This window comes from Alistipes communis (assembly GCF_006542665.1).
Lineage (GTDB): Bacteria > Bacteroidota > Bacteroidia > Bacteroidales > Rikenellaceae > Alistipes > Alistipes communis.
On sequence record NZ_AP019735.1, the window covers coordinates 57,672 to 114,651 of the forward strand.

Annotated in this window: 60 protein-coding genes and 1 pseudogene (1 of these 61 running past the window's edge); 15 read left to right on the forward strand and 46 right to left on the reverse strand. The window is 54.4% G+C overall.

Features of this window, described 5'->3' with window-relative positions:
- Positions 1-472 precede the first annotated feature (472 nt).
- From FMF02_RS00255 to FMF02_RS00310, 13 genes are all read left to right on the forward strand, one after another.
- Positions 473-724: a hypothetical protein gene (locus tag FMF02_RS00255; protein ID WP_141411794.1), complete on the forward strand. Its 252-nt coding sequence runs from the start codon at positions 473-475 to the stop codon at positions 722-724.
- 13 nt (positions 725-737) lie between these two features.
- On the forward strand, positions 738-1,736 hold the full coding sequence (locus tag FMF02_RS00260; protein WP_141413519.1) for a hypothetical protein: 999 nt from the start codon (positions 738-740) through the stop codon (positions 1,734-1,736).
- 68 nt (positions 1,737-1,804) lie between these two features.
- Positions 1,805-2,434, forward strand: a complete 630-nt coding sequence (locus tag FMF02_RS00265; protein WP_141411795.1) for a hypothetical protein — start codon at positions 1,805-1,807, stop codon at positions 2,432-2,434.
- A gap of 64 nt (positions 2,435-2,498) precedes the next feature.
- On the forward strand, positions 2,499-2,963 hold the full coding sequence (locus FMF02_RS00270; protein ID WP_141411796.1) for a hypothetical protein: 465 nt from the start codon (positions 2,499-2,501) through the stop codon (positions 2,961-2,963).
- Positions 2,964-3,011: 48 nt separating this feature from the next.
- Positions 3,012-3,431 carry a PcfK-like family protein gene (locus FMF02_RS00275; RefSeq protein ID WP_141411797.1) on the forward strand — a complete coding sequence of 140 codons (420 nt, stop codon included), beginning with the start codon at positions 3,012-3,014 and terminating at the stop codon, positions 3,429-3,431.
- 11 nt (positions 3,432-3,442) lie between these two features.
- The gene (locus FMF02_RS00280; RefSeq protein ID WP_141411798.1) at positions 3,443-4,717 is read left to right on the forward strand and encodes a PcfJ domain-containing protein; all 1,275 of its coding nucleotides are present in this window, start codon (positions 3,443-3,445) and stop codon (positions 4,715-4,717) included.
- 25 nt (positions 4,718-4,742) lie between these two features.
- Positions 4,743-6,011 carry a PcfJ domain-containing protein gene (locus FMF02_RS00285; RefSeq protein ID WP_141411799.1) on the forward strand — a complete coding sequence of 423 codons (1,269 nt, stop codon included), beginning with the start codon at positions 4,743-4,745 and terminating at the stop codon, positions 6,009-6,011.
- 59 nt (positions 6,012-6,070) lie between these two features.
- A complete protein-coding gene (locus tag FMF02_RS00290; RefSeq protein ID WP_141411800.1) occupies positions 6,071-6,325 on the forward strand; it encodes a DUF7688 family protein in 255 nt (84 codons plus the stop codon).
- Between the two features lie 58 nt (positions 6,326-6,383).
- Positions 6,384-6,770, forward strand: coding sequence for a hypothetical protein (locus tag FMF02_RS00295; protein WP_141411801.1), 387 nt, complete (start codon positions 6,384-6,386; stop codon positions 6,768-6,770).
- Complete coding sequence (locus tag FMF02_RS13585; protein WP_162502244.1) at positions 6,767-6,994, forward strand: hypothetical protein; 228 nt, start codon at positions 6,767-6,769, stop codon at positions 6,992-6,994. The genes FMF02_RS00295 and FMF02_RS13585 overlap by 4 nt, the downstream gene beginning before the upstream one ends.
- 40 nt (positions 6,995-7,034) lie before the next feature.
- Positions 7,035-7,343 (forward strand): hypothetical protein, encoded by a 309-nt coding sequence (locus FMF02_RS00300; RefSeq protein ID WP_244611593.1) that lies wholly within the window; start codon positions 7,035-7,037, stop codon positions 7,341-7,343.
- 12 nt (positions 7,344-7,355) lie between these two features.
- Positions 7,356-7,844 (forward strand): DUF7258 domain-containing protein, encoded by a 489-nt coding sequence (locus FMF02_RS00305; RefSeq protein WP_141411803.1) that lies wholly within the window; start codon positions 7,356-7,358, stop codon positions 7,842-7,844.
- 2 nt (positions 7,845-7,846) lie between these two features.
- Positions 7,847-8,527 carry a hypothetical protein gene (locus FMF02_RS00310; RefSeq protein WP_179952753.1) on the forward strand — a complete coding sequence of 227 codons (681 nt, stop codon included), beginning with the start codon at positions 7,847-7,849 and terminating at the stop codon, positions 8,525-8,527.
- A 95-nt stretch (positions 8,528-8,622) separates the two neighbouring features.
- Here FMF02_RS00310 and FMF02_RS00315 read toward each other — a convergent pair.
- The 31 genes and pseudogenes from FMF02_RS00315 to FMF02_RS00465 all read right to left on the reverse strand — a co-directional run.
- Positions 8,623-9,189, reverse strand: a pseudogene (locus FMF02_RS00315) (ATP-binding protein); the annotation flags it as partial.
- A 73-nt stretch (positions 9,190-9,262) separates the two neighbouring features.
- Positions 9,263-10,459 carry a Fic family protein gene (locus tag FMF02_RS00320; protein ID WP_141411804.1) on the reverse strand — a complete coding sequence of 399 codons (1,197 nt, stop codon included), beginning with the start codon at positions 10,457-10,459 and terminating at the stop codon, positions 9,263-9,265.
- A gap of 98 nt (positions 10,460-10,557) precedes the next feature.
- Positions 10,558-11,055 (reverse strand): HigA family addiction module antitoxin, encoded by a 498-nt coding sequence (locus FMF02_RS00325; protein ID WP_141411805.1) that lies wholly within the window; start codon positions 11,053-11,055, stop codon positions 10,558-10,560.
- 119 nt (positions 11,056-11,174) lie between these two features.
- Entirely contained in the window at positions 11,175-12,380 is a 1,206-nt protein-coding gene (locus FMF02_RS00330; RefSeq protein WP_141411806.1) for a DUF6047 family protein, read from the reverse strand.
- Between the two features lie 13 nt (positions 12,381-12,393).
- Entirely contained in the window at positions 12,394-14,007 is a 1,614-nt protein-coding gene (locus FMF02_RS00335) for a DUF4116 domain-containing protein (protein WP_244611594.1), read from the reverse strand.
- A gap of 449 nt (positions 14,008-14,456) precedes the next feature.
- The gene (locus tag FMF02_RS00340; protein ID WP_244611595.1) at positions 14,457-14,882 is read right to left on the reverse strand and encodes a DUF3872 domain-containing protein; all 426 of its coding nucleotides are present in this window, start codon (positions 14,880-14,882) and stop codon (positions 14,457-14,459) included.
- An 11-nt stretch (positions 14,883-14,893) separates the two neighbouring features.
- A complete protein-coding gene (locus FMF02_RS00345) occupies positions 14,894-15,778 on the reverse strand; it encodes a radical SAM protein (protein ID WP_141411809.1) in 885 nt (294 codons plus the stop codon).
- Positions 15,779-15,785: 7 nt separating this feature from the next.
- Entirely contained in the window at positions 15,786-16,760 is a 975-nt protein-coding gene (locus FMF02_RS00350) for a DNA-methyltransferase (protein ID WP_141411810.1), read from the reverse strand.
- A 12-nt stretch (positions 16,761-16,772) separates the two neighbouring features.
- Positions 16,773-16,955, reverse strand: coding sequence for a hypothetical protein (locus tag FMF02_RS00355; RefSeq protein ID WP_091535683.1), 183 nt, complete (start codon positions 16,953-16,955; stop codon positions 16,773-16,775).
- 2 nt (positions 16,956-16,957) lie between these two features.
- The gene (locus FMF02_RS00360; protein WP_317129829.1) at positions 16,958-18,610 is read right to left on the reverse strand and encodes a tetratricopeptide repeat protein; all 1,653 of its coding nucleotides are present in this window, start codon (positions 18,608-18,610) and stop codon (positions 16,958-16,960) included.
- 44 nt (positions 18,611-18,654) lie between these two features.
- The gene (locus tag FMF02_RS00365; protein WP_141411811.1) at positions 18,655-20,490 is read right to left on the reverse strand and encodes a DUF4906 domain-containing protein; all 1,836 of its coding nucleotides are present in this window, start codon (positions 20,488-20,490) and stop codon (positions 18,655-18,657) included.
- Between the two features lie 11 nt (positions 20,491-20,501).
- Positions 20,502-21,038 carry a DUF3575 domain-containing protein gene (locus tag FMF02_RS00370; RefSeq protein WP_141411812.1) on the reverse strand — a complete coding sequence of 179 codons (537 nt, stop codon included), beginning with the start codon at positions 21,036-21,038 and terminating at the stop codon, positions 20,502-20,504.
- A 72-nt stretch (positions 21,039-21,110) separates the two neighbouring features.
- On the reverse strand, positions 21,111-22,877 hold the full coding sequence (locus FMF02_RS00375; protein WP_162502245.1) for a DUF4906 domain-containing protein: 1,767 nt from the start codon (positions 22,875-22,877) through the stop codon (positions 21,111-21,113).
- An 86-nt stretch (positions 22,878-22,963) separates the two neighbouring features.
- The gene (locus FMF02_RS00380) at positions 22,964-24,031 is read right to left on the reverse strand and encodes a FimB/Mfa2 family fimbrial subunit (RefSeq protein ID WP_141411814.1); all 1,068 of its coding nucleotides are present in this window, start codon (positions 24,029-24,031) and stop codon (positions 22,964-22,966) included.
- A 59-nt stretch (positions 24,032-24,090) separates the two neighbouring features.
- On the reverse strand, positions 24,091-24,675 hold the full coding sequence (locus FMF02_RS00385; RefSeq protein WP_141411815.1) for a conjugal transfer protein TraO: 585 nt from the start codon (positions 24,673-24,675) through the stop codon (positions 24,091-24,093).
- Between the two features lies 1 nt (position 24,676).
- Entirely contained in the window at positions 24,677-25,627 is a 951-nt protein-coding gene (gene traN / locus FMF02_RS00390; RefSeq protein WP_032135248.1) for a conjugative transposon protein TraN, read from the reverse strand.
- Positions 25,628-25,758: 131 nt separating this feature from the next.
- The gene (gene traM / locus FMF02_RS00395; protein WP_141411817.1) at positions 25,759-27,114 is read right to left on the reverse strand and encodes a conjugative transposon protein TraM; all 1,356 of its coding nucleotides are present in this window, start codon (positions 27,112-27,114) and stop codon (positions 25,759-25,761) included.
- Positions 27,086-27,463, reverse strand: a complete 378-nt coding sequence (locus FMF02_RS00400; protein ID WP_141411818.1) for a TraL conjugative transposon family protein — start codon at positions 27,461-27,463, stop codon at positions 27,086-27,088. The genes traM and FMF02_RS00400 overlap by 29 nt, the downstream gene beginning before the upstream one ends.
- A gap of 3 nt (positions 27,464-27,466) precedes the next feature.
- Positions 27,467-28,090 (reverse strand): conjugative transposon protein TraK, encoded by a 624-nt coding sequence (traK, locus tag FMF02_RS00405; RefSeq protein WP_141411819.1) that lies wholly within the window; start codon positions 28,088-28,090, stop codon positions 27,467-27,469.
- A 102-nt stretch (positions 28,091-28,192) separates the two neighbouring features.
- Complete coding sequence (gene traJ, locus FMF02_RS00410; RefSeq protein ID WP_141411820.1) at positions 28,193-29,272, reverse strand: conjugative transposon protein TraJ; 1,080 nt, start codon at positions 29,270-29,272, stop codon at positions 28,193-28,195.
- Between the two features lie 2 nt (positions 29,273-29,274).
- Entirely contained in the window at positions 29,275-29,895 is a 621-nt protein-coding gene (locus FMF02_RS00415) for a DUF4141 domain-containing protein (RefSeq protein ID WP_141411821.1), read from the reverse strand.
- A gap of 39 nt (positions 29,896-29,934) precedes the next feature.
- The gene (locus FMF02_RS00420) at positions 29,935-30,246 is read right to left on the reverse strand and encodes a DUF3876 domain-containing protein (RefSeq protein ID WP_032135173.1); all 312 of its coding nucleotides are present in this window, start codon (positions 30,244-30,246) and stop codon (positions 29,935-29,937) included.
- A 10-nt stretch (positions 30,247-30,256) separates the two neighbouring features.
- Complete coding sequence (locus tag FMF02_RS00425; protein ID WP_141411822.1) at positions 30,257-30,796, reverse strand: hypothetical protein; 540 nt, start codon at positions 30,794-30,796, stop codon at positions 30,257-30,259.
- Between the two features lie 246 nt (positions 30,797-31,042).
- Positions 31,043-32,866: a reverse transcriptase domain-containing protein gene (locus tag FMF02_RS00430; RefSeq protein ID WP_141411823.1), complete on the reverse strand. Its 1,824-nt coding sequence runs from the start codon at positions 32,864-32,866 to the stop codon at positions 31,043-31,045.
- A 549-nt stretch (positions 32,867-33,415) separates the two neighbouring features.
- Positions 33,416-35,881, reverse strand: a complete 2,466-nt coding sequence (locus tag FMF02_RS00435; RefSeq protein WP_141411824.1) for a TraG family conjugative transposon ATPase — start codon at positions 35,879-35,881, stop codon at positions 33,416-33,418.
- Positions 35,874-36,203, reverse strand: coding sequence for a DUF4133 domain-containing protein (locus tag FMF02_RS00440; protein ID WP_032135170.1), 330 nt, complete (start codon positions 36,201-36,203; stop codon positions 35,874-35,876). Before FMF02_RS00440 ends, FMF02_RS00435 begins: the two co-directional genes overlap by 8 nt.
- Positions 36,204-36,214: 11 nt before the next feature.
- Positions 36,215-36,517: a DUF4134 domain-containing protein gene (locus FMF02_RS00445; protein WP_032135169.1), complete on the reverse strand. Its 303-nt coding sequence runs from the start codon at positions 36,515-36,517 to the stop codon at positions 36,215-36,217.
- A 142-nt stretch (positions 36,518-36,659) separates the two neighbouring features.
- Entirely contained in the window at positions 36,660-37,424 is a 765-nt protein-coding gene (locus FMF02_RS00450) for a hypothetical protein (RefSeq protein WP_141411825.1), read from the reverse strand.
- Positions 37,412-37,810, reverse strand: coding sequence for a DUF3408 domain-containing protein (locus FMF02_RS00455; RefSeq protein WP_141411826.1), 399 nt, complete (start codon positions 37,808-37,810; stop codon positions 37,412-37,414). Before FMF02_RS00455 ends, FMF02_RS00450 begins: the two co-directional genes overlap by 13 nt.
- Positions 37,811-37,823: 13 nt before the next feature.
- The gene (locus tag FMF02_RS00460; protein ID WP_141411827.1) at positions 37,824-38,279 is read right to left on the reverse strand and encodes a DUF3408 domain-containing protein; all 456 of its coding nucleotides are present in this window, start codon (positions 38,277-38,279) and stop codon (positions 37,824-37,826) included.
- A complete protein-coding gene (locus tag FMF02_RS00465; RefSeq protein ID WP_141411828.1) occupies positions 38,272-39,039 on the reverse strand; it encodes a ParA family protein in 768 nt (255 codons plus the stop codon). The genes FMF02_RS00460 and FMF02_RS00465 overlap by 8 nt, the downstream gene beginning before the upstream one ends.
- Positions 39,040-39,805: 766 nt before the next feature.
- Here FMF02_RS00465 and mobA point away from each other — a divergent pair.
- Positions 39,806-40,228, forward strand: coding sequence for a conjugal transfer protein MobA (gene mobA / locus FMF02_RS00470; protein WP_141411829.1), 423 nt, complete (start codon positions 39,806-39,808; stop codon positions 40,226-40,228).
- On the forward strand, positions 40,222-41,346 hold the full coding sequence (mobB, locus tag FMF02_RS00475) for a conjugal transfer protein MobB (protein WP_141411830.1): 1,125 nt from the start codon (positions 40,222-40,224) through the stop codon (positions 41,344-41,346). Before mobA ends, mobB begins: the two co-directional genes overlap by 7 nt.
- Positions 41,347-41,444: 98 nt before the next feature.
- Here mobB and FMF02_RS00480 read toward each other — a convergent pair whose 3' ends face one another.
- The 15 genes from FMF02_RS00480 to FMF02_RS00545 form a co-directional block, all read right to left on the reverse strand.
- Positions 41,445-41,762 (reverse strand): helix-turn-helix domain-containing protein, encoded by a 318-nt coding sequence (locus FMF02_RS00480; RefSeq protein WP_032135162.1) that lies wholly within the window; start codon positions 41,760-41,762, stop codon positions 41,445-41,447.
- 744 nt (positions 41,763-42,506) lie between these two features.
- The gene (locus FMF02_RS00485) at positions 42,507-43,001 is read right to left on the reverse strand and encodes a hypothetical protein (RefSeq protein WP_179952773.1); all 495 of its coding nucleotides are present in this window, start codon (positions 42,999-43,001) and stop codon (positions 42,507-42,509) included.
- Positions 43,002-43,029: 28 nt separating this feature from the next.
- Positions 43,030-43,167, reverse strand: a complete 138-nt coding sequence (locus FMF02_RS13590; RefSeq protein WP_162502246.1) for a hypothetical protein — start codon at positions 43,165-43,167, stop codon at positions 43,030-43,032.
- Positions 43,168-43,413: 246 nt separating this feature from the next.
- Positions 43,414-44,586 carry an ATP-binding protein gene (locus FMF02_RS00490; RefSeq protein WP_141411831.1) on the reverse strand — a complete coding sequence of 391 codons (1,173 nt, stop codon included), beginning with the start codon at positions 44,584-44,586 and terminating at the stop codon, positions 43,414-43,416.
- 81 nt (positions 44,587-44,667) lie between these two features.
- A complete protein-coding gene (locus tag FMF02_RS00495) occupies positions 44,668-44,859 on the reverse strand; it encodes a hypothetical protein (protein ID WP_141411832.1) in 192 nt (63 codons plus the stop codon).
- Positions 44,860-44,998: 139 nt separating this feature from the next.
- Positions 44,999-45,223, reverse strand: coding sequence for a hypothetical protein (locus FMF02_RS00500; protein WP_141411833.1), 225 nt, complete (start codon positions 45,221-45,223; stop codon positions 44,999-45,001).
- 109 nt (positions 45,224-45,332) lie between these two features.
- On the reverse strand, positions 45,333-46,601 hold the full coding sequence (locus tag FMF02_RS00505) for an aspartyl protease family protein (protein ID WP_141411834.1): 1,269 nt from the start codon (positions 46,599-46,601) through the stop codon (positions 45,333-45,335).
- A 7-nt stretch (positions 46,602-46,608) separates the two neighbouring features.
- Entirely contained in the window at positions 46,609-48,486 is a 1,878-nt protein-coding gene (locus FMF02_RS00510) for a B12-binding domain-containing radical SAM protein (RefSeq protein WP_141411835.1), read from the reverse strand.
- The gene (locus tag FMF02_RS00515; RefSeq protein ID WP_162502247.1) at positions 48,476-49,840 is read right to left on the reverse strand and encodes a TolC family protein; all 1,365 of its coding nucleotides are present in this window, start codon (positions 49,838-49,840) and stop codon (positions 48,476-48,478) included. Before FMF02_RS00515 ends, FMF02_RS00510 begins: the two co-directional genes overlap by 11 nt.
- 5 nt (positions 49,841-49,845) lie before the next feature.
- A complete protein-coding gene (locus tag FMF02_RS00520) occupies positions 49,846-51,159 on the reverse strand; it encodes an HlyD family secretion protein (protein ID WP_141411837.1) in 1,314 nt (437 codons plus the stop codon).
- Between the two features lie 15 nt (positions 51,160-51,174).
- Positions 51,175-53,415: a peptidase domain-containing ABC transporter gene (locus FMF02_RS00525; protein WP_141411838.1), complete on the reverse strand. Its 2,241-nt coding sequence runs from the start codon at positions 53,413-53,415 to the stop codon at positions 51,175-51,177.
- A 6-nt stretch (positions 53,416-53,421) separates the two neighbouring features.
- The gene (locus FMF02_RS00530) at positions 53,422-54,747 is read right to left on the reverse strand and encodes a radical SAM/SPASM domain-containing protein (protein WP_141411839.1); all 1,326 of its coding nucleotides are present in this window, start codon (positions 54,745-54,747) and stop codon (positions 53,422-53,424) included.
- 6 nt (positions 54,748-54,753) lie between these two features.
- The gene (locus FMF02_RS00535; protein ID WP_141411840.1) at positions 54,754-56,193 is read right to left on the reverse strand and encodes a S41 family peptidase; all 1,440 of its coding nucleotides are present in this window, start codon (positions 56,191-56,193) and stop codon (positions 54,754-54,756) included.
- A gap of 69 nt (positions 56,194-56,262) precedes the next feature.
- The gene (locus FMF02_RS00540; RefSeq protein ID WP_141411841.1) at positions 56,263-56,466 is read right to left on the reverse strand and encodes a hypothetical protein; all 204 of its coding nucleotides are present in this window, start codon (positions 56,464-56,466) and stop codon (positions 56,263-56,265) included.
- A gap of 143 nt (positions 56,467-56,609) precedes the next feature.
- On the reverse strand, positions 56,610-56,980 hold the 3' portion of the coding sequence (locus FMF02_RS00545) for a S41 family peptidase (protein WP_141411842.1). 1,054 nt of this gene lie beyond the right edge of the window; 371 of the gene's 1,425 nt are visible here — the last part of the coding sequence; its start codon lies beyond the right edge, outside the window; its stop codon occupies positions 56,610-56,612.

Genomic DNA, 56,980 nt, shown 5'->3' on the forward strand with positions numbered 1-56,980 from the left:
TGACAAGAATCATAAATTTGAAACAAAGATTTGGCAGACCTTATGTGGAAATCTTCCAGTCCTAACCGCCTTGAATTTAATAATATATCACCACATTGAAGGTTAAAATTCAAATAACTTTTTCATATCGAGACTTTTTTGTGTCTGGTGTGCGGGCGAAGGGCTGATCCGTTACGCCCTTCGCCACAGTTATTTTCCGCACTTTTCATAACCTTTCTCCTCATTTATAAGCCGCCTTCACGAACCCGGTGCGGATGGTATCTGGTTTCAGAAGCAAAGGTATTTACGGGCTGCACGCCCCTGCAAGATCAAGCCGCCGGGCGGTTTTGCGAAAAATCTTCCTCTTTCCCTTCGGGCGAGCGTATTTCCCGCAAAAATCTTGACATGGGCTAAGCCCTTCTTTTTCATGCTCCTGAAACCAGATACCATCCACACCGGCTCCGCTACGGCATAAAAAAAAAGTCGAAAGGTTATGAAAAGCACAGAAAATAAGAACAGGAAACCGAAAACCTCCAACCTTCCACTCAGCATGGGTGCAGGTTTGCGGGCAGGGCTGAAAATCGGGGCTGTCGCGCTGGGTTTTTATCTCTTCGGGAGCGGCTTTGTTTGGGTCGTTTTGGCCTATCTGTTCTGCTATGACCTCCTGCGGGGTATCCTTTCCTGTCTTTTATCTCTCGTCGTTCTAATCGGCTTTTTCTCCTTTCTCTTTTCCCAAATCTTCTAAATCATTGAAAGTCATGGTAAAATATTATTCATTATTCGGCGGTACGACCACCGACACCGAAATCCAAGTCGCAAAGGAAAACCAAATCGTCATTTCTGAAGGCCCCGGCGCAATGCGCGACCGACTTGTAATTTACAAGGTCGAACACGATGCCAACGGATATATGTATCATTTGGTAAACCTCGAAACGAAAGCGATCCGGCGCACCGACATCCTCCGACCATACTCGCGGAAATTCGGTATCGGCATGTACTACACCGACGCGCCCGCGGAATTTATGGACGCTTTCGAGGCTGCCGCCCTTGTTGCCGAAGCCGAGCAAAAAGCAAAGGACGAAGCCGACGCGAAAGCCCGTGCAAAGGCCGAACACGACCGGATCGCGGCAATCGGTGCGGAACGACTGCGCCGGATTATGCCCGATAACGTGCAGGGGGTCATCCTCGCCGAACTTAATATAACGGAATACACAGACCCCTCCTACGAGTGCCGGGAAACCCGGAGAGTCCGCACCGTAATACTCGGCTTCTCGACCACCTCCCGCAAAGGCTTCGGGGAACTGCGGAAAGCCGCCGCTAACCTGCCCGAAACGGCGTATTTGGCCGAATATAACAAAGATTATGAACTCCGTTACTCCGGTTTCACGCTCGGCAAGAGCCCCTCTTATGGTTGGAGCATCCACAAAATGACCCACTACACCCGCGAGGGATTTATCGACGCTCTGGCCTATATCGCCGGAGATGAGAATAATATCCGGCTCAGTAGCCCCAAGCCGGAGCGCACACCGGAACAAGAACAAGGGCAAACCACTGTTCAAGGCGATTTTATCCTCGTGAACTACTCCGAGAAAGCGATAGCCCTATTCGGAGATACGAAGCCCATAAAGGACGCATTATCCGACCTCGGCGGACGGTTCAACGGGCGACTGACATACCGCGGAGAGAAATGCGCCGGGTGGATCTTTCCCAAAGCGAAAGAAATGCAGGTGCGCGAGTTAATCGGCATGGCTGGATAATCTGAAAGTCTAATTCGTGGGGCAGCCTCGCCCCCACATAAACCAACGAATCATAAAAATCCGAAAATATGAAAACCATTTATCTGCAAAGACAAGGCTCGACCGACACGTTTAACACCCTCAATGCAATCAACACGGATTTAGGGTATTACATCGAGGTCAAAGCGTGGAGCGACAACCGCTACAACATTATCATCGTATCGACCCGTAAGCAGGACGACGATACCAAAAACAAACGGATAGAAATAACCGCCGTTTATCCCTCATTGTCCGACGCCTTCAGACGGGTGGAAAAAGAACTGCGGGAGGAACTCTCCGAGGATGCGACCATTTCCGACACGATAGAAAAATACTGCCATAACAGCCCCTCCTACAAAGGATTGGCAGACAAATATTTGGCGGTTTGTTTCTATGAAAAAGCCACTGAAACGATACGCCTGTACCCCGAAAATTACTGCCTCGTCTCTTTCCGGCACAAGGGGACGAAAGACTACCTCCGAATGGACGGCGCAACGGCGGAATATCTGCCCATATTGGAAGAACAGGCCAAGCAATACGAAAAGGAGCAGAGTTGGACGTGCCACAAGGATAAATCCGAGGAGTTCAGACGCGAACGGTTCGCGTGGCTCATCGGGGAAGCACTCAAGAAAAAGGATTGCCACCGCAAATTCTATCTAACCGACACGCTTATCAAGTAATCCGCAAAGACAGTAATCCAATCCGGGGGGCGGTGGCCCCGCTCCCCTGCAAAAAACAACAGATATGACACTCAACGAATATATCACCCAAACAGACCCGCAACCCGATGTAAAGGTCGTCCTTACAGGGGGTGAATACATACAGCGCGATGCAATCAAAGTAACCCCCTTTTCGGTACAGACGGCCGTAGATATTCCGGCGGTTATACAGCGGTATGGTATAAAAGATAATTATATCCGAATCGGAACCGCCCGGCAGTTGTTTACACGACATCCCCAAACAGGCGAACTGCGCGGAAGCATCTTTTTTCTGCCCGACGATGCCCCGGAGCCGCCCGAACTCACCCGGTTTCTCCGGTTCTTAAAGGCAAACGAAGTTTTTCTCAAACAATGGTGCGAAGCGCATACCATCCGGGGCGATTTACAGGAATGTAATGCCCGGTTTAGAACAGCATACGCCGAATATCTCAACAGCATAAGGAACACTTATGCCCTCACGGACGAAGACATTGATTTTTGGCTCTTTTGAACATTCACCCGGGGACGGTAACCCCGTCCCCCATAAAAACAAACCATCATGGCACAAGAGAATAAAGCGACCGATTATTTCAAACAGACGATCCAAAGCTATTTACAGCGCCGGGCGCAGGAGGACGAATTGTTCGCACCCCGGTACGCCGACCCGAAGAAGAACATCGACGACTGTATAACATTTATCCTCAATTACGTGAAGCAAAGCGGGTGCAACGGCTTCGCGGACGATGAAATCTACTCGCTCGCCCTGCACTACTACGACGAGGACGACATCGACATCGGCAAGCCCCTCACTAATTGTAAAGTTGTGGTGAACCATACTATCGAACTCTCCGAAGCGGAGAAAGCCGAAGCACGGCGCCAAGCCATGCAAAAAGCAACGGACGAAGCCTACCGGAAAATTACGCAGGGTAAAAACAAGACCAAGAAGACCGAAACAACCACCCAGTCATCACTATTTTAATTCGATACACCATGAAACCGAGAAATAAATTCCAACAGAAAGCAGTCGAAGCAAGCAAGAAACTGCCACCGCTGACCCCGGCACAGGAACGCTGGGCCTACACAAAAGTTATCGAATCGGTAGGCCAGCGCACGAGAAAAGGTGTCGTTACCTGCCTCGACTGTGGCAAGGTGTTCCACAACGATACCAAACAGCAATATTGCACCTGTCCCGCCTGCGGAACACGCCTGCGGATAGAAAATACTCGCAGGCAGAAATTCCAGCAACGGGAATACGTTACCTATATAACCGCTTGCGACGGGATGCAGGTCGTGCGGGTGTTTATGGTGAATTATTATGCCAAAGTCGGACGACCGCTGAACCGCTTTTGCCACGAAGTCATGCAACGTTGGATAGCCCCCGACGGCAAATACTGCACACTCGCCCGGAGCCGGGTATGGGGAACGATATATTACGATCTGTGGATTTATTCGTCCGATTTGGAACTGCACGGCGAATCGTGGGTATATGACAAGATTTACACGGACGATATATACCCTCGTATGAAACTCATCCCCGAACTGAAACGAACGGGATATAAGGGTGGATTGTACGGTCAGAACCCTACGACCTTATTCCGTGTCCTGCTTTCGGATAACCGGGCGGAATCCCTGCTCAAAATGGGGCAAGACTGCCTATTACAACTGTATTTGAATGATAGCGGTCGGAGATTCGACAAATATTGGCCGAGTATCCGTATCGCCGTCCGCAACGGCTATAAAATCACGGATGCAACGACATGGTGCGACTATATAGACGCTTTGCGAACATTGGGCAAAGACCTGCACAGCCCCAAATATGTGTGCCCCGCAGACCTTGAACGGGAACATGACCGCTGTATAGCCAAAATCGCCCGCAGGGAAGCCGAACGGGAAATAGCCGAAAACCTCTCCGCACATTTTCAGAAAGAGTGCGCCTACCATAGAGCCAAAGCCAAATTCTTCGGCCTTGCGTTTTCGGACGGACAGATCGTCGTTCGGGTGTTGGAGAGTGTGAAAGAAATCATCATGGAGGGAAAGGCCATGCACCATTGCGTCGGCACGAACGAATACTATAAAAAAGCCGATTCGCTTATTTTTTCGGCAACCATTGACGGTAAACGCATCGAAACCGTAGAAGTATCCCTCTCCCAACTCAAAGTTATTCAAAGCCGGGGTGTATGCAACAAACAAACGGAGTACCACGACAAAATCGTGCAGCTTGTAAATGACAATATGCTCCTTATCCAAAAGCGCATTGCCGCCTAATTCATCAATCCGAACTATCAAGATTATGCAACCGAGAAATAGTTTTGAACAGCAAATAGAAGAGGCGGGGCGCACGCTCCGCCCCATCTCCGCCCGGCAGATACGGTGGGCGTTCGACCGATGCGTCGTCCGCTACGGACGCAGGACGACAAAAGGCGTGATAACTTGCACCGAGTGCGGACACGCATGGACGGACAAGACGGCGCGGAAGCATTGTATCTGCCCCGCGTGCCATACCCGGCTGACCATAGACGACAACCACCTGCGCCGGATTTACGACACGGCGGACTACGCCCTGTTTATGACCGTCCATGACGGGATACAGGTATTACGCTTCGTATATCTGGCCTACTATGTCCGTATCGGAGAAAGGGCGAAATACATTCATTTCGAAGTCGTGCAGCGGTGGATCGCCCCGGACGGGCGATGCGCCACCCGTGCAAGACTCATAACGAACCGGCCTTTCTACAAGACGTGGGATTATGCAACCTCGTTGGAACTGCGCCCCCATAAGCCGCTGTATAATATCCATCCCCGTTGTGTTCATCCCCGGCCGCAACTCCTTCCCGAACTGCGAAGAAGCGGTTACAACGGACAGTTTTACCACATATCCCCGCCGGAAATGTTCTGCGCCCTGCTGCGCGACAGCCATGCCGAAACCCTGCTCAAGATGGGACAGATAGAACTGTTGAAGCACTTTACCGAGAACCCCCGCACATTGGACGACTACTGGCCGAGTATCCGTATCGTTACCCGCAGCGGGTACGCAATTACCGATGTGGGAATGTGGTGCGACTATATAGACCTATTGCGCTTTTTCAATAAGGATTTACGCAATGCCAAATATGTGTGCCCCGCCGACCTCAAAGCGGAGCACGACCAATATGTAAGGCGGAAAATGGAATACTTACGCAAGCAGAAAGAGCAGGAACGCATACGGGAAGCGATGCGCCACGAGCAGGAATACCGGAACGCAAAAGGACATTTTTTCGGCCTCGACCTCACGGACGGCAAAATCCACGTCCGGGTATTGGAGAGCATCGAGCAGTTCCGGCAAGAAGGCGAAGCCATGCACCATTGCGTCTTTACCAACGAATATTACCGCCGGGACGATTCGCTGATCCTCTCGGCCTCGATAGACGGCCAACGGCTCGAAACGGTCGAGGTTTCGCTATCCCGATTGGAGGTGGCGCAGAGCCGGGGCGTATGCAACAAGGACAGTCCGTACCACAAGCAGATTATAAAACTCGTTCAGCACAATATGCACCTTATAGAAAATCGACTGACAGCGTAATCCTAAATCTATCAATAATTAGAATCGGGGCGGCGAAAGCCGCCCATAACACCCAAACCATGAAAACAGACACGAATAACCAGAACCCGACCTACGAAATCCGGCAGAACGGAAAAGCCGTACTCCAGTCGGATTGCGAGTTTTCGCTTCCGATGATTTTCAACAACCTTACGGGGCGAAATTTTGCAAAGAAATCGGAATATCACGATTATATCCGATTTATCGCTATCAAAGAAATGGGCTTTACCTACGGGGAAATAGAACTTGTCAAAAACGGAGAGGTCGTAGCCAAAGGACATATCACGAAGAAATAAAATCGGGGCGGCAAAAGCCGCCGTTCAAACCTTTTATCAACCGAAAACAGACAAAACTATGGGAACATGGGGATCAGGAATCTACGAAAACGATTCTACGCGGGATTATATAGACGGGATCATCGACAACATATCGAACGCCGTCCGGGACATTGTAAAGCGGGATTATATGCTGTTGCACGCAGGGATGCCCCAAAGCGACCTGTTCATGTGCTACATCGACCTGTTGAACGCCATTTGCAGTCGACACGACCTGTACACATCATTACCGGATGCAGAGGTGGTTCGGAAATGGAAAGCCAAATACATGGAGGTTTGGGAGTTTACCGTCGGCGAGTGCGATCCGGCAGAGGATTACCGGAGAGAAAGGGCTGTCGTATTGAACGAGAGTTTCGATAACCTGATCGCCCTTGCAAGTAAGAAAAATGAATCGACAAAACTATGAAAAATCAAAAACACGACGACAAAACGACAAGGGCGTATGCCGTCCTTGCCCAACTCAAAACTCAATACCGGGTAAGAATTTGCGAGCACGACCACACGGCGATAGTCGTATCGGGCATTACCGAAAAACAACTCTCCGCCCTATGCCGGAGGTTGCATTGCTCCGGTATGTATAACGACACGGGACGGTTCGGGATCATCACCAATTTCGGAGAATATAAATAACAATCGGGGCGGCGACAGCCGCCCCATAACACCGACCGCTATGAAAATCATCTACAAAGAGGGAACCCGCAAGACCCTCGCAGAATCTACCGGAGAAGTCCGTAGCGCAGTCGCCACAGCATTGGAACTCGTCGAGGGCAAGCACGGATTCAGAACGCCTTTCGAGATATGGCGCAACTGTGAATTAGTCATAACCATCGGACATAATATCTACACAACATCCGTCGAGATACGTCCCCCGGCTATGGCTTATATCAAACGCCGGAGTAATTGGCACAACCGATACGCTTACTATGCGGCCGGAGCATTTCGGGGAAATAACGACAACGCGGAAGTAGAACTTATTTAATGGAGAACAACAATGAAAACGACAGAGGTAAACAAGGAATTGATAGGCAGAAGGTGCGAGTGCATCAGCTTCGGCACAATGGTTACGGGAGTAATCGAGGACATAACCGTTACGAAATATACGGCGGAGGTAAAAGTGCGTTACGACGAGCCCCAGCGCTGGGGTAACGGAATTTTGCACAGCGGTTGGGCGCATGGGGACAAGGACGACGAATCCGGCTCTTTGAAATACCTGCGCCTGCTCCCCGAACCTGTCCGACCGGACTATGAAACACTTGTCGTAACTTTTGCCGAGCCTATCCGCACGCTGGAGCGCCGTATCTTCGACGATTCGCAGGCGTGGGGCGTATCGACCCTGAAGGAGTGGATCGACGGCTACGAAAGCACCCGCTTTACGCAAATCGGCGACCGCACGGCGGTCGTAACCTCCGAATACAACATGGTGAGCGTGCGCGAATGGCTCGCCCGGCATACCGAAATCGAAACCTGCAAAACGGCGTAACGATGGTACGGGAGAGAATCGACGACTGGATGCAGATGGCCAAAGACCTCGCCCATGCCGAACGGGAACTGCAAATAGAACATTGGGTATATATCACGTTCGAGTACCGCGAGGACGACCGTTCGCGGGTCGTCCTGCACAAAATAGACATGCCCCGCAGGATGTTCGACCGCTGGCAGTGGCTCGTCGAGTGGCGCAGGGCAAAATACGTCTGCCAATACCCCCGTAAGGGCGTGCAGGTCTATTATTGTTACTACGACAAGCGGACGGGACTGCAAACCGGGTTCGGCTCCCTGCTCTCGTGCGTGGCAGCGGCGAAAGCGCAGATTACGAAAATCGGGCGTAAAATGGAGGAATACGTTAGTTACATGAGCGGTAACGATCTGTTTTTCGACCCGACGACAGACGAAAAATTGCGCTGCGCCAAAAAGAAATTGGCGCAGAAAAGGGCAAAGTATGCCGAACTGTGCGCCCTGCTCCAAAGCGAGGTCGCCAAACACCGGGCCAATCCCGGTATCTACAAACTGTTCATCGGTTTTCGCAAGCTGGGTGAATTTACGGACATCCCGCAAGCCCGCAAATTCGCCGAAGAAAGCGGCGAAACAGGGACTTTCAACCTTATTGGCGATCGTTTTCGGGATAGTTGGTATCAGCCGAAACATATCGGAGAAGCCGGAAATTAAATCTTGAAATTCGGCGCAAACGAAAAATCGACGGTTTCAAACCGTCGATTTTTCGTTTGCGGAACGCCGCCCCGGCAGGAGTATCGGCATATTGGTCAGTAATTCTTATTGAGCCATATCCCGAAAAACTTGTCGTAAATGCGGTAAACGCCCTGCTCGTGCGTAACGAAATCCTTTTCGAGCAATCCTTTGAGCGCCGCCTGCACCGAACTCGGAGAAGGCAGACTGTATTTCTGAACGAACTCCCCGGAGGTAACGGCACGGGCAGCGCCTTCCTTGCTGATGGCGATAAGCAGCTCTTTCTGTCTTTCGGGCAGGCGGAACAATATCTCCTGATAGGTGTATTTGTAAGAGTCGAGAATATTGCCCAACGCTTCGGGGAGCATTTCTGCCCTGCATTCTCCTCTTTCCGGTGTGATACCGTACAGCATGTTGAGCATCTTCTGCACATACCATGTCACCCCGTCGAAACGGTCGTAAATGTCGGCGACGACACCTTGCCCGATTTTTCGGCCGCTATTTTCAAAATGCCTGCGGGCGAAGTTTTCGTACTCCGACAACCCGATACACTCCAGATACATCATCGACACGCTTTGGTAAAAGGGGCGCGAGGCGTTGGCGAACATATTGCCCATGACGTGCCGCTGGCTGCCCGCAAAGATAATTATTATAAAATAATAATCAAATGCAAATCCACCTCCGCCGTGTCGTACACCCGCCGTACAGCATGATAATCTACGGTTTCAGCCCGGTTTTCTTTTTAGAGTGTGTGGCCGGCTTTTTCGCTGCGTCGGGAACATGGCGCGGCGATAATACCGGTGAAACAACATCCAGACGGGAATTTTGTGATGTAAGTTCATCTGTTTTAATCACCCAGAATCCATCCCTTTTACCGTTCTTGCGTTCGAGAATACCGTCCCGCACAAGACGGACGGTTATGGTTTTGACCGTTCTTTCGGACTTGCCGATATGTGCAGCGATCTCTTTTTGCGTCGCACTCGGCCGCTCCCGCAGATAGTTCAGTACGGCTATCTCTTCCAAAGTGCAATTCAAAGTGTAAATATTGCACTTTGAAATGTTGTCATGAGGGACGGTTGCACTTTGAATATCGTGTGCCGGACGTTCCTGTACGAGCATCGTCCGGTTTTTCAGTTCATTTTGTTCGGATAAGATCAGGTTTCTGAAAAAGGCTTCTATATATTCCGTAGTGGCGTAAATACCTTTACTCAGGTTATTGTAGTTGGCCCGAACCAATGCGTTGCGAAAATACCACGAATGGTCGGCAAAACTGTCATTGCTGATGTCGAATCCGAATGTCCGCAGGAATTTGATCGTAAACACAGCGGTAGTCCGGGTATTGCCCTCGCCGAAAGCATGGATTTGCCAAATTCCGGAAATAAATTTGGCGATATGCGTTATCGCATCGTTGATGTTCAGGTCTTTGTAGCTGAATTTTTTCTCCTGCTCGAAATCATAATCGAGCGTTTCACGGATACTGCCGGCACTGGCATAGAGGACGGTTTCACCGTTCAACACCCACTCCTTTTTCGTGATATTGTAATCCCGAATTTTTCCGGCAAACTTATAGATGCCCTCGAAAAGCCTGCGGTGAATGGCCATATATTCGACCGGGGAGAAAGAGAATGTTTTTTCCGAGAGTATCTCGGCGATGCGTGCCGACACCTTATCGGCTTCTTCCGTCCTATCCGCTATATCGGCTCTGACCGTTTTGGCTTGATAGTAGCTGTCGATAAGCTGCTTGGCTTCTTCGATGGTAATGTCGCCTTCGATATGTTGACGTGCCGTTCGTATCAGGTACTCCGACGGCTTCAGATCATCGACGGCTTGCAGACCTATCGCCGTCTGCCAGGCATAGCCTTTCTCCCGCTTATGCGGCTCGCCTTGTCTTATATATTCTTCAAAATCTTGCATTGGCTAAGTTTTTTTTAATTCTCCCCTTTGTCGTGTACCGAGTATCCCTCTCAATAGCGGCATTACGGCTTCGGAGCGCAGTCGTGTCGTATCTGTCATTATTTATTGCGGTATTTGTAGGGTATGCGCCAGCTCTGATCCGGCATGTAACGGTCGAGCGCAACCCGATCCATCCCGTAGAAGCGGGCGATCTCCTGCTTTTCGACTTCGTCGCCCCGCTCCATAACCCTTTCGATAACGTACTCCTTGTTCCGGCCCCAATCCATCTTGTCGAAATCGGTGTCCCAGAACAGCATCCGTCGGATGGCCGGAGCGCCACTAACGGATTCGTTCGCTTTCCGGTTCTTGTATTCGGCTATCTCGTAGTATGCCTGAAGCGTCAGCAGAAAGCCCTCATCATAACCGAGTGCCTTTTCGATCTTGAGGGCCATTTCGACCGTCAGCTTGCGGCGCCCCGTAATAACCGCATTAAGCGTCTGTTTGTGTTCGTCGATAGCAGCAGCAAAGGCTCGCTGGCTGAGGTTGCGTTCCTGCAGCTCCAAGCCGACGATCTTTCCCGGACGGATGCCCTTATACATATCAATTTCGCTTCTCATGGCTCTTTTTGCAAATATACACAATGTAAACGAAATTGTTTACATAAATATTGCCCTTTTTTATCGGCTCCCCGGATTACGCATATCCGCGATGCAAATAATCCTGCTGCCACGACATTTTATCGGGTAACTCCTTTGCCCTTTTTAAGTCGGTTGGCCAGCTTTTTCGCCACGTCGGGCAGCTGCCTCACCGGTTTTTCGGTAGTTGCCCCTACGCCCCCAAATTGCTCTTTCCGCTCCGGTGTCGCCGCCTGCGGCCTGCGGATATTCGGGTATTGCTCCCGGAGCAACTCTCCGGCCAGCTCCCGTACCGAGGCCATGATCTGTGTTTTTTCGTTCTCGGTCGTGGCTTGGGTCAATCTATCCGCCAGAGGATCGAATCGGTCGTGATAGGAGAAAAAATTGGGAAACTCGTCCTGTATCTCCGGAGCTTTGCACTCCGGCGAGGCAAGGTATAGCAGGCAACTGATGTCGTAAGTACGATCCGGGATATTCTCCGGTATTTCCCCTTTGCCGAATCCCGAAAGCGCAGCGAAATTGGCCAGCGTCGGGGACATATCGAATTGTCCGACGGTATCGCATATTCCAATCTCTTTTATGTCGGCATAACAGCCGGACGACAGACAGCCGAACGGCTCCGGTGCGGTGCGGAATAACGTATTGAGGTCAATATCGGGATTGACTTTCGCTCTTTGTGCCTCGTCCGGAATTAGTTCCATCGTCCTGAAGAATGTAATGTCGAGCCGGGGATCGAAGAAATTGGCGGCAAAGAAATCTTTGTACCGTTTTTGCAGTTTCTCACCTCGCTCCGTATTATCGAACAACAATACGCCACGGTCGGTTTCGATGCCCGTATAGGTCTGTTCCCTGCTCCTTTCCAGACCGGAATAACGCCAGACGGCTGATTGATATGCCATCGACTTGTTTAATGCCTCATGGGAATTTTCCGGCAGCAGCGGATCGAGGCCGTTCTGACAGCAGTATATGGCCGGATAAAGCCGGCAGGTGTTCAGCGGTTTCAATCCCTGCTCCTTGATGGCATCCGACAGTTTGCGCGGAAACATCGGGATATTCTCGTAAGGTTTCCATACTAGGTCGGGGTCGGCAAAACGGTAATGCACGAAAAAGCTGTTCGGGTAAGGCGTCAGCCAATCTTTGAGTATTATTTCCGTGCAATGATTGATAAAATGACCGAAGTTTTTATAATATCTCCCGTTTGCCGATACAGCCTGTGTTTTTCCTTCCGGTGAAAGCATCATATAAACGTCGCCCGGCTCCCGACGGTCGCCGGAGTTCATCGTTCTGTTTTCTTCTGTCGTTTTCATTTAGTGGCTTGTTTTAGAATTTCGGTTTCATGAAGGATTTGCGCTGCGGTTTTATGGGGCGTGTCCGCTCCTGCCGGGGCGTAAGATTCCGCAGGGTCAGCGATTCATTCTTACGGTCGTAGCGAACCTCGCAATTCTCGAAGATTTTGGTATCCGTTTCCACGTTCCGTAAACAAATCGTTTCGCCTCCATAGAGCCGTTTGCTGTCGTCGTAGGAAATCGGTTGGCGGAGCAGCTCGTCCATCTTTCGGGCGAATACATAAACATTGTCTTCGCACCTGATCCGATCCGGAGTGTAAATATCCAGCTCGGAATGGTTCTTAAAGGCATACAGGCACATATCCGCCGTGCGTATGTCGTGAGGAACCCATTGAATCGCCTGCGAATGATTCCTGACGGCGGCCTCGCCCACCTGCTGCGTAATGACGTTTTCCGGTATAAGGTGCAGGACATGTCCGTTTTTCCGGACGGCTTCCAACGCTACTTCTTCCGAAATGGCTTTGGGACGCATTACGGTTATCAAAAAGTCGATTGTTTTAGGATTATCCTGCTCCCGAACCATTTGCAGAGCCATCGACGGCTCTGTCAGCGCACCGGCGACGCTGTAATCGGTTTTATCTTTTCCGTAGGTATTGTCAAAAGCCTCTTTGCACATCTCGTAAGTCCGGTCGTCTTCGGGTATTCCGTATAAATTCTGCGGATTCTCTTTTACCAGATTCATATAAAGGTCAGGACTTTTCATTGCCTCCGGGATAAACGGTATGGCATACGGACTGCGGCGTATGGCTTCCATGCACAACTCCGGCGTCTTGAGTTTTTCGGGAACCATCCGTAAATATGAGCCGTCGTACCGTACCGCCGTTTCGCACAGCTCCTTATCCTTGAATTTTTCGGGAATGTTGAAAAACAACTCCGGCTCTTTGGCAAAGATCATCTCCGCCAGCTTCGGGGTCATATAGTCCGGATTCATACTGTCCAGAAAATGTTTGGTTCGTGAGTATCCCTCGCAACGCTCCAACAACTGCTCGTGGATCTCTTTGTAGGGAATGTACCGAAGTACCCGCAGGTCATAGCTCGAATACAATGCCTCATGGCACATCTCCCGTGTCAGCAGTTCCGGCTTGAAATATTGAATGGCGGCAGGGTCGTTCACCATCGCTTTCCGGTACAGGTCGGTGGTATGCAATGCCTCCGGTACATAAGGAAGTGCATGGATGCTGGACGATACGGCCGCCTCGCACATACGTTTCGTGCGTAAATGTTCCGGTACGTCGTGCAGCATAATCCCGTCGCTCTGTACCGCCGCCGTGCATACCGTCCTTGTTTTCCACCGTTTCGGCAGGGCCGTCAGGCACGACGGGTCGGTACGAACTCCGTACAGGGCGATGCGCTCGTCCATCACCTCCGGTTCGATGTCTGCCAATAAACCTACCATATCGGCGCCTTCCTGCCGGTATTTTTTTATGCCTTCCAGACACACGTCGGCATAGGGAATAAACTGAAGGACGCTTCGGTTCTCCCGAAATTTGGCCAATGGGGCGTTCAGGGCCAGCCGGCACATCTGCGGGGTTTTCATCGCTTGGGGCACGAACTCCAACACCCAGCCGTCCTTCGTCACCGCATCCATGCACATCTGTTCCGTTTTGAGCCGGTCGGGAACGGCAGTCAAGGCCCATACGTCGTTTTTCACCGCGGCTTCGCACAGGGCCTCTGTTCGGCGCTCCTGCGGCACGAACAGCAGCGCCGGGCCGTAACGTTCGACAGCAGCCATGCACATCGAGGGCGTTTTCAGCTCTTCCGGCACATAGTCGAGGGCATAATCCCAATTCCGCACGGCCGTATAACACAGCTTTTCGGTACGCATATCGCGGGGGACATATCGGATATTCTCTCCGTCGATCTCGACGGCGCGGCGGCATACCGCCTCGGTACGTCGTTCCAAAGGCAGGGTCATGAACATATTATGTTTTCGTCCGCCCCGTTCGAGCAAGGCGATATCTGCTTTTTCCTGTTCTGTCATAAGGTTCTCGAATTAAAAATGCCCGGTTTCGGCCGGGCACTGATGTTCGTTTGTGACTATTGCTCTTCGCCGCCCGTATCGCTGTCGTTCTGGAACGTGAAGCTCTGTTGCACCACCTGTCCCATGTTGTCCTCGATATAGACGTCGATGGTCTGCTGGTCGTCGCTACGGGAGGTGTAATAAAGACGGAACGAGAAGCGCTCCAGCGGATAGCGGTCGTTGGGAAGGAACACCGTTCCGTCGTCCATCCGCAACTCTCCCTTGCCGTCGGGTTGGAAATAGCGGATCGTGTAGCGGGCGTCGGCATACGCCCCCTCACGTACCAACGTACAGCGTATCTCGGCGGTTTCGCCTACGCCGATACGCTTGGGTACGGGCATCGTTTCCAGCGAGAAGCTGTACGCCTGCTGAATGTCCAGCTCCTTGTCGCAGGATGCGAGCAGTCCGAGTGCGGCCATCGCCGCAAAAAATAACTTTTTCATCACTTTTCGGTTTATTTGCATTTGTAATCCGCGAAGTCCATCGCGTTGAACAATCGTTTGTTGTTGCACCAGTAGGCCAGCCGCCACGCCTCCCGCGAGGGTTTGGCGTCGCCCGAAAAATCCCGATACGGCTGTGCGAAGGGCACGCAGCCCAACGCCTTCAGTTCCCGAATACGTTCCAGCGCATCGCCGATGTCGTCGCGCACCAGCACGTAGAAGAACAGTTTACGGGGCGACAAGCCACATTTGACGAGCAGTTTTACGACGTTATGTACATCCTCCTGCACGGCACAGCTGTCATAGGCCATTCGCAGGAAGCGCAGCCACCTGACCCGTGCGAGCAGCTCTGCGAGTTCCGGGTTGCGGGCGATACGCCGCACGTCGAGCCCCTGATTGAAGTCCACCCGCACGCCCAAGCGGACGATCTTTTCGATCTGCGCGAGGCCCCATGCGGAGGCCAGCACGTTGTTGTCGAGCAGTACGGCCCGCCTGCGCCCGGCAAGGAACTCTTCGATGTCGGCATGGGGCCGGATAGCGCCCTCTTTGTGCGGCACCACGCACCACGGGCAGCGGTTCGGGCATCCGCGCGTGAGAAAGCCGTAGGCTTCGCCCACGCCGTAGAGCGAGTAATCCGGACATGTATGTTCGACCGCCTCCGGCAGCGTCGTCGTATAATCGCGGTAGCCCGTTCCGCCGCGTATCACCTCGCAGCGGTATTCATCCCGGCAATCGGGTGTATGGGTAAAGACCTTCGACAAATACACTTTGTCGTAACGCCCCGCCATGGGATCGGCAAATTCCACCGTATCGCCCCGGAGCTTATGCCACGCCGAAAGTTTCATCAGCGCGAGGTTCGGGAAGTTGCGCCCGTCCACATCCACTAATCCGATTCGCATGGCTTCCTTACTGTTTTAAGGGTTCGGGATCCCGTTCCAGCCGTGCACGGGCTATGGCGACGTATTCCGGATTCGGCTCGATGCCGATGTAGTGGCGTCCCAGCCTGCGGGCGACAAGGGCCGTCGTCCCGCTTCCCAGAAAAGGGTCGAGAACTACGCCGCCCGGCGAACACCCCGCCTCGATGGGTGTCTCGATCAATTTCTGCGGATAGGGGGCGTAGTGCTTCTCGTGGCTGATTTCGGTCGTAATCCGCCAAACCGTCCGTTTGTTCCTGCCTTGAAGGTCGTTTCTGGATTTCGAACCTGTCGGATGTTCCGGCTGTCTGGATATTCTGTTCGTCTCATTCCCGGCATAAGGTTCTAACTGTTGCCGGAAGTCGTATTTCGGGGATTTGGCGAAGAAAAACACCTTCTCGAAATCCACCGTAAAACGGTCTTTGACGGGAGTAGGCACAGCCGAGGGCTTATGCCATATAATCTCGTTGCGCAGTATCCACCCTCGCAGGATCATCATCTCGGCGAACAGCCCCGGAATATTGCACAGCGATTTGTGCGGAACTCGGTGTATCGACAGATCGACGCGCAGTGTTTTCAGACAATGGGCGTTTTTACCCGGCGGCCAATCGTCTGGGCGGTTGTATTTATTGAGTTTGCTGTACGAATCGCCGAGGTTCACCCATAGCGTCCCCGTACTTTTCAATACGCGGCGGCACTCGTCGAAGATGCCCACGAGATGCTCCAAGAACATCTCGCGGGAGGGTTCCTGCCCCAACTGCCCCAGCCATCCGCCGCAACTGCGGCAAGTAGCGTAATCGTCAAAATCGTGTTCACAATCCTGCCGCCCGCCGAACAGTATCGGAGAGAGTCCGTAATCCCTGAGCTGCCAGTACGGGGGCGAGGTTACGATACAGTCGATGGAGTTGTCGGGCAGCCGACCGAGGCCGGAGGCCGCATCCGTATTAAAAATTACATCCGTTCGCATTGCATTCGCTCTTTAATGCCCAGTTCCCGTATTGCTGTCCGGCACTTCGTCCCAGGGATTGTCCTCCGGAATCTCGATGTCCGTCTGCGGGCGTTTCAGGGTTTCCGTTGTTTCTTCCTCATACAGTTTGGCGCACGAGGTAAAGGCCATAGCCGCTGTCAGCAGCATCGTGGCCGCGATCGCTCTTTTTCTCATCGTCAGTCATCGGTTAAAAGGTTGGATATTTCCGGGTCAAGCCTGCCCCGGTATTCGAATGTCTCTTTCAGCTCGCACGCCCTGTCGAACCATTTGCGCCCTTCCTTCCTGCGGCCCAGCCGCGAGCAGGCGATGGCTTTCAGATAGCACGCCTCGGCCGATTCGGGCAGCGCGGAGAGCACTTCGTAAGCGCGGTCGTCATGGCCGAGCGAGAGCAGCGCGATAGCCGTATTTCGGTCATGGTAAGGAGCCAATATCGTGAGGGCTTCGTCGTAGCGCCTTTCGTCGAGCAGCTTCACGCCCCGCGCGTAGAGCGTATCGGGTACGGTCGTATGGATCGTATCCTTCACCATGCCCACGCGCCGCAGGTCGTATTTGAAATCGACCGAGCGCAGCAGCGGATAGAGCCGCTCCCGGATATATTTATACTCCCGCGGATACCTGCCTCGCAGGGCCGCTTCGCGCCGGTCGGGATTCTTCTCCGCACCGAGCAGCGCAAGGATCGCCTCGCGGTGTGGCAGGCTGTCCGAGGCGGCGATCAAGCGCCCCAGCTCCGTCCAGTTCTCGCCTACGGAGCGCACGGCGATCAGCGTATCGACCTGCCGCCCGAAACGCTCGCCCAGACACCGTTTGAGCGACAGGGCACGCTCGCGCGCCAGACGCTCGTTGAGCGCGAGCGCTCCTTCCGGTGATGCCGAAGCGGTCAGCACGATACTGTCCACGTAAAATTCCCGCTGGTTTATCAGTCCGTCCATCAGGGCTTCGATGCGGGCGAGCTGAACGGCGTTGGTTTCCAGCGTGTCGATAATGTCCGATTTGCCGACTTCGAAGGCAAGGTAGTTGCGGTCTTTGACCACGGCATACTTCTCGATCACTCTGGTCAGGTAGCGCCTCGTGGTGTCCGCGAAGGTCAGCATCGAGGATATGTTGTATTCCAGCGTATCGAGCGGCGGCATATCGTAACGGCTGCCGTCCAGCCCTACGACCGCTCCCTCAAGTGTGACGTGCATCGTCTTGCCTTCGCCTTTGGTCGGTACTTCCTGCGTATAGTAATAGCTGATCTTCTCACGGCCTTCGACGATGGAATCCAGCCGCACGCCCTCCGGATAGGGGTGCTTGACGAAACGCTCGAAAGCACGCTGTTCGGCAGCCGCATCGGGCTTGAAGACCCGCACGTATCGGTCGAACTGCCAATAGTTGCGATCCTGCACGCGGCTGAACAGCCCGCCCCGGATACTGATCTGCTGAAGCGGCACGAGGCTGTCCGTCTTGTGGAGCATGGGTGTTACGGCCACGCTCTGACAATTGCCCTGCAACTGGCGCGGCAGTTCGATCACAAAGTCGATGCAGACCTTGCCCATACGTTCGGCGACGGTGCGCGATTTGGCCACCACGACCACCTCGTCGAGTTCGAGCGACATGACGCGCTCGCCGTTTTCGAGCGTAGTCGTAGGCAGGAAATAGACGGGCTTCAGGCTGTCGCGGTGCTTGTATTCGACATATTGCGGTGCGGACTCCTTTTTCGGCTCCTGCTTTTGTTCTTTGGGCGCATAGTTCGCCCGTGCGCCCAAGCCTCGGCGCTGAAGCCTGCCCGTAACGGTACAACCGCCCAGCAGCAGACACACGACGAGGCTGTGCAATAACATCTTCTTCATCGTTTTATAACTTTTTCTTATCATAAGCCGAGAAGACGGGCCGACTACCTCCATGTAATCGACGCCCGTGCTTGTTGACTTCGCCCGTAGATGTCCGTAATCGTAAAGACGAATTCCGTCCGCTCGGCATAGGAAGAGTTGGCGGTAAAAATATGTTGTCCGGTTTCGAGGGTTACAGGACTGTCGGGGTGTAACATGGAACCGCCATACGAAACCCTGCAATTCGTCGAGGTCGTCGTATAACTTACGGTATAGTCGCCCGCGTATTCGGTCGAACGGATGATCAGCGTCATCGGACTGTCCGAATAGAGAGTCGCCGAGGACATGGTTCGTATCATTGCAGAGAATTTCGGATAACGGGACGTTACCGTGCATTGCCGCTGTACGCTATGGCCGCTGCCGTCGCTTACCTGCACCGTAACCGTCAGCTCGCCGGTAACACGGGTGTCGAGCAAGAAACTGTGGGTTCCATTGCCTAACATGGCTTCATTGCCGCCGAGCCCTGTCCCTGCGGGAAATACGAAAACGGCCTGCGGATCGGAACAAGTGAAGGTAGAGATTGCGGCGTCATCGCTTCCTCTGATTTCCAACGTAAAAGTGGCGGGATTGCCGACGACGATTGCCGAAGGCGGTGTCAGCGTAACATCGAGAGAGGGTTTTTCGACCGCCTCGGTCGTCAGCGTACGGCGAATTTCATAATCATAGGCATCCCGCAGGACGAATGTCAGCATGGCTTCGCCTGCAACTGTCGGGCAGTATCCGATCCGTGCTGTTTTAATTCCGGCTCCGCCGGGCAATGCGACGGGAATTCCGGTCGTCATGGCCATACCGTCGAATGTTATCGTACCTTCGCCCTTCTCCTGTTCGACGGTCAGCGTGTAGCGACCGTCGGGATCGGTGCTCTCGACCCTCATCTCGGTAAAAATATCGTCGCCCACGCTGCACGTCCGAGGTAGTTCCGTGAAGGTCGCGCCGAGCGTCGAAAGACGCATATCCGTCGCATTGGCCCCCGAAATCATCACATCGAGATTATAATGACGGTTACGCAGGATGTCGAAAGAGGTCGTGACGTTGCTGCCGGGATAGATGTAATAATCGACCTTACGGCCCGACGCTTCGCCTTCGAGATGGATACAGGTGGCGTATTGCGGGGCGTTTTCGCGGCTGCGCTGCCGCGGGTCGGTGATACCCGGCACTTCGCCCTGAGTGTTTTCGGGAAGGTAAAGAACAACGGAGTAGCTGCGTCCGGAAAGGACGCTCTTCGGAAAGGATGTCACTTCGCTGTCTGCTGTGGGTTTGCTTTCAGCGAAGAACGGCACGCAGGACGATACGCCCGTTACCTGACAGGATCGGAGTTCGAAATCCGTAAAGGCGCCGGCCGTCGTGACGTTCAGAGTCAGTTTTGCCACACACCGTCGGAGGAGTATCGCGACATCGGTAGCCCCCGATACGGTGAAAGACTGCCGGCCGCTCATCGCAAACCTTTCATCGGTATCTCCCGATACATCGGGAACGTACATCGCTTCCTGCAATCGCAGGAGTGTCATCGGCCCCATGTCTTCCTTCGTATTGGCGATGGCATACGCTTCATAGCGGCCGTGGGCTATCGTCATCGTCCGCGAAGCGTTCCCCGCAGTCAGATAGTGATGTTCCAGTGAACCCGTCTGTACGTTATGCAGGTAAAGGTTCACGTCTGCAATGGCATTTTCATCCTCCGAATTTCGTGTCGGAAATCCGTTATCCGCAGCCGCAAAAGATATTTCCACCTGCGAAGCGGCAGCTTCGGGGAACTGCGGCCCATCGGGCGGATAGCTGCCGCTATCCTTCGTACAGGATGCGACCAGAAGCGGCAAAAGTCCTAAAAACAAGAGCTTTTTCATGTCTCGATATTCTAAAACATATAAGAGAAAGAGGCTTCCAGCTTCGCCGGAGCCAGTACGATACGGCGGTAATGCCGCAGAAAGACATCTTCGCCGGGCGGCGGTGCGGGATTCCAGCGCGTATCGTTCATGTAATACAGGCCGAGGCCGCCTTCGAGCGAGAAGTTCCACCGCCTATGCAGCATCCACGAATAGCCCGCGCTGGCACCTACGCCGACAGTCCAGCCGTTGTAGCGTTTGTTCCGGTTCCCGACGCGATACTGTGCGACGGCCGAGTGCACGCCCCAAAAGAAGCCGACATGCGGCTCGAAGCGCCAGCGGCGCACACCCACGACGGCTCCCAGCACTTTGGTTCGCAGACTTTCGGTCGAGATCGGGTTCCAGTATGCCGACGCTTCGACAGACCATTTTTCCGCTACGGCCACATCTACGCCGGCATTGACGGTTCCCGTTGCCAGTCCCAGCGCATTGACGCGCACGGCCGTATATTGAGCCGAAGCCGCGTTCGCCACGAGGACGAACAGCAGCAATACAAATAATCTTTTCATCGTGTTTCTATGTTTGTTGGAATGAGTAACCGCCGCATCCGGCAAAAGGTATCGGCGGAGCGTTGAGAGAGGTTAATCGGTCTGAAATTCGGGAACGATATTGCAGTTTTCCCATGCGGTAAAGGAATACTCCGGCTCCCGCGACAGTTCCTTGCGGGGATAGTGGCCGATGAAGTTGCTCCACCAGACGGCGACTGTTTTCCCTCCGATCCCCTTGAACGTGCAGCGGCTTCCTATCGGAACTACGAACGCCTGTTTTTCCTGATCGATTCGGTACGCGCCGTCGCAACTTATCTCGACCAGATCGACATGGGTATAGATATAGACGGCTTCCTGCACGAAGTCCACGTAGAGCGTATCCCGAAAACTTTTCATGGGATGGCGGTACGGGTTTTCCGCTGAAACGAACCGTGTGAGGCCGCGATCCGCATACCAACCTCCGACTTTCGATCCGTCCACCGGTTTGAGAGGCACGAGCGGCCCGTCGTCCAACGACAATATCATCATGCGATTGTCTTCGGGCGTATAGGAAGAACTCCATTTTACGACCGTCATATTCTCTTTGTCGACACTTCCCCGGCCGCGGTGGGTAGTCCCGCGCTTCCAGTAGGTATATATCGTTAGGAGATTGTAAAAGTCGTGCGTAAACGTTTTCGTATAGCTGTACCCGTCCGTGTTGCTTACAACCACTTCATAGACGAGCCGGTAATTGTCGGCGGTAAACACCTCTCCGGGGATGTAGTCCACCGAGAAACTGTACACGCCCGAAGGGTCGTTCAGCGGGAGGGTGACGGACGAGGTGAGCGGCTGCCCGTTGAAGAGGAAGGCTCCGTGCTGGCCTTGTAGAAGGCGAACCGTCGCCGAGAGGTCGCCGGCCTTTTGCGGGTCGTCCACGGTGATCGTAAGCTGCCGGCCGGGATCGTACAGGCAGTACCCCTCGAACTGGTAGCCCTCGAAAGGGAAGTTGTCCGAAATCCCGACCTCGAACGCATCGACGCGGGTATCGACCACGTTTTCTCCCTTGATGACGATATTGAGCGTATATACCGTATTGCGGCGCACGTCGAAGTTGGTCGTATTGTTCTCTCCCAGATATACGTCATACGTCAGCAGTTTGCCTTCGCGCTGTGCCTTGATCCGCAGGAAGGTCGCTCCTTCGGGTGCGTTGCCGGCGCATTTCTGCTCCTGCGAGGTTATCCCCGGCACTTCGCCCCGACAGTTTTCCGCCAAGAAGAACGTGCGCGATGCCTTGCGGTTCTCATACGATGCGATCGCCGAAGGTTCGGAAGAGGTGAGTTCACGGGCCTGCTGATCCTCCGCGAACAGCGTGGTGACACCTGCCATATCCATCACCTGCACGGATTGGAGCTTCAGGTCGTAGTCCACCCCGTAGAAGGAGGTGTTGCAGACGATTTTGGCTACGTTGCGCCGAACGGTGACCGTAGCCTCCGGCATCCCTTTCCCGACCGTACATTCCGCATATCCGGACATGGGCAGCGACGTGTAACTCCGGGGTACGCGGAACTCATAGGCCGACAGCGTCTTCCGGCTCATCGGGCCCATATCTTCATGTAAATTGGCTACAGCATACACATCGTACCGGCCGGCGGGAATGGAACGCTCCAATACGCCGCCCTGCACGTAAAAGTGTTGCGACGGGCGTATGCCCTGCGGATCGAAGAGGAAAACGTTCATGTCCTTGACGGCCCGTTCGTCCGCGGCCCGGGTAACCGCCTGCGTTTCTTCCGGACACACCCGCAGCGTAAAGCGGGTCGCAGACTCCGCAGCCGGAACAATGTCTTCTTTGGAACAACCGATCGCCAAAGCGAGCAGCGGCATAATTAAAATCAGTAGGTTTCTCATAATGAAAAATGGAAAAAGGGGAAAGACAGGGACGATTGCACCCTGTCCCTTCCCTTCCGATGCTACATACCGATATTAACATCCTGATTGAACGGCCCTTCCCAGTCTGCGGGGGTGATCGTCACGGCCACGTCGGCACCCGTCAGGCCGCTGATGTTCACCGTTACGCGGCGGTAGGTATTGCGGTTGATAGCCTTACCCGAATCCCCGGCAAGTTCGATCTCGTAACTTACGGGCATCTGGTCGTCCGTCGTTCCGAAATCCCCGTCATGATCGTAAATGCCTTCGAGGGTCAGCAGTACGCTCTCGGCAGCCATGTTGTCCTCATTGCCGTAGATATAGAACAAATTGGCATATTTCCCGCTCTGCTCTTTCGCTGCCTGCGTATGGCTGAAAGTCTGTGCTGCGGACAGAGGCATGGTCTCCCCTGAATACTCGCGGTTTTGGGTTCCTCCGGAATGCGACGTGCCGACGTCGAAATAGAAGACCGAGGATGCCGCACGGGAAACAGTCGCCGAAGCGATCCGCACGCGACCGGGGTATGCAGAGGCGAACTTGCTGTCGGTCGTAGCCTGTACGGCTACCTTCGACACGAGCCTTTCGAGCGCGATCTGCACGGTGGTCGTCTGCCCGGCCTGTGCGATAACCTGCGTCGCCGAGCCGGTCATGGTAAACCCTGCGGAGCGTTTGGCCTTCGTCGTCACCTCGTCGAACGTACCGTTATAGTCCGCGATCTCGCTCTCGGTCTGGCTTCGCAGGTCGTCCAGTGTGCCGATCCCGGAAAGGGCGCTGCCGTTGGCGATGGCATAGAAGCTGTACGTTTGCCCCGGCGCGGCGTCCGGTACGGGAATGGTCGCCGTCTGTCCCGAAATCTCCGCAGCGGTGAAGTTGCGTTGCAGTACGGCGTCCCCGCTGCCGTCGAACACGAACAGCGTGAGCGTGCCGATCTTCTTCTCCCAGCTCTCGGCCGCGGCCGTCTGGTCGAAGAAGGCGCGGGTTTCGGGCGTCTTGTCCGTCAGGGTGATTTTCACTACGCTGCCCGTCGCCGAGTCTGCGATCTCGTCGGTGTGCTTGTTGCAGGAGGCCAGCATGGCCAGGGTAGCCGTGGCTGCCAAAATCATCTTTTTCATAGATTTAATTGATTTTATGCCGCTTCGTGCGGCGGTTAATAAAAAGTGGTGGATGAATGTCAGTCGATGATGAATTTCAGTCCTATTCCGAACTGCGTGTGGAAATGCCCTGTCGTCGTGCCCCAGAGCACACGCTCGCGGCCCGATATGCAGAGCACGATGCGGTCGGTGATATAGGCTTCCGCCTCCAGCGTCACCGCGCCTCCGTAGAGAAATCCCTCACAGCTTCGGATCGTGGAGCCATCGTACAGCATTTTATCTCCCCAGTTCACCGTCTCGTACCCCAACATGGCCGAGCCGCCGATGTAGAAAAAGAAGGTCTTGGAGCCGTCTGCGAGAAACTTATAGTAGTAGCCCCCTTCGCCCGTGAACTGCGCCACGGGGATACTCCCGGCTTTGTAGGGGTAATTGCGGCAGAGGTACTCCGCCCCGAAGACCCACTTGTTCGCACGACCCGCATAACGGCTCATGGCCGCTCCGAAGTAGTACCCCGTGGTGCTGCGCCCGGAGGCGGAGTACCAGCCGTCCGCCATGCCCGCGCGTACCTCCAGCCCCCGCATTCCGGGCAGAGTACGCTGGGCATGGGCTTCCGGAGCCAAAGCCAGACCGAGGGCCAGCGACAGCAGCAATGCCAACCGTTTCATGCTATTTGACCTTTAATTCGTTGATGACCTCGGCACGCACCAGATCGGCATTTTCGACCGTAAAGGTTTGGTGGCGTCCGCCTTCTTTCTCGTAGAGCTCCACCACGAGGTGCTTGTCGTCGGGAATGGTGAACTTCGGAAGCGTGAAGACCATGCGCTCGCTGCTCTTGCCCCGGATCACCTGCACGTTGTTGTGGGCACGCAGGGGCCGGATGACCTGCTCCTGAATGGCCGTGCGCTTGGCGACCTTCTTATCCGCGATCTTGAAGGTGAGGTGATCGACCTCGAAAGGCACGTTCGAGGAGTTCTTCAGTTGCAAGTGGAAATAGAGCAGCCCGTTGTGCGAGTAGATGCCTTTCAGTAGGTACTGGATGCCGAAACGCTTGCAGCCGATATGCTTTACCTCGCGGCGGTCGTTCTTGTAGATCGACTTCATAATGAGCTTCACCAGCAGCGGCGATTCGCTGCCCAGCTCCTCCATATAGATCTCCAGCGCGTTGTTGGGGCGATTCACCGCCTCGCCGTCGTGCAGGAAGTCGGTCATTTCGACCGACAGCTTCACCGGCTCGTCGGCATACTTGACGTTGAAGGTGTAATAGGCCCCGTCCTCGGTGATGACCGAGAGGTTGCTCTCGCGCGAGAAGTCGCGCAGGGCGGCCTTGACCCTCAATACGTTCTCCGTGCCGTCGGCTTTGGCGGCCAAAAGGTCGGCCGAGCCCAGATCGACGTAGCGGATGGCCGAAGGGAAAATAACGTGCGTGGTCTTGTTGAAGGTCACCTCCAGTGCATAAGGCGGGATCATGCGGTCGAAGGTCAGCGGACGGGTCAGCCCGCCGAAGTAGTCGCCCGTCGAGGGTGTCGCGGCAGCCGGTATGTCCGGCGCTGCGGTTTCGGCTATCTCCTGCGCCGAAGCGCCCGTTACGCATCCTAAAAGTGCGAACGACAAAAGGATTTTTTTAACTGCGCACGGCTTGTTTTTCCTCGTTACCGGCGAGCAAAGGTTTTGCGTGCGGACTGTGCTCTCGATTTTCTTTCGGTTCATGACTTGTCTTTCTTTAATGTGTTCGGTTTATGGATGTTCAGTTATTCCAGCGGGGGCAGCAGCAGGACACGGTACCCGGCTTTGAGCGTCACCCGAACCTGCCGCATTTTCTGCCCGACGTACTGCGCCGTGCCTTGTATGACGCTGCGCCCCAGATCGGAAAGCAGTTGCGTCCCCGCATCGTCCGTAATGGTGATGCTGCTTCCCAATCCTGAACCTGCATTGGCGGCGATCTCCTTCACGGCGCTGATCTCGTCGGATGCGGGGACGCTGATGCCCTCGCCTCCGTCCATGTCATAAACCAGCAACTCGACCGGTATCACGCTGCCCCGGTATTGCACGGCGCTGACCGTGATCATCATGCGCTCCCCGTCGATACGGGCTGTGCCCGTAAGTACGGTGTTCGCGGGGATCAGCACACCGCCGGCCCTCATCGGCTCGGTAAGGCGCAGGGGCACCTCCTTGCCGTCCGTCACGCTCGTCGTGCGATAAATGCAGGCTCCGATGCTGTTTTTCTGTACGGGGTTCTCGTTCCCCGCCGCAGTATTGAAGCCCCAGTTGCGGGGCTTCGTGAACTCCGCGACGAATACCGAATCGGGCATCGGGGCTGCGAGGCGCGAGATGACCTCTCGGCGCACTTGGGCGACGGGTTGCACGGCGCTCCTGCCGCTGCGGGATGTGCCGCCCTCAGGGGACGTCCGTACGGCTTCCGCCGCACCGCCCGCATTTTGCCCTCCGTTCATGTATTTCGAGGCCAGTTGGTAGGACTTCTCGATCAGGGCCAGTTGTTGCTCCTCGGCGCTCTGCCGGGCCTGTTCGTCCTCCAACTGCGCTTCGAGCCGGTCGATGCGTTCCTGCAACTCCTTCTCTCTGTCGCTTTCGGCCTCGTTCTGCGTCTCTTCATAGAAGCTGCCTATCTGACGGTTCAGGTCGTGGTACGCCCCCACCGATGAGTGCAGGGTTCCGCTCTCGAAGCGCGAGGGTGCCTCGTAGTATTCTACGGGTTTGGGGGCCATGCGCAGCTCCCTTTCCTCGCGTGCGGCCCGTTCCTCCTCGCTCTCGGGTTCCTCGCCCAGCGAGAAGGCGAAATCTTCCAGCGAGCGCATCTTGGCCTCCTGTTTGGCTTTCATCTCCTGCTGCACGTAGGCGTCGCGTTTGTCGGCGACAATGCCGCTCTGCTCCGGCGTGGGCAGACTGGTATTGAGCCCCGCCTGTTCGGTGGTCTCCTCACCGCCCGAAGGGGCGAAAATAAGCCACATGATCGCGGCGAAGGCCAGCAGCATCAGCGGGAAGACGATCATCTTGCGCCGCTGCTGTATTTGCTGCTCGGTAAGCTCCTTCGCGGGCTTCTCCGGCGCAGGCTGTTCGTTACTGCCGTGTTTCTCGTTCTCTTTCATAATCGGTCGTGTTTAATCGTTCGGGGCTGTCCGCCCCGGACTGTGTTCGTTCTGTTTCAGCGGGAAAGGTTGCTTCCTGCTGCGGCATTGCATCTAAGTTCCCGAAAGATTCCTGCTTGTGCCCCGGCTGCGGTGCAAGCCGTCGCAGGTGTTCGATCCGTATCCGCTCCCCGTCGCTGCACCCCAGAGAGTAGATCGCCGAAACGGTGCTATACAACGACAGTGCGGCGAAGAGCACGAAGAGCGTGACGATCGCATAGACTCGCATGTCGGGGCTGATAGCTCCGCACACGCGCCGCAGGCGATCCTCGATCCGCTCTCCGGCGCGTTTTATCCATTTCCGTATCATAATTTATCGTGCTATGACCCGCAGGTCGCGGTTTTCGACGATCTCGAAGCGCTCCATCGTAAAACCCTGCGGGTTGTTGTCCGAGCGCACCGAGTTGATGAGGTTGCAGCGCGTGACGAGCGAGCGTTCGGTGACGTTGCTCTCGCGTATGATCATCTGCCGGGCGTAGGTCGTCACGCGGTACGGATAGGTATCGAAGTTGCAGACCACCGAATCGACCTGTACCTGCTGATTGATGTTGCCTGCCACCACGCGGTTGTAGTAGCCCTTCTCCTGAAGATCCTGCGAGTAGTGGTAGGCGCTCTTGTCGCACAGGAACAGGGCGCGATTGATGTTGCTCTCGATGGCCGCCCGGTCGGGCGCCAGCGTGAAGAACAACTCGTGGAAGCGGCGGACGTGTTCCCGCGCCTCGACGGGCCGGTTCTGGCTGAGGTCTTGCGAGAGGGCCAGCATCAGCGACTTGCCCTGATCGAGCACGTAGATCTTCTCGCGCTGGCGCTGGGCGAACTGGTAGCTCTTCACGACACTGAACACGGCCACCACGGCGCACAGGCCGAGGAAGACGAGCGTGAAGAGCCGTATCTGCCGAAAGCTCGTTTCGATGTTTTTCAACGATTTGAATTCCATTTTTTGTCGTTTTATCGGGTTTATCTCTTCTATTGAGCCGCACAGGAAAAAGTGCGGCTGACATGTGACTCAATCGCCATAAAAGCGATTGGCTGCATTCCGTCAATAGCCGCCGGACGATCCTCCGCCCTCCTTTGTGGCGAGGTTATCGCCTCGGAGGCCGCTGTCGTCGCTCTCGCCGTATTTCGACTTGTCGCCGCGCCCAAAGGCTTTGCCGATCAAAGCTCCGGTCGCGCCGCCCGCGACACCGGCAGCGAACGACGAAGCGCGATTGACGCCTCCCAGCCCCGAACCGCCGCCCGCCTGCACGATCCACTCGGCTACGGTCGGTACGGTGAAATAGCCGATGATCCCGATAATCAGGAAGATGATATAGACGCCGTTCGAGCCGTCCGGGATGTAGCTGGGGTCTTGCAGCGCCGCAATGTCGGCCTGAAGCATCAATACCTGTATCTTGGCCAGCACGGCCGAGAAGAGGTCGGCTACGGGCAGCCACAGATAGACGCAGATGTATTTGGAGAGCCAGTGCGTGAGCGTTCCCTGAAAACCGTCGTAAACGGAGAGTGCGAACGACAGCGGGCCGAGAATGGAGAGCACGACCAGAAAGAACGTCCGCAGCGTGTCCACCGTGAGTCCTGCGGCGTTGAACAGCAGCTCGAAGAAGTCGCGCACCAGCTCTCGGAACCACATCTTGATTCCGTGCCACGTCCGCTCCCACCACATACTGATTATTTCGCCCAGATCCATAATGCCCAGTTCGGCGAGCTGTTGGTCGTACACCTCGTCGTCCACCAGCCACGCCTTGCCTTCGCGCACGCGGGCCTCGTATTCGAGATCGTCCCGCTGCTTCTGGTAGGCGGCGATGTCCGTCGTCTGCCCTTCGAGGATGGCGTGCGTGCCTTGCACCACGGGCGAAAGCACGGCGTTCACCGTCCCCAGCACGACGGTCGGAAACATAATGATACACAGCCCGATGGCGAAGGGGCGCAGCAGCGGAAACACGTCGATAGGCTCGGCCGAGGCCAGCGCCTTCCATACCCGATAGGCCACGTAAAAAAGCGCTCCCAGACCGGCCACGCCTTTGGCGATGCCGACCATATCCCCGCACAGGGGCAGCATCTCCTGATAGAGATTGCGCAGCACTTGGTGCAGGTTGTCGAAATTTGTTGCGAGCGGTGTCATGGCTACCAATATCTTTCGGAGGGTTTGCCGTAGAGCGCCTGCACGCGGGCGGCATCGCCTTTGGACTGGCTGCGCAGGAACGAGACGGAGATCGCCTTATCGGTATAATAGCGCGTGAGGTTACGGTAGCGCAACATCCGGGTATAGATCTGATCCACTACGTCCATGCGCTCCTTGTCCGAGAGCGAGAGGCCGTTGCCGGAGGTCACGATGTTCTTCAGCTCCGTGACCAGCGCCCCGCCTTCCTCCAGCAGCCGGGCGTAACCGGCCGAGATGGCCGCCAGCTCGCCGGAGGTGAAGTTGCGGTCTGTGACCATACGGTTGAATCCCGACATGTAAATATCCGTGATCTCGCTGACCATCTCGATCGTGAGCTTCACCTTGCGGGCGTCCTTGATGATGTTGTGCACCGATTTCAGGGCGTCGTAATACGCCTTGCTTTGGTTATAAATCTTTACGCTCTCTTGCAGAGACTTAATCATGTTGGATGCCGTCGTGGAACTCTGCACGGCACTCTTGATGTTCTGTACGAGGTTGGACGGGTCGATGACCGTCCACTGCGCCGCGGCCCGCTGGGTGAAGCAGGCCAGAACGAGGCACATGAGCCATATCCATCGTTTCATGTTCTTTCGTTGTTTTATGGGTTTTACATTCGCGGGATTTTATTCCTCCGCGCGGTAGTAGTCGCCGTAGCCCGCGAGGGTCAGTACGTCGCGTTCGTGGTCGTAGGAAAGACCGATGCGGCCCCACAGGTCGAAGTAACAGAGGCCCCACATCTGCCGCAGCGGACGCCGCAGCACGGTCTTCGCATCGTAAGCGAAGGCCACGTGGTAGCCGCCGGCCCGGCGTGCTTCGTTGTGGTATATCCGTACCTCCGGCGACCCTTCGCGGCTGCACCAGCGGCCCGCGATCTCCGACATCCTGAAGTAGAGGTGCGAGGCCGGTATGGGGTATTCGTTATTTCTCCTGCACATGGCCGCCTCCCTATCTTTCGTTTTCCCGCTGGCGGGTGTAATCCTCTCCCGGCGATACCATCAGCGTATCGGTCTGCGTGTCGAGCGCCAGAATCGTAATCCGGTCGTCGGAGCCGTAATAGAGAATATCCCCGCCGAGCCAGACCAGCACATAACGCTCGCCGGTCGGACGGCCGTTACGTTTAAGGTATCTGAGGACGAAGTGCTCCCCCGCGCGGACGATCTCGATGCCGCAGCGGTTCGGCGCGGACATCCACCTGCCGCACAGGCGGCCCATCTCCCGTTCCCTGCGCCGGAGTTCCTCTTCGCGCCAGCCGGACGTTACGACGGGTTCCCCGAAAGGAGCCGGTGCGGGGGCGGATGCCTCGTGTCCGCAGGCGGAAAGTCCGCAGGCCGGAGGGTCGCAGAATTCGCGTATCTCGCCGAAGATCGTCTCCGGCATCGGTTCCCGATGATCGGGGGACAGGAGCGCTTCGGTCAGTATCTCGCCGATACCCGCGTGGTGACGGGCCAGACGGCGGAGTTGTTCGCAACTTATGATTTTCGACATGATGTTTTCGGTGTTTGCGGAGCGTCGGCCCCGGTTGATGACTATTTTTCGGCGAGCTGTTTGATCGCCAGCTCTATGTCGCCGCCCAGAGATTCGGCCCGGCGCTGCACCTCGATCTTCTCGCTCTCCTCGGTCGTGTAGGCGTAGGCTAAGTACCCAGCGCCTTGTCATATTTCTATGATAGGTTTCCGGGCACTCGCCCCCGAACCGGACTTACAAGTCTCCCTGTATCCGGCTCTCCACTAACTAATTCAGTCTGATCCGTCGGTCAGGGTCTATCTTTGCATGACACTTTGAGCAGACCGCCAGCGTCTTCCGGCGCCGGGCGATCATTCTCTTCTCCCAATCGGACTTACCTGTCAGGTCTTTAAGTTTGCGGACGTGGTGCATTTCGAGTTTATCCGTAGCACCGCATAATTCGCAGACTTGGAGTTTCAGCCTTTCCATCAGGCTATTACGACCACCAGTTATTGTAACTGTCCGCGGGATAGTGTCGCATGAGGTAGCCCCTGCATTTTTTTTGCGTTTGAAGCCTTCGTGATAGAATGATTGGTAGAGCATTTTACCCTTCTTGTTCTCATATGCCACTTTGAACATCCCTCCCTTTTTATACTTGGTCAGGATTTTCTTAACAGACGACTTGTACTTTCTTGCGAAAGTCTTGTACATGCTGTATGACATGATGTGATAGAAAGAGTTGATGGCCGGGCTGTTATTGGCTATCGAGTAGTAGTTGTAGAATCCCCGGATTTCGGCGTTGAACTGACTGACTATTTCCAGGTCGTCCAAATCGATCATGTACGTTCTGACGATGGATTTCCATACCTCTTTGCCGTTCACGACCGCTATTCTTGCGGCCTTGTAGTCAAAGAGTTTCTTTCGCATCGTTTCAAAGTTCAGATACAAGACCGGGACGTGTCCGAACGCCCTGACCGTTCTGCCGTTTTTATCCTTGCGTAAATCATTGCTCCTACGGATAAAAATGTCGAATCCGAGGAACTTGGCGGGTTTCTGTGCGTTGGTTATCAGAGTCTTCTCATCTGACAGTTCCAGTTTAAGAGCCTCTTTCAAATAGTTCTTAATGTCCTCTTTTACTGTTTTGCAGTCTTCCAGACTACCAATAACCCCAATCAGAAAATCATCAGCATACCGCACATATTTCAATCGTTTGATACTGCTGTCCATTTCATTACGCGCGGGGAACTTGTTCCTTTCTTCCCGAAGCCGCTTGATTTCAGCGGCCATCTGTTCTCTTACCTTTTCATCTTTCTCATTTTTCAGTTTCTTAGCCAGCCGGTATCTCCGCTGCTCGTAGAGCTTGTACTGAGCGTTGCCTTTCCGTATTTCCCCCTTGTTGAACCGATTGATGTATTCCCGGATGTACTTGTCGAACTTGTCGAGGTAGATATTCGCCAATATAGGACTGACGATACCGCCCTGCGGTGTCCCGCTGTACGTTCTGTGAAACACCCAATCTTCGATGTATCCGGCGTTAAGGAATTTGCGGATAAGCCGTAGAAATCTCTCGTCGGCGATGCGTTCCCGCAGGATGCCTATCAACACATCATGATCGATGTTGTCGTAGAACCCTTTGATGTCGCCCTCGATGAACCATTTCACGGCTGTGAATGACTTCTGTATGCTGATAAGTGCGGTATGGCAACTACGCCCGGGCCGAAACCCGTGTGAGGTATGCTCAAAACTGCCCTCGTAGATAGCTTCCAGTATCATTCTCACCACTTCCTGCACCAACTTGTCGTTGAATGAGGGGATGCCAAGCGGACGTTTCTTGCCGTTTTTCTTCGGTATGTACGCCCTTTTGGACGGAGCTGGTTGATAAGTCTCGTTTTTCAGACTTTCAATCAGTTGCTCAATGCGTTCAATGCTCATTCCACTGACGGTTTTACCGTCAGTTCCTGCTGTCATGTTGCCCGGTTTTGCGTAAATGCGCTCGTAGGCCACATAAAACATTTCCGCATTAAACAGCACTCTATACAGCCGCTCAAACTTGTAGTTTGAATTACCGCTGTGTTTAGACAGACTGTTTAACACATTCTTTGGATTTCTCATGTCTCACACATTTTCCGTTAAATTGTTAAACTTAATTAGCTGCTTCCCTTCGCCATGTACAGGGCGTTACCCTGCTCAGACTACTATGGAAGCTCCGTTGCCATGCCGGATATTCATAGGTCTACACCTAATAGCCTTGCGGCGTTCCGGTTTAGGCAATCCCCGTTTAGGAACTTGACAACTGTTTGGCGCGATAGATTGTCGGATACGACTTTCGTCCTTTACTGCTTATGGCAGTTGCCCTGCGGTCAGTTTATGCTACATCCGCTATCTGTCATCGGTGTAGTACCGCAGTGTGACGTATATAACTATCTTCCGTCACCGCCCAAGGATACGACTGCTCGGACTATCGTTCAACCAATGCAGGCTTTATCCTTATATCTATCTTTTTAACTTGCCATTCAGTCGCAGCCTGATAGTTGGCTGACTTATGGCTTTACCAACGTGCTGTGTTCCCTTATGGGGTTTCCCCCTCCGGTAAGCGGTTGTTAATGGGCATTTTAAACACTTGCCCAGTCGCTTGCCAAAGCGACATTCGTCAAATTCCCTTTACGGGCGCACGAGATATTCCTGCTTACTGACCTCGGTGGCATATACGGCGCTCTGCACGCCGCCCAGCCCTATCCAGACCTCCTTGTATTTGCGGCCCGGATGATTCGACATATTGATCGAAAGGATCTGCGCCTTCTCCTTGTCCGTAAGGCCCAACAGGGTTTGGATGGCGTCGAAGCGGTTCATGAACTTGCGCTGATCCAATAAAATCTTGCAATCGCTGTTGTTGATGATCGCCTCCTTCACGATGGGCGAAGAGATGATGTCCTGCACCTCCTGCGTGACCGTCACCACCTCGCCGAAGTGCTTGCGGACGGTCTTGTACAAATATTGGACGTATGAGGCCATATTGTTGGATGCCAGTGCCTTCCACGCCTCCTCGATAATCAGCATCTTGCGGATGCCTTTGAGTCGTCGCATCTTGTTGATGAAGACCTCCATCAGCACGATCGTCACGATCGGGAACAGCTCCTTGTTGTCTTTGATGGCGTCGATCTCGAAGACGATGAAACGTTTGGACAAAAGGTCGATCTCGCTGGGCGAATTCAGCAGAAAGTCGTAGCGCCCGCCCCGGTAGTAGGGCCGCAGCGTGGTCAGCAGGTTGCGGATGTCGAACTCCTCGCGCCGCACCTCGATCTCGCGGCTTTCGAGCTCTTCGCGGAACTCCCCCTTGAGATACTGGTAGAAGGTGTCGAACGAGGGGCGTATCGAACGGTCGGCCCTGATGCGGCCGATGTAGCCGGCCACGGCGTTGCCGATCTCCGTCAGCTCGGTTTTCGACACTTTCTCGTCGGCGCTCTTCCACAGGGTCAAAAGCAGCGTGGCGATGCTGTCCAGCTTTTCCGTCTCGAACACGTAGTCGTCCGTGTAGAAAGGGTTGAAGCTGATCGGATGCTCTTCGGTGTAGGTGAAGTAAATCCCGTCCCCGCCCTTGGTCTTGTTGTGTATCAGCTCGCACAAACCTTGATACGAATTGCCCGTATCCACGAGTACGATATGCGTTCCCTGTTCGTAGTATTGGCGCACGAGGTGGTTCATAAAGAACGATTTGCCCGACCCCGAAGGCCCCAGTACGAATTTGTTGCGGTTGGTGATCCAGCCCCGGCGCATCGGCTCGTCCGAGATGTCCAGATGCAGCGGCTTGCCGCTTATGCGATCGCACATCTTGATCCCGAAGGGGCTGCTCGACGAGCGGTAGTTCGTCTCGCCCGTAAAGAAGCACAGGGCCGGCTCGATAAAGGTGTAGAACGACTCCTCGGCGGGGAAATCCCCTGCGTTGCCCGGCATGGCCGCCCAGTAGAGCGTCGCGGCGTCCACCGTGTTGTGGCGGGGGCGGCACTCCATCTTGGCGAGCTGGCTGCCCGTGTCGTTGCGGATGCGGCGCAGCTCCTCCGCGTCGTCGCTCCACGCCATGACGTCGAAGTGCGCCCGGATCGAGGTCAGCCCGAACGAGTGCGCCTCGTTCAGATATCGGTCTATCCACTCCTTGTTGATCTGGTTCGAGCGCGAGTAGCGTGCAAGTGAGTGCATGTTGCGGGCGCTCTTCTCGAAGCGGCGCAGGTTCTCGGCGCTGTCGTCCAGAAAGAGCCACTGATTGTAGATGTGGTCGCAGGAGAGCAACAGGCCCACCGGTGCCGCGAATGAGAGCAGGCAGTCCGAACGGTCTGTCGAGAGACGCTCGTAGCGGCTCTCCGTACTCACGCGCCCCGGCAGGTCGTCCGTGTCGGAGAGCGTGTGCAGGCAGACGTGCTTGTTGCCCACGCGGAACCCTTCGGCTTTCAGTTCCATATCCTGCAACACGGTCGTATCGTCGAGCGAGAGGGAGAAGTATTTCTCGATCAGCCCCGGATTGTCGGGTGTGCCGATGATCTCCTCGTCCGTCAGGCGTGTGAGGGTCACCAGTCCCGAATCGTTGATAATGCGCTCGAACTGATCCACCGATTCGAGGAACGCGCGGGCCGTGTCCGGATTTACCTCTTTGGGAATGATGTTACCCCGGCAGAGGGTCGAGAAGTCGGACTGCATGCGGGCCCGCTCCTTGGTCGTCTTGGTCAGGTAAAGGAAACATGCGTGGTTCAGAAAAGGACGCTCGTTGAAGTGGCGCTCGTAGCTGCGCGAAAGGAAGCTCGCCTGCTCGCCGCAGATTTGGCTGCGCCTTCTTCCTTCTTGCCGGACGGAGCCGGAGACACCTGCTTCTGCTTCGTTCGTCACCTCCGGACGGTATCGCTCGCGGATGAACCAATCCTGCTTCAGCACTACGCTGTATTCGGGCAGCACCTTCACGGCTTTGCACCAGGCCGCGTGCATCGCCTCGTACTCGGCACCCGTCACGGTGAAGAGTTCGGGCAGCTCGACGCGGAAGGCTGCCGTGATGTCGGCGTCCTTGCTGATAATACAGCCGCCCTCGACCGCCAGCAGCGGGAACTTGCTCTCCAGCGTGGAGGCTTTCATCACGTTACGCATGACGCACCTCCTTCCTGCGGTTTAGGAAGCGGCATGCGCCTTTGCGGTTTATCAGGTAGCGGGGACGGCGGCGTGCGGCGGCGAGTTTCATCAGTCCGTGCTCGCCGTACTTGGCGTTCATACGGAAGGTGTAGAACACCAGCGCCGAGGCGGCCCCTGCGCCGAAGCCGATGCACGCCCACTGATCGACGCCCGCCGTGTAGAAGATGACCAGCAGCACGAATACGGCGAGCAGTCCTCCTGCGAAGAGGAAGAGGTACTGCGCCTTGAGCCCTTTGAACTCCACGCTGCGCCCGATGCCCTTATTGATCGTGTACTTCATGGCGGACACGCTTACAGGAAGAATGAACGCAGCACCGTAGCGCTTACGATCAGGAAGATGCACGCCCCGAACCAGCTCGCGGCGGTCTTGCTGGTGTCCGGGTCGCCCGACGAAAATTTGTTATACACCTTGATTCCGCCGATCAGCCCGACCACGGCTCCGATGGCGTAGATGAGCTTCGTGCCCGGGTCGAAATAGGAGGTGACCATGTTGGTTGCGTCGTTGATGCCGGCAAGGCCGTTGCCTTGGGCCAGAGCCGAGGAAACGGCAGACACGACGAGGGCTGCCGACAGCAGAACTTTCTTGTTTCTCATAGACTTCGGATAGCTTTTTTGTTTTGTGGCGCAGAGGGCGGATAAGCCCCTGCGCCGGGGTTCGACATGGATGTTTCAGTGGCTCGGAGGACAGGGCGTACCTATCCGTAATCTCTCTCTTTCATATTGTCTTGGTGTCGGTTCATGCGAAATCGCGGACGTCGAACCCTTCGGGAACCGGCGCCTGCGGGGATGGGCCTCCCGCATCCTCTGCGGCGATCCTCCGTTGGAATGCCGTGAGGTAGGCGTCGATCAGGCGACTCACTTTGTCGTTCCCGTCGGGAGCGGCCGAAACGATGGCCTCGAACATATCGGTCTGTTTCAGCCCCAGCAGGGTGCGTCCTGTCTCCTGCTGCTTCTCGTCTGTAAGGGGATTGTCATGTGCTACGGTGCGGTAGGCTTCGCCGATCTGCTCGAAACGTACACCCTTGGCTAACGAACGGCCCGCAGGGGGCTGCGTATCGTCGTGTTCGCCCTCGTCCTCGTCCATCTCCCTCTCTATCTCCGCTTCGAAGTCCGGGAAAGGTTCTTCTTCGTAGAGCGGGGCCTCGTAGGGTTCCGGATCGTTGTTCTCGCCTGCGGGCGGGACGCCGAACACTTCGTCCAATTTCTCCGGCGGGATCTGCCGGGGATGTTCTTGCACACTTGCTCCGGCAAATATACCGGCTTTTTCGGCCTCTTTTACGTTTCCCGAACCTGTGGCAGCGGTTGGCGTCGCTTGGCTTCGGTGTGGCATCGTAAAGCGACTTTTGCCGATGATCGCGGGCCGCGCCTCCGCTTTCGGGGGCGACGCCTGCTTCGTGCCCGCTGTCCGCTGCCCGCGCAGGAACCAGCGGGCGACCCATAGGGCGTAGCCTGCGGCGAAGAGCGCGAGGGCGACCAGTACGGCGGTTCTCAGTGTGTCCATTGCTTTCTGCCTCGTGAGGGGTTGCGACTGCGGCAGTAGCGGTCGATGCTCTCTGCGTAGTCTTCGAAGTGGGCATGCAGCACGTTGTCCACATAGGCTATCATCGACACCGCTCCGCTGCGGGCCGTGATCTGCCGCAGGCGTTCGTAATGCTCCGGACGGATGCGTACCGTCTTGCCGGAACGGAAAGCGCCGTCCCATCGGTTCAGGACATAACGTCTTCGGTAGCCGTCGTCCTGCGCCGTATCGGGACGGGGCTGCGACTGCGGAGCGGTTCCCGCCCTGTGCGAACGCCGGCGGTAAATCGCCGCGCGGCGGATAAAGAGGGCCGCGGCTGCGGCCGCTGCGGCCAGCAGGATGCAGGCCGTCGTCGTGTAGTGTGTCATAACTGAAAAGGTTTTAATGATCGGTTTGCAGTATATCGTCTATTCCGCTGCGGTACAGCTCGGCGATCTCGTCCTTGTGCTGGCGCAGATGCTCGGCCAGTACGTTGTCGATATATCCCCCTACGCTGATCTCCTTGCCCGCGAGCGCCAGCAGGTGTACCAGCTTGATGACGGAGCGGTGTATCTCCTGACTGATGTAAACGGGCTGCCGCGTCTTGAGTTCCCTGCGTTTGAGATACACCTCGTCGTAGCTTCCCCTGCGGCGGCGGGACTTGCCCTTCGCGTTGCCGTCGGTCGGTGCGGCGGCCTCGTCCGCCGCCGGCTCCTCTCCGTCCCTGCGCGATGCCGCCGGATTCTCTCCGGCCTCCTGCAACACGGCATTTGCGGGATCGGCCAGCAGGTCGGCATCCTTGAAGGACTGGATGATGAGCGATTCGTCCAGCGGCCCGGCTTTCATGCGCTTAGCCATTGTCGCGGAGGTTGAGCAAGGTCAGTACCTCGTCCGTCAGCGCATCGATATTGCTTCCTCTGAGCAGCGAACGGTCGGCCGGGAACAGCGTCGAGCGGAACAGCGGGCGGTGGCCTGCGGACAGCTCGCGCCGGAAACGTTTGCTGTCGGGAATGAAGGTCTTCAGCACTTGCAGGCCCAGCTCGGCGATCACTTGCTCGTACACCTCGTACAACTCCGACTTCTCGCGCCCGTCCACCATGTTCCACACCAGATAGGTTCCTTTGATATTCGAAACCCCCGTTTTGCGGATCACGTCGTTCACGACCGTCATGTAGCGCAGCGTGCTCTCCAGCACCACACGGTCGGCGCTGATCGGGGCGATGATGTAGTCCATGTTGGAGAGGGCGCGGATCACCGACGGATTGTTGACCGTGCCGGGCAGGTCGAAGAATACGAGGTCGAACGCGGCCTGTTCCGTGATGCGGCCGGCATCGTCTATGGCCCGCTCCGTGCTGCTCTCCACGACAGGATAGGCTTTCTTGCCGAGGTGCGTGAACTGTTCGTAGGCCAGCGCCTTGTAATGGTTGTCTTCCATGGCCAGATTCAGGTCGCGTTGCCGCATCCCTGCGATGGAGTGCTGCGGGTAATCGCAGTCCACGACCGCCACGTCGTAACCCTTCACATAGTGCAGGTATGAGGCGACCAGCACCGTGAGCGTAGTTTTGCCCGCTCCGCCCTTCTGGGTGGAAAAGGCCAGATAAACAGGTTCTTTTTCCATAAGCATTGAAATATTAAAGCGTTTGACCGTGTATGTAAACCCTTGAGGGTTCGTTCCTTTATGGCTGCGACGCCCCGTTTCTGTACGGGAACGACGCTTTGCGGAAATACGGCCGTATGCCTGCATACCTCCATGTCTGCATTCCTGCATCTCCGTACGGCAATGCCTGCATCGGTATCGTCCGTCCATACGTCCGTGCATGAACCGCTATGGATTGTCCGTATATCTTTCGATATGGATATATGGATCGGCCATAGGTGTCGTGTGTCTGCACATACGCGCCGATACGCTTTCCGTACGTCGGTAATGAATCGTCGCAGCGCATCATTGCCGATTGTCCGCAACGGCAAAGAAACACCCTCCGGCACCCGGAGCGTGCGGCCGCGAACGTTCGTGGCACCGTTTGGCGCAGGTTTGGCATAGGTCTGCGCTGCCTGCTGGCATACAACGGATTGCATAGGCCGGTATCTTTGTCCCGTGAACCGATTCCGATCTTTACGGTTACGCCTCTTCGTGCTGGCCGGCGACCGTGGCGGGACTGCCTCCGCAAAGGGCAGTCCCTTGTGTCCGGAGAACATTTCATGTTCGGGACACAGCAAGCTGTGTTTTCCGTTACCCGAAACGATTTCGGTAACGGAAAACAGCTTGCCCGCAAGGGGGAGAAAGCTCCTCCGAAGTCGTCGCTTTTTACGGGGCGCCGCCGTGCGCCGGAACGGAATTTTTACCGCACCGGGGGCCTTGCGGCCTTCGGTAAAAATCGAAAGGCATGGAAAAGACCAAAGCCCCCGTCCGGGGCAGGGGCGGCAGGCCGCCCAAAACGGACACGGCGAAAAATTGCGTGATGGTGCGCTTCACGGACGGGGAATATGCCCGGTTCCTCGCGTTATTCGAGCAGTCGGGCACGCTCTCGAAGGCCGCTTTCGTCAAAGCACGGGTCTTCGGCGACGAGTTTCGGGTCATACGATCCGACCGGGGGACGATGGAATTCGCCGCGCGGCTGACCGCTTTCAACGCCCAATTCAGAAAAATAGGCGTGAATTACAACCAGATCGTAAAGGAATTGCACGCGCATTTTTCGCCCAAAAAGGCGCTCGCTCTGCTCTATAAATTGGAGAGCGAAACGCGCGAACTGGTCGCCGTGGGGACGAAAATAGCGGCTCTCGCTGAGGAATTTCGGCAGCGATGGTAGCCAATATTACCACCGGAAAGGACATCTACGGGGCACTCGCTTATAATCAGCGTAAGGTCGATAAAGGTAAAGGGGCGGTGCTTGCGACGAGTAATATCCGCTTTCCGGCCGACGGACGCTTCGGTGTCGCGGCTCTCGCCGACGAGCTGCTCCGATGGATGCCCTCGCACGTTCGCACCGAAAAACCGGTCGTCCATATCTCGCTCAACCCCGACCCCGAAGACAGGCTTTCGGACGATGAACTGACCGACATCGCCGCCGAATATATGGAGGGTATGGGCTGGGGCGGCCAGCCCTACGTCGTCTATAAACATACCGACATCGACCGCCCCCACATCCATATCGTGACGGTGCAGGTGAATAGTTCCGGACGCAAGATCGGCGACAGCCGGCGCAACGAGCGGAGTGTGGCCGAAACGGAGAAGATCGAGCGTAAATACGGTCTGCACCGCGCCAAAGGGCGGAAGCGGGGCGAACTGTGGCGGCTCGCGCCCGTGGAACCTGAAAAAGGCGACCTGAAGCGGCAGATCGCCTCGGTGGTGAAACCTGCCCTCTCGATGTACCGCTTTCAGACCCTCGGCGAACTGCGGGCTCTGCTCGCGCTGTATCGTATCGGCGTGGAGGAGGTCGGGGGTACGCGGGGCGGACGGTCGTACCGGGGAGTGCTCTATACGGTGCTGGACGCCGACGGAAAGAAAACGCAGGCTGCGCCGCTGAAAGCCTCCCGATTGGGTGACGACGCCTCGCTGGCGAAGATCGAACGTGTCATGGCCTTTTCCGGGGAACAGATCGGAGGAAAGAAATTGCTCGCTCTGACACGGCACCGCGTCGGGGAAGCCCTGCTGGATACGACGGACGAAACGGAGCTGCGCGAACGGCTTCGGAAGCGGCATATCGACCTCTACCTGCGGCGCAACGACACGGGACGGATCACGGGCGTCACCTTCATCGACCATGAAACCCGCTGCGTACTCAACGGCTCGCGGCTGGGCAAGGCGTTCTCGGCCAATGCGCTGCATGAACGGTTCGCCGTCGGCCGGAAAACGGAGCTCGAACAGCTGCGGCAGTCGCGGCGCAGGCCGCAAATTCGGAAGACACATCCCTCGCGCCGGAAATAGCCTCGCATCGAAAAGGGGCCGCCGGAAGTCCGGCGACCCCTCAGGAGGTTTTTGTTTCCGGATGAGCGCGGCTCATCCGGCGTGAGGGTTTTCAGTCGTTACGGACGCTGGTCTTCACGGCGCCGGGCGAACATAGCGAAATTGTCGCGGATGAACTCCTGCACGTCCGACTCCTTGTAGAAAGCCTTCTGGTTCAGCATCCGGTACTTTAGGCCGCACTTCGAGCGGTAGCGTTGCAGCGTGCGCTTGCTTACGTGCAGCATCCGGCACAGGTCGTAGTTGTCGAAGAGTTTCTCACCGTTTTCCAGCGTCGGATACTCCTGCGCTTTGGGCGGCTTCTGGCGTTGTTCTATTGCTTCGAGCCGCTCCATGATGCGGCGCATCCATATATCGAAATATTCTTTTTCCAGTAACATGATCTCTGATTTTTTTGATTCGTAATGATTCGTAGTGCTTTCGTTACTGGTGCATGGCACGGATCGCCGCGCGGCAGGTATCGCGGGTGTTCTCCATTCCGGCGGGTAAAAACGCAGGAGGGCTTCGATGCGTTTACGCATCGAAGCCCTCCTGCTGGGGAAATTGGAGCGTGCGGCTTCTGGCCTGCCGTGTGGCGGTGGCATATCAACGGCCTCGCCCGCATACCCGCCCGCCTCGTCGGACGAACGGAGGTCGCATGCGGCGATGAATTGCAACGGCAAATATTCGGACGGACGGTACGGAAAACTCCGCAATGGCTGTCCGCACTCCGAAATCCGCTCCTTCCGGCAACCCTCCGCACTCCGGAAGCGCCGCCACCCTGCGAACCGAAAAAGCCTCCGGAACATACGCTCGAAGGCTTTCTATGGTATGGACATACAGGAACGATCCCCGCTGCCATTGGCTGCGGAGCCGTCGTCCGCAAGGGATCGGTACGGAATCTGTGTACGCTGCCTGCCTTTTATATCTGTGTTTGGCAACTATATCCCGCCTTACACCGCCGTACCTCCGAAACCCGACTGCCGAAGCGGGTCTTGTCCGAAGCCTCCGTCAAGGCGGTTTTTTTTGGGGGGGGGCTCCGATCTGTAAATGCGGCTCTGCCGCGAACGCTCCGGCAGCCGGTCGTGTGCAGCGACTCGGAAAACCGACGGAATGTAAAGCAAGGTATGGCTGCCTTGTTTTTCTCAGGCCCGAAAGCCGGCTTCAGATTCGTACCCGCCTGCGCCGCTTCTGTGCTTCCTCGTGCCGTCCAGCCCGAAGCGGCGGGCGATCTGCGAGACGTTGTATTCGATGTAATCCATGCTGCTGCTGCGCGCCTCGACCGCCTCCTTGTATTCGGCACGGGTGGCAGGCTGCTGCCCTCGAAGCTGGCCGAGCCGGATAGTTCCGGCCTCCTCCTTGTCGCATGAAATATCGTATCGCGCCAGCATAAGGTGCCGGTGATATTTGCAGATATGTCCCTTCAGCCCGGAAAGACTCACGCTGCATGTCCGGCTGATTTCACGGCAGGAGAGGCGGGTCGAGCGATAGAGTTCGACGGCCTCGCGGTATCGCTCTGTCGTCTTCGGTTGGGGATTCGGGGTGCTGGAGCTTCCGGTCGATATGATCGGTTCATTTTTCATCCTGTAAATAGTCTGGAGTTCTTGGGTAGAGCCGCGTATTATCCTCATTGTTTTCATCGGATAAGTACTTTTTCTGCAGCGATTTTCAGAACTGATTGTTCGGTAGCCTGTACGCCTTGAAATAGTTCAGATGTTCGTAGTAGGAGACGATTGCGGGGAGCATCTTCGTCTGCCGCCGGACAGGGGTGCGGCCTGCTCTGTCGGCAGCATCTCCAGTAAGCATACCCGCACGACGGATGCCCGTTCCGGAACGGCACGAGTGCGGGATCGGCCGCTATCGCACTGCGGCAGGGCAGACCGTTTCTGTCGATACAGCGGTAGGGAAAGCCGGCATCGAAACCCGCATCCGTGCATATATCTCTCGCGCTGCGCTCCGTCGCATAGTATATGCCGACCCGACTTCGTTCCGGAAAATTTTGCCCTGACTGTTATCCGGATCGGTTGTAACCGCAATTCCCTACGTATAGGGTCAGTAGGTCAGTCCGAATGCCCAGAGGGGTATCGTGTTGCGGTGCCCGTACTCGATGTCATCCTTCACCACATAGGCGTTCCCGATGTCGCGGATCTGCTTCTGCGTTTTGTTGCGGCCGCCCACCTCGAACGTGAGCCCGCCGATCCGGAAGTCGGCCACCGAAGACGAAGTTACGGTCTGCGCCGGAGCCAACAACGAAAGGAATACCGTTTCGCGGACGTTGCCCACGTCGGGCGTCGTGTCCGAGAGGGCGTAGGCAAGGTTGGTGTTGTTCAGGTATATCTTGTCCACCTTGCCCAGCGCGCTGATCCCATGCGTGTCGTCGCGCAAAATATTGATAAGTTGCGCCTTTTCCAGATAAACCATCAGATCGGCCACCATGTTGCGGTTGATGTTCAGGTCGCGGGCCAGCTTCGAGTAATTGGGCTTGAAAGGAACGCTCTGCGCGACGATATAAAGCAGCTTTTTGAGCTTCTGAGCCGTGGAGGTCGTCATCTCGGCGAATGCAGGAATGTCGTTATCTACTACCTGATTGATGACGCTTAGCAACCGGAGGTAGTAACCGCTCTCCTGAAAATAGGGATAGTAGCCCTCCTTCAGGTACTCCTTGAACAGCGCCACGGGACGGTGTTCCGCATAGGGGAAGTCGATCTTGTTCCGTACGACCTGTCCGAGCGTATGGGCGGGAATACGGATGCCCTTGCCGATAGCCAGGTATTCCCGGAATGAGAGCCCCGGCAGGCGATATTCCAGCTTGCGGCGGCTCAGGTCGGCCCCGCCCTTCTCCAGATCGAGGATGGACGAACCCGTATAGCCCACGCGCAGCGTTGCATAGGTGTCGTAGATGTTCTTGATCTCGGTGGACCAGTTCTTATATTTGTGTATCTCGTCGATATAGAGCGCCTTGCCGCCCTCCCGATAGAACTGTCCGGCCAGCTCCACGAGCGTATGCGTCGAGAAATAGAGGTCGTCGGCCGACACGTAGAGCGTGGTCTCCGCATCCTCGTGCAGTTTGATGTGCTGCAATACGAGCGTCGATTTGCCGACGCCCCGCGCTCCGAGGATAGCCACAAGGCGGCTCTCCCACAAAATCTTGTCGTGAATGTCGCGCACATATTCGGTCGGCGTGTTCTGAAGCCGCGTCCGGAAGGTTCTTATCAAAGTATCCATACTTACTTGCTTTGTCCGTTTTGCACAAAGATAACAAAATTGCACGATGTATAATGCAATTCCCATGCAAAAAAGATGGATTCATACGGCAGCCTCGCTTCCGCATCCGACGGGACTGACTTTCCATGAAAAAGGGTTGCACTTTCGGAGCGGTTCCAGTGGCAGCAGCTTGCACGGCACGGGGGCGTCGCGCAGACGTCGGAGTTCCTTCGCCGCGATCTTCACGGCTTCGGCCTTGATACGGTCGTAGTTCACCCTGAACGTATTCTCCATGCGGACAAGACATTGCGGGACGCTACCTGATACGCCCCGTCTTCATCTGCTGAGACAGCCCATGTTTCGAACCCGATTGTTTTATGAAATCATCCCCGTCAAAAGTATTTTTGGCGGGGATGAATTGCATTTTGGGAAATTAGAATCTGTGAGTATGCCCCACCGTCCCCGGGCTTATCTTATTATTAAAATTGTTGGGAGGTGGATCATAATTGAATGAATAATTTCCTTCCGGCGGTTTGTTGACGATGGTGCTTTGCTGTTGATCGATATCACCGCCTGAAATCTCCCCGCTTTCCCTTCTTGAAATTCGATCAAAAAGGTTCTGCTGATCTTGTAGTGATAAATTGAATTTCTTTTTCATAGCAGTTTAAGTTTTAGGTTATTTGAATACTGTCTGAACTATTAAGGCTCCTTAAATTTTTTGGTCATAATAAAATTTGGAATCAATATACGGGAGCCCACCCCGTATATCAATTTACGACAAAATACATTTCCTGAAAGTTGATCGTCAATCGTTTGAATTCAGCGGGAGGCAGTACACCCAATGTTCCGTCGAAGGGTATTCCCATCAACTGGGAATGGGGCATATCTTCGATCACATACAGGTTAGTCATCACACCCGTTTTATCCCCGATTGTCAGTTCCATCTGCGGCAGTATGGCGTATTCGAGTACCGGATTATATCCGGTCGCGGTTTTCCCGCGTTTGCGTCCGTGTGCCTGCAACGGCGGAAGCCGGTCGCGATGCGCCTCATGGAATTCCGGTTCGACCGACGATTTCGAGGCTCCCGTATCCCAAACCATCGTTGCGGGGATTCCGTTCAGTTTCACCAGAATATAAGGTATTTTGTGGAGCATCAGATTCCGGGGAGTATCGGGCAGCGGTGTCGTATGCGACTTTAAGCGCAACTCCCGAACTCCATAGTCCAATTCGATCTCAGGAAAGAGTTGCAACACATCGTTTCCGAGAATAAGGCTGCAATCCGTAACTCCCGTCTCTTCGAGAGGCAAGACCACACACGGAATATTGACGAACACGGCCGCGCCCAATCGCAGGGTGTCGAGCAATGCGAGAGGGCACCGCGTTTCGTTGAACCGGATCGAATCCGCCGACAGCGGTAACCCCAATCTCTCCGTCAATTGCTTGTCGATAACCGTCATTTGCCCTCCGGAATCAAGCATTGCGCTGATACGTTGTGTGCCGCGGACAGCCGTGAACTTGATTTGTTCGTCCTCGACGTCGAACGGTATGTCGTAGTTCGCGTCGGCATCCGATATTTCCATTCGGGGCCACTGGGATTGCAGCCCGAAAAGGACGGCATTGGTCTCAAAGGCAGTCCGCGTCCCCTCGTCCATATAGTCACGGCCTTGCGCAAGCAGGCTCGTACAAATATCATGGGCAGCATTGAAGTGTCCGAGTTTTGCCAGATTGTCGGACATCATCCAGAACAATGAGAAAAAGTTGCCGCCCATTTGGGCGTTGTACTCATCGTACATGCGCTGGATTTTCTCGACGGCGCCCGCCGGATTGTTGAAATTATGATCGAGCAGCGCTCCCGAGAACAGCCGCATGTAATCACTCAGACTGTCGGCGGTCCGCTCATAACGGACTCTCGTTTCGAACCAGTCGCTTCGGGAGATAGCCTCTCCGATTGCATTATCATACGGGTTTTCTTGGGCGGCCCCGATTTGCACCGGAAGGACTGCGAACAGCAGACAAATGATTTTACGAATAATCATGGCTTTGTCATTTTGAGGTGGATATATCGACGACGGAAACAATCTCCGAATAATCGCGGTTATGGAAAATCAGCCTTTCCGCAAACAACCCATCTATAATGGGAATGAGACTCTTTTCCTCGATATGACATTCTTTGGCCAATTCAACGAGAGAGATGACTTCCTCATTGGCTTTTTGCAATACGTTCCACTCCGTAGAATGCGTATCGAATTCCAACTCATTTATCAGTGTTCCATTGCAGTATTCTTTGTATACAGCCTTATCATCGTAGACAACGAAAAGGTAGGAATAATGCTGGCTTTTATAATAATGTTCGATTTCTATAAATTTGTCCCACAATAGATTCTGAGATAATTTCAGATGTTCGAGAAGGATGATCTTAGTCTCGTCCTGCAAGTAATTTCGTGGCAGAAGCATAGCCATCGGATTTTCGGCCCATCGGTATGGCAATTCGTCCTTTATCTTGTTATAATATGGACTGGACTTGATTACAGCTAATTGAGATATGTTATGCTTGAAAAAGTTTTCGGCATAAAAGAACCTTAAAAAATGCAGATTGTCAATACTCTCGATTATATCGTCTTCCGTTTCTTCTATCAAGCCCCGTAAAACGTTCGCTCCGTTTACATGAATTCTGTACTTATAAGCGAACTTGATGAATAAGAGATTACTGGAAAATGTATTTTTCTTGTCGATCTTTCGTAAAAGATTGTCTGAAGGAGATTCATATCCGATTTGCACATGATTGAATCCAGCCAAAGCCATCTTCTTTACAATCCGTGCATTGACTCCGTGCGATATGATTTCACCTAAATCGATGGATAATCGAGGATACTGCTCTCTGATTTCCATCAGTCCGTCAAGGAAAGCGTCGAAGCGAGCAAAGTCATTGTCGATAAGATCATTATCCAAAAACTGAATTCTGTAGATTCCGTACTTCTTAACCGAATCGGCGATTTCATCCAATGTGACGGCTATATCTTTTTTCCGGAATTTATAACCCATGTTTAAGTAGCAGAAATGACATTTCTTCCAATGGCAGCTTCTACTGTTTTCAAAAGATAACAATGCATATTGCTTGGGAACACCATAGCAGTCCATCTTATCGAAAAAATCGGAATAATCCGGTCGGAGGGCTTTAGACGATAAATCGGCGAACTCCATATTAGGTATTCGGGATGTCAGAATTTCGCCATTTACTCTGTACGCGATGTTGCCGATCGAGGATAATTCATCCGTTTTATCCTCGGAAATTTTCTCAGTCAAATGAAGCAGCGGAATCTCGCCTTCGCCCCACATAGCGATATCGAATTGTGCGAAATTTTGCAAATAGGCAATCGCCGCTTCTTTGGTGCCGATGCCTCCGACAACGATTATTGCAGATGGATTTTTCTCTTTGATTTTTTCTGCGATAATACTCGAACAAACCCATTGATACAAATTTACCTCCAGCCCGAAATACAGAATATTGTCGAAATCGTATTTATCTATGATTTCATTCAACAGATCTTCGAACTTTTGAGCATATTGATGCATATGTTCATCCCAAAAATTAGGAGACATATTGATATACTGAGGTTTGATAGCCTTCAGCAAAACTTTCAGTCGATTATATGCACAAGTGTCTTTATGTTTGATCGCCAAATAATTGTAGTACAGCAACAGATGTTCGGCTCCTTCATCTGCCAAAGTACCGTCACTCCACATAAATTCGTTCTGGAGCTTCCGCAAATAAAGGTTCCAATATTCGATGCAGACGTTGTATCCGAAATTTTGGAGATAGGCTTTTAACACCGACATAGCCGGCGAAGGCATATAAACATTTGCGGGAGGCGCCCATCCTAAAATGACTTGCTTTTTAGTTTGCTGTCCTTCATTCTCCATAGTAGTAGTTCGTATAATAGGTTAAAGTCTTTATCTTGAATAGATATTCGTATTTCGTCTGCAGGAGTTGCGATCGAGCCTTGACCTGCGTACTGACGGCGGTATTATAATCTGTTACGGTCGCGGCACCGAGGTCGTACTTGCGGGCGATCTGCCGGGCGGCCTCCTCGGCCGAGGCGACGTACCGCTGCGCTCCGCGGTATCGCTCCCACGCCGTTCGGGCGTCGATGAGCGCCTGCGTAACCTCCTTCTCCACCTGTTTTTCGGTGGTACGCAGGGCGTATTCGGCCTGCCGTATGGCGAGTTTCTGCCGCTGCACGTTCTTGCGGGTCGTGAATTTGCCGAAAATCGGAATATTGAGCGACAGCGACACATAGCTGCTCGCATTGTCCTTGTATTGTTCGAAAAACGGATAGGCGTCGTAGCGATAGGTGCCGTCGGGATTCCGGAACATCTTCTGCCGTACATCGGAATAGCTCGACCCGTACCCGACCGAGAGCGAGAGCGTCGGCCAATAGGCCGTGCGTGCGATTTGCAGGTTGCGGCGGGCCAGATCGATCCCCACGCGTGCCGCCTCCAGCTCGGGCAATCCCCGGGCGGCGTCGAGCACTTCTGCCGGGCTGTCCGCGATGTCGTAACGAGTCAGCTCCCCGACATCGGGCGCAACGGTCCGGAAGGTCGTATAGTCGTCGATTTCGAGCAGCTGGCAGAGGTTCAGCCGCGCGATGTCGTAGGTGTTCCGTGCCGTCAGCACGTCGTTCTCCGCATCGGCTAATTGCGATCGGATTTGCAGCAAATCGGCCGTCGTAACCTTGCGTGCCTCGACCTTCTTCGCCGTCTTCTCTTCCTGTATCCTCAGTTCCGCCACGACCTGTTCGGCGTCGCGGATCGTCTCCTCGGCACACAGGATCTCCAGATAATAGGCCGTAACGTTCATCCGCACGTCGTTGCGCATCTTCTCCACGGCGAGCAGCGACGACCGCAGATCGAGCTGCGCGCGTTTGAGGTTGTAGTAGTTCTTCAGCCCTCCGAAGAGCAGGATATTCGCCCCGAGCGAGGCGTTGTTGCCCGCCACGGTCTCGTTCTCCACGAACTCATAGGTCGTCTCGTCGAGCACGCGCCCTGTCGAGAACGATACGCCGGTCGAGGCGGAGAGATCGGGAGCATAGTTCCATTTCGATTCGGACAACGCAATGCGTTTTTCCGCGGCCGTGAGTTCCTCTGTTTTGATTTCGATGTTGTGCTCGTAGGCATGAGTGATGCACTCTTCCAGCGTCCAGCGCCGCTCCTGTGCGAAGCCGGAGGTGCCGAAGAACAGCAGCAGTCCGAGCGGTACGATGTACGTTCGTTTCATACGGCTCATCGGTTTTTGAAAAGCGACACGACGGGCTGGATGAAGCGTTCGATCAGCCGCATGTCCTCGGTTACGATCTCGGCCGTGCCGTCCATCCGCTGAATCATCGGCAGCTCGCGCTTGTACGAAGTTGTCATTCCGTCGGGGAAGACGACCTCGGCGGTGTAGGCGATGGTCGTACCGCTCTGGGTCTGTATCTGTTCCGGCACGGCCGACAGCGAACGTATCCGGCCCCGCAGCACGCCGAACTCCATGTAGGGATAGCCGTTGAGCTTCACGTTCACCCCTTGGCCGACCTTCACTTTGCCGAAGCCCGCCGAGGGAACCTGCAGGCGCCCGATGACCTCCGTCGCACCGTCCGGAACGATGCTCGCCAGTTTGTCGCCGACGGCGACATGCTGATTCCCGCTCCAATAGTTCACGAGCGTTACGCGGCCGGCGACCGGGGCCTCCAGCACATACTGCTGCCGCCATTGGGCGATCTGGGCCGCGAGCTGCTGGCGGCTCTGCTCCAGCGTCCGCTCGTATTCCGCCGTTTCGTTTTCCTGTTGGAGCGTCAGTTCCACGAGCTGCTGCTCCGACTGGATGATTTGCAGCTCGGTCGAGGTGAGTGTGGCGTCGAACCCTGCCTTCGTGTTCTGCTTCGAGAGGTAGTTCTGGGCCGTGGTTTCGTAGTCGGCGGCGGAGATCACGGCTTCGGCCAGAAGCAGCGAATCCCGCTCCAGCGTGCGGCGGCCGTAGTCGAGATCCTGCAACAGCAGCGAACGTTGCCGTTCGAGTTTGGCGTAATACTCACGGTTCTTGGCGATCTGTTCGCGCAGAAGCTCTTTTTTGCGGGCGATATTGTCCGTCGCAAGGTAGTGGCGGTAGTCGTGGCAGCGGCTTTGAAACTCGGCGAAGGCGGATTGCAGCTCCCCGAGCGCATATTCTCCGTCGAGCCACGGACTGGCTGCGAGGGCGGCGGGCGCGAGCGTATCGGCGGCGAGAAGATGCTCCGAGAGGCGCTCCACGTCCCGTCGCTCCGCGGCATTGTGCAGCACGGCGATGAGCTCTCCCCGTTCGACGAGCTCTTTGTCCTTTACGCAGAGCGTGTCGATCAGCCCGTCGTAACGCGCCACCAGATCGGAGGGAGGATTGACGGTCGTGATGACCGCCGGAGCCTCGATCGTATCGGGGTACTTGATAAAATAGCAGCCGATGACGATTCCTGCAAAAATCAAAAACACGACCGTGATTCCCCAGCGCACCACCCATGACGGCGCACGCCCCAGGATAGCTTGGGCCTCGTCGCTGTAAAAAGTATCGTGTCTGACAGGCATAATTGTTCCTTCGTTTTAATTTCCCAGTTCCAACTGATTTCTCACCAGTTCGTAATAATATCCCCGTTTGGCCGTCAGTTCGTCGTGCGTGCCCTGCTCGACGATGCGTCCATGGTCCAGCACGACGATCTTGTCGGCATTGCGGACCGTCGAGAGGCGGTGCGCCACCACCACGACCGTCTTGTTCTCGAAGAGCCGGTCGAGGCGCTCCATGATCGTGCGTTCGTTGTTCGCGTCCAAAGAGTTGGTCGCCTCGTCGAAGAAGAGGTACTTCGCATCCTTGTAGGCGGCCCGCGCGATCAGAAGCCTCTGTTTCTGCCCGACGCTCAGTCCGTGGCCGTCGGTACCGATCTTCGTGTTGTAGCCCAAGGGCAGTTCGTCGATGAAGGTGTCGATGTTGGCGATGCGCGTCGCACGGCGCACCCGCTCCATGTCGGGCCGTTCGTCCGAGACGCCGATATTACCGGCTATGGTATCCGAAAAGATGTATCCCTCCTGCATGACCGTACCGCATGCCCGGCGCCAGCACGACGGGCTGTACTGCGCGATGCGGCGGTCGTGGAGCAGCACTTCGCCCGAGGTCGGCGTGTAGAAGCCCAGCATCAGCTTGAGCATCGTGGTCTTGCCCGAGCCGCTCGCCCCGACGATGGCCGTAACCTTGTCCGCCGGAATCGTTACCGACACGTCGTCGAGCGCTTTGGCCGAGTGCGGGCCGTCGTATTGGAACGTTACGCCCCGGAATTCGATGTCGGCATGGTCGGGAATCATGCGGATGCGCTCTTCGTCGGCCGGCTCCTCGTCGTCTTTCTCCTGAATTTCCGAGAGGCGTTCGAGCGAGATTTTCGCATCCTGCGTCGCCTGCACGAATTGGATGAACTGCGACAGCGGTGCGTTGAGCTGACCGATGATGTATTGCAGGGCGACCATCATGCCGAGGGTCATATCGCCCTCGATGACGGCCGAGGCGGCCAGAAACGAGATGACGACGTTCTTGGTCTGGTCGATGAACGTGCCGCCCACCTCCTGCGTCTGCCCCAGCACGAGCCCTTTGATGGAGACTTGGAACAGCCGCGCCTGAATGCGCTCCCATTCCCAGCGTTTCTGTTTTTCGCAGTCGTTGAGCTTGATCTCCTGCATACCGTTGATGAGCTGCACGATGTTGCTCTGGTTGGCTGCCGCCTCTTGGAAGCGCATGTAGTCCAGCTTGCGGCGACGCTTCATGAAGAGCAGGATCCAGCCGATGTAGAGTGCACTGCCCAACAGGAAGATGCCGAGAATCGTCGGGTCGTAGCCGCCCATCACGGCTCCGTAGATGACGAACGACACGACGGCCATCGCCATGCTCAGCAGCGAGCCCGTGAGGAACGACTGAATGCGGTCGTAGTCGCCGATGCGCTGCATGATGTCGCCCACCATCTTCGAATCGAAGAAGGCGATCGGAAGACGCATGAGCTTGGCCAAAAAGTCCGAGATGAGTGAAATGCTGATCCGGGTGGTCATGTGCAGCATCAGCCACGAGCGGATGAGGTTGTTGGCCAGCTGGCCCAGTACCAGCACCACTTGGGCGATGAGCATCATCACCACGAACGAGAGATTGCCCGTACCGATGCCCTTGTCCACGACCGACTGCGTGAGGAACGGCAGGATCAGGCTCAGCACGCTGGCCGTGAGCATCGCTAAGGCCAGTTGCACTAGATAGCTCTTGTACGGGCGCAGATATTGCAGCAGATAACCCAGTTTCAGCCGCTTGTCCTCGTCGCCCTTCTCCTTGTAGAATTGGGGCGTAGGCTCCAGCAACAGGGCGATGCCATATCGGGATGCAGCGGAAGACGCCGAAGCTGAATCGACCGATATGTTGAATGATTTACGACCGCTTTGTATCCACGATTTCAGAAATTGGGCTTCTCTGTATTTCAATAACCCTGCGGCTGGATCGGAAATATGAATCTCCCAATCATTATGGATTTTGACGATTTTATAAACGACCACGAAATGTTGTTGGTTCCAATGTACGATACAAGGTAGTGTTGCCTTCTCCCGCAATTGCTCCCAGGTCATCTTCACCCCCGTAGTACGAAAGCCGATCGACTCCGCGGCGTCGCTGATACCCAAAAGTGATACCCCTTCGCGCGTAATGTGGCACCGCTCGCGCAGATTTTGAAGCGAGTAGTGCCGCCCGTAGTACTGCGCCACGATCCGCAGCGACGTCGGCCCGCAGTCCATCGCATCGAGCTGGGTAAAAGAGGGGAAGACCATATACGATTAGTCATTAAGAATTTTCGAGTATAGTTCAATATAGTCTTTTATGCGGCCTTTGAACGGCGTGCAACAATCGTTATGTTTCCCCTTATATACATTCTCGAAACGACGAATGGGACAACCGCCTCGGCATATAGGCAAATAACTGCACTTACGGCATTTCGGATCGTTATAATGGTCAATCCCTACGGCATATTTCGCGATTAATTCGTAATTGTGCCATATTTCCGGGTCATTGATGTTCCCTACGGTCAGCTCTTTATTCCCGAGGTCCTCGTAACATTTGTAAATTTCGCCCTGACTGCCGATAAGCATGCTATACGGGCTGCGGGTCATGCATTCCATATTCACATCATCGGGATATAATTCCTCCGTGACGACTCCGTATTTGGTAAATAAATCGAGGAAAATATCCGTTACGGCATTTCGACTCAAGCATGTCGAGGCGTTGCAATCGGTTTCATCCAGAACCACGATTCCGGGGTATACGATTAGCTTTTTAGATTTATACCTATCGTTCAGCCATTGGTATATTTCCATAAAGCTTTCATAATTCCGATTGTCGATATTTACCCGAATAGCGATGGCGAATGCATCCCTGAAACGACCGTTATAATAATCATCCAAATTTTTGATAATCGTATCGAATGTTCCTTTTCCATTGACCAAAGGTCGCCGAATATCGTGAGTGTCCCTGAACCCATCGAGAGTTATCTGGATTTCCGAGATTTTAGCTTCGACCAGTTTTTCGACAACTTCCGGTGTGAAGAAATATCCATTGGTTATCAGCAGATTTTCATTGATTTTCAGCCCCAGCACATCAATTCTTCGGGCTAATGAGATAACCCTTTTATATTGCAATAACGGCTCCCCGCCATACCATGTAAGATTGACTGATTCAAGGCCATCCTCCTGCTTTAGATGCTTGATATAGTTTATGATCGCATCTTCGGTCCGATTCGAAAGCGCACCCGACTGACGCCATTTCTCGAAACAATACGTACAAGCAAAATTGCAACTTTGAGTAGGTGCGATGGTCAGGACCAGGGTCTTTTTCGAATACAACCGAGACATGCTTTGATGATGAAGAATGTCTACCAAGGCATCGTCGTCTCCGACCAGCGCATATATTTTTTTCAGATATTCTATTTCCTCTTCGGAAAATGCCGACAAAACTGACGTTCCATTATCCCGAGATAAAGACAGGAGGCTCTCGTACAACGAGTCGTCCAATGCGATTAAGCTATTGGAGTAGCTGTTGTATAAATATTTTCGATGTTTTTCCGTCTCGACCAAAAAATTGAAACGAGACCATTTCAGATCGGTCATGTACTTTTAATTTATTGGGTTGGATTCAATGATTTCCAGCAATTTGTCGAGCATGGCATCCCCTCCCGAAAGGTAATCCTGCGCTATGTATGGAATGGCGATATCAGGCATCAGCACCCCGTCGACAGCACGGGTGTATTCATCGTATTCGACGATTGAAATACCTGTCTGTTTGAGTAACGTGGGCAATAATGTTTTGCCCTGCACTGTTTCTCCGTATTTCAGGGCATTGTGCAAAAGAGGTTCTCCTACGAGCGATGCTGCGTCATTGAATTGAAGAATATTGCAAAACGAAGCTGCTATCGAGCCTGTATCTCGACTCATCAACACGTAATATCGCATTCCGTCAATATACATCTCGGATTGTAACGGAAATTCACGTACAATCTCGTTGTCAGGCAGTTCAACAGTCTGTCCAAGCATCTCTTCTGTAAGAAAATCATACAGATCTATCGTCTTCTGCGAACATTTGACTTTGGCTTTTCGAAGGTATTTCACCGATGGCCGGTTGATGAAAATGGAGAGTAGTTCGTCGAATCGATCTCCGTTTCCTCCGGGATTCATTCTCAAGTCGAGAATGACGTTGGTAATGCCGATGGCCTTAAACTTTTTAATTTGGTTATGTAGTTTTTTGATGAGCCAACTATTGTTAGGGTAAAAAGAGGGAATGGTAATACAAGCACTCTTGGCATCGGGGAACGTTTGTACCTTTAGTGCTTGCTGTTGCTTCAATTTCAGCACTACACGGCTTTGGGTGTCACCGGCTGTACTTGTGTTGATTATGCACCCGCCGCGTTCCAGTTTAATCCGGAATGTATCAACGACATTGCTGAAATAATAATGGCGCATGATATTGGCTGGAGTATCGTAGCGGTCGGGGTAGGTATATTCCAAAAAGGTAGATACCGGAATATCGTTGACAGATAGGATTCGATCGCCTGTTTGATAATCCGGGTCGAGAGATTGGTTGACAATCAGCGTGTCATTGATGCATAAAACGTCGAATTCCGGAACCTTGAGGCGTTTGGTCTCTCGCACGTCTTTGGCCGGAATCATGGGCTCAATTCGACAGTGGGGATCTTCGTTGAAGAGCCAATCGAAGTAAGGGCGATACACCCAAATCAGATCGGATGTCAGGAGCGTATCCTTGTCGAGCTTATTACAGCGCAGATTGATCTCCGAAAGGATGCGCTGCTCCGCTTCGGGGGTCAACAGGGAATCGAAAGCCGGATGCTCGTGTATTTTGAACAATCTCTGTCCGATTTCGGTTCTGGGAGTAACGACGTCGTAAATTTCGATGGCGCGATTCTCGACAGGAACCATGCGGCTGTTACGCAGTTCCAGAGTGTGTGCGTATGATTTAGTATCCTGTGCAGCACATGGTAAAATTGCTATAAATGTAAGGATACAAAACAATAATTGGAGGCGGGACATGCGGTTTTTCATAGTAATAAAATAGTAATAAATACAGGATTGTTACGGTTATTTGCGCCGTAACAATCCTGCGTTTAGCGATTAGTACATGTCATCAAATTCACCGTTGTTGTACGACGGAGTCTTGTTAGGTCCAAAGTACCAACTGGTACCTTCTACCCCAACTTTGAATTTTCTGTCACGTTTCATACATGAAATACACACTCGGCCGCCTTTTACAGAAGCCATTTCTGCATGCGAAAGGCGTTCGAACTTCGAACCGTTGATTACTTCAAAACGTTTCATAATTCAATTGATTAAATTAACTTCTTACTCTTTTTAGGATTTTCAGAATACTCCTTGAGTTGCGCAACTCTTATATATATCCGATGTTTTTCCGTTTCGACCGGAAAATTGAAACGAGACCATTTCAGATCGGTCATGTACTTTTAATTTATTGGGTTGGATTCAATGATTTCCAGCAATTTGTCGAGCATGGCATCCCCTCCCGAAAGGTAATCCTGCGCTATGTATGGAATGGCGATGTCGGGCATCAGCACCCCGTCGACAGCACGGGTGTATTCGTCGTATTCGACCGTCGATACGCAGAGATATAATCCGGAAATTCCGAATCGGGCCTCCACAGTTTCCCCGTATTTCAACGCATTGCGGCGTAGTGGTTCCCCGGCTAACAGGGCGGCGCCATTGTATTGCAGAATATTGCAGAACGATGCGGCTATTGAACTCGTATCTTTGTCCATCAATACATAGTATTGCATCCCCGGGATGTATAATTGTTGATCGAGGTATATGGTTTTAT

Coding starts and splice junctions, on each gene's coding strand:
- FMF02_RS00255 (WP_141411794.1), top strand. CDS start 473: ATGAAAAGCACAGAAAATAAGAACAGGAAACCGAAAACCTCCAACCTT.
- FMF02_RS00260 (WP_141413519.1), top strand. CDS start 738: ATGGTAAAATATTATTCATTATTCGGCGGTACGACCACCGACACCGAA.
- FMF02_RS00265 (WP_141411795.1), top strand. CDS start 1,805: ATGAAAACCATTTATCTGCAAAGACAAGGCTCGACCGACACGTTTAAC.
- FMF02_RS00270 (WP_141411796.1), top strand. CDS start 2,499: ATGACACTCAACGAATATATCACCCAAACAGACCCGCAACCCGATGTA.
- FMF02_RS00275 (WP_141411797.1), top strand. CDS start 3,012: ATGGCACAAGAGAATAAAGCGACCGATTATTTCAAACAGACGATCCAA.
- FMF02_RS00280 (WP_141411798.1), top strand. CDS start 3,443: ATGAAACCGAGAAATAAATTCCAACAGAAAGCAGTCGAAGCAAGCAAG.
- FMF02_RS00285 (WP_141411799.1), top strand. CDS start 4,743: ATGCAACCGAGAAATAGTTTTGAACAGCAAATAGAAGAGGCGGGGCGC.
- FMF02_RS00290 (WP_141411800.1), top strand. CDS start 6,071: ATGAAAACAGACACGAATAACCAGAACCCGACCTACGAAATCCGGCAG.
- FMF02_RS00295 (WP_141411801.1), top strand. CDS start 6,384: ATGGGAACATGGGGATCAGGAATCTACGAAAACGATTCTACGCGGGAT.
- FMF02_RS13585 (WP_162502244.1), top strand. CDS start 6,767: ATGAAAAATCAAAAACACGACGACAAAACGACAAGGGCGTATGCCGTC.
- FMF02_RS00300 (WP_244611593.1), top strand. CDS start 7,035: ATGAAAATCATCTACAAAGAGGGAACCCGCAAGACCCTCGCAGAATCT.
- FMF02_RS00305 (WP_141411803.1), top strand. CDS start 7,356: ATGAAAACGACAGAGGTAAACAAGGAATTGATAGGCAGAAGGTGCGAG.
- FMF02_RS00310 (WP_179952753.1), top strand. CDS start 7,847: ATGGTACGGGAGAGAATCGACGACTGGATGCAGATGGCCAAAGACCTC.
- FMF02_RS00320 (WP_141411804.1), bottom strand. CDS start 10,459: ATGCAAGATTTTGAAGAATATATAAGACAAGGCGAGCCGCATAAGCGG.
- FMF02_RS00325 (WP_141411805.1), bottom strand. CDS start 11,055: ATGAGAAGCGAAATTGATATGTATAAGGGCATCCGTCCGGGAAAGATC.
- FMF02_RS00330 (WP_141411806.1), bottom strand. CDS start 12,380: ATGAAAACGACAGAAGAAAACAGAACGATGAACTCCGGCGACCGTCGG.
- FMF02_RS00335 (WP_244611594.1), bottom strand. CDS start 14,007: ATGGATGCGGTGACGAAGGACGGCTGGGTGTTGGAGTTCGTGCCCCAA.
- FMF02_RS00340 (WP_244611595.1), bottom strand. CDS start 14,882: ATGAAAAAGTTATTTTTTGCGGCGATGGCCGCACTCGGACTGCTCGCA.
- FMF02_RS00345 (WP_141411809.1), bottom strand. CDS start 15,778: ATGCGAATCGGATTAGTGGATGTGGACGGGCGCAACTTCCCGAACCTC.
- FMF02_RS00350 (WP_141411810.1), bottom strand. CDS start 16,760: ATGCGAACGGATGTAATTTTTAATACGGATGCGGCCTCCGGCCTCGGT.
- FMF02_RS00355 (WP_091535683.1), bottom strand. CDS start 16,955: ATGAGAAAAAGAGCGATCGCGGCCACGATGCTGCTGACAGCGGCTATG.
- FMF02_RS00360 (WP_317129829.1), bottom strand. CDS start 18,610: ATGAAGAAGATGTTATTGCACAGCCTCGTCGTGTGTCTGCTGCTGGGC.
- FMF02_RS00365 (WP_141411811.1), bottom strand. CDS start 20,490: ATGAAAAAGCTCTTGTTTTTAGGACTTTTGCCGCTTCTGGTCGCATCC.
- FMF02_RS00370 (WP_141411812.1), bottom strand. CDS start 21,038: ATGAAAAGATTATTTGTATTGCTGCTGTTCGTCCTCGTGGCGAACGCG.
- FMF02_RS00375 (WP_162502245.1), bottom strand. CDS start 22,877: ATGCCGCTGCTCGCTTTGGCGATCGGTTGTTCCAAAGAAGACATTGTT.
- FMF02_RS00380 (WP_141411814.1), bottom strand. CDS start 24,031: ATGAAAAAGATGATTTTGGCAGCCACGGCTACCCTGGCCATGCTGGCC.
- FMF02_RS00385 (WP_141411815.1), bottom strand. CDS start 24,675: ATGAAACGGTTGGCATTGCTGCTGTCGCTGGCCCTCGGTCTGGCTTTG.
- traM (WP_141411817.1), bottom strand. CDS start 27,114: ATGAAAGAGAACGAGAAACACGGCAGTAACGAACAGCCTGCGCCGGAG.
- FMF02_RS00400 (WP_141411818.1), bottom strand. CDS start 27,463: ATGATACGGAAATGGATAAAACGCGCCGGAGAGCGGATCGAGGATCGC.
- traK (WP_141411819.1), bottom strand. CDS start 28,090: ATGGAATTCAAATCGTTGAAAAACATCGAAACGAGCTTTCGGCAGATA.
- traJ (WP_141411820.1), bottom strand. CDS start 29,272: ATGACACCGCTCGCAACAAATTTCGACAACCTGCACCAAGTGCTGCGC.
- FMF02_RS00415 (WP_141411821.1), bottom strand. CDS start 29,895: ATGAAACGATGGATATGGCTCATGTGCCTCGTTCTGGCCTGCTTCACC.
- FMF02_RS00420 (WP_032135173.1), bottom strand. CDS start 30,246: ATGTGCAGGAGAAATAACGAATACCCCATACCGGCCTCGCACCTCTAC.
- FMF02_RS00425 (WP_141411822.1), bottom strand. CDS start 30,796: ATGTCGAAAATCATAAGTTGCGAACAACTCCGCCGTCTGGCCCGTCAC.
- FMF02_RS00430 (WP_141411823.1), bottom strand. CDS start 32,866: ATGAGAAATCCAAAGAATGTGTTAAACAGTCTGTCTAAACACAGCGGT.
- FMF02_RS00435 (WP_141411824.1), bottom strand. CDS start 35,881: ATGCGTAACGTGATGAAAGCCTCCACGCTGGAGAGCAAGTTCCCGCTG.
- FMF02_RS00440 (WP_032135170.1), bottom strand. CDS start 36,203: ATGAAGTACACGATCAATAAGGGCATCGGGCGCAGCGTGGAGTTCAAA.
- FMF02_RS00445 (WP_032135169.1), bottom strand. CDS start 36,517: ATGAGAAACAAGAAAGTTCTGCTGTCGGCAGCCCTCGTCGTGTCTGCC.
- FMF02_RS00450 (WP_141411825.1), bottom strand. CDS start 37,424: ATGGACACACTGAGAACCGCCGTACTGGTCGCCCTCGCGCTCTTCGCC.
- FMF02_RS00455 (WP_141411826.1), bottom strand. CDS start 37,810: ATGACACACTACACGACGACGGCCTGCATCCTGCTGGCCGCAGCGGCC.
- FMF02_RS00460 (WP_141411827.1), bottom strand. CDS start 38,279: ATGGCTAAGCGCATGAAAGCCGGGCCGCTGGACGAATCGCTCATCATC.
- FMF02_RS00465 (WP_141411828.1), bottom strand. CDS start 39,039: ATGGAAAAAGAACCTGTTTATCTGGCCTTTTCCACCCAGAAGGGCGGA.
- mobA (WP_141411829.1), top strand. CDS start 39,806: ATGGAAAAGACCAAAGCCCCCGTCCGGGGCAGGGGCGGCAGGCCGCCC.
- mobB (WP_141411830.1), top strand. CDS start 40,222: ATGGTAGCCAATATTACCACCGGAAAGGACATCTACGGGGCACTCGCT.
- FMF02_RS00480 (WP_032135162.1), bottom strand. CDS start 41,762: ATGTTACTGGAAAAAGAATATTTCGATATATGGATGCGCCGCATCATG.
- FMF02_RS00485 (WP_179952773.1), bottom strand. CDS start 43,001: ATGAAAACAATGAGGATAATACGCGGCTCTACCCAAGAACTCCAGACT.
- FMF02_RS13590 (WP_162502246.1), bottom strand. CDS start 43,167: ATGCTTACTGGAGATGCTGCCGACAGAGCAGGCCGCACCCCTGTCCGG.
- FMF02_RS00490 (WP_141411831.1), bottom strand. CDS start 44,586: ATGGATACTTTGATAAGAACCTTCCGGACGCGGCTTCAGAACACGCCG.
- FMF02_RS00495 (WP_141411832.1), bottom strand. CDS start 44,859: ATGGAGAATACGTTCAGGGTGAACTACGACCGTATCAAGGCCGAAGCC.
- FMF02_RS00500 (WP_141411833.1), bottom strand. CDS start 45,223: ATGAAAAAGAAATTCAATTTATCACTACAAGATCAGCAGAACCTTTTT.
- FMF02_RS00505 (WP_141411834.1), bottom strand. CDS start 46,601: ATGATTATTCGTAAAATCATTTGTCTGCTGTTCGCAGTCCTTCCGGTG.
- FMF02_RS00510 (WP_141411835.1), bottom strand. CDS start 48,486: ATGGAGAATGAAGGACAGCAAACTAAAAAGCAAGTCATTTTAGGATGG.
- FMF02_RS00515 (WP_162502247.1), bottom strand. CDS start 49,840: ATGAAACGAACGTACATCGTACCGCTCGGACTGCTGCTGTTCTTCGGC.
- FMF02_RS00520 (WP_141411837.1), bottom strand. CDS start 51,159: ATGCCTGTCAGACACGATACTTTTTACAGCGACGAGGCCCAAGCTATC.
- FMF02_RS00525 (WP_141411838.1), bottom strand. CDS start 53,415: ATGGTCTTCCCCTCTTTTACCCAGCTCGATGCGATGGACTGCGGGCCG.
- FMF02_RS00530 (WP_141411839.1), bottom strand. CDS start 54,747: ATGACCGATCTGAAATGGTCTCGTTTCAATTTTTTGGTCGAGACGGAA.
- FMF02_RS00535 (WP_141411840.1), bottom strand. CDS start 56,193: ATGAAAAACCGCATGTCCCGCCTCCAATTATTGTTTTGTATCCTTACA.
- FMF02_RS00540 (WP_141411841.1), bottom strand. CDS start 56,466: ATGAAACGTTTTGAAGTAATCAACGGTTCGAAGTTCGAACGCCTTTCG.